The following is a 57,671-nucleotide window of genomic DNA, read 5'->3' as shown; positions in this document are numbered from 1 at the left end:
ATGTTGCGCGATATGAAGCGTCGGAAGGGATGTCTAAGAAGGACGCCATGAAGCAGGCGGCAAAGGATCGAGGATTATCCAAACGAGATGTATATCAAGAGCTGTTGGCTGCACAGAGCGAAGAGTGAAGAGGAATAGGACTCACAGAGGAGTTAAGTTGGCAAGCAGTACAGAGGTTTATATAAAAAAAAGGACCTTCATGGTTGGGTTCATAACCATGAAGGCGTCAAGGAAGATATTAAAAGGTTAGAATTAACAAATTCGAATAATGCTATTATATACTATATTTTTTAATTTGTCACAGGTTGTGGAATTTCTGATACACATTCGTGACAAACAATTTTTCCTTTGAAGTATGTAACACTCTCTGCATTGCCGCAGAAGATGCATGCTGGCTCATATTTTTTGAGCATAATGCGCTCACCGTCGACGTAAATTTCCAAAGCGTCTTTCTCGCCAATACCCAATGTACGGCGAAGTTCAATTGGAATGACGACGCGGCCAAGTTCGTCGACCTTACGGACGATACCTGTGGACTTCATCATAGTTAATCCCACTCCTCTGATTTGCGTTATGTCATGTTTCGACATTATTCTATGTTTTATTGTCTATTATGGTACCAACCATTCCCAAAATAGTCAACCTAAAATGTAGATTGAGAGGGTGCTAATTAATGGGTGATTTCATATAAAATGCATGTTATTCGCCCTGATTCCTCCATAATATAGTAAAATAAGGTATTATATCTATTTTTATTAAGTATATAATTACATATTAATATATTTTAATACACTGATTTCATATATATGGAAAATGAGAATTATGTCGAAAAGTCAAGGAAAAGTAGAAGTTTTTAACTATTATGGATTTGAGGAGGGGTGGATTATGCTGCGCGAAGAAAAGGTGTTTAAAGATCCTGTTCATAATTATGTCCATGTTCAAGATCGAACCATATGGGAGCTTATCAATACGAAAGAATTTCAGCGGCTGCGTCGTATTCGACAGTTAGGCACTTCTTATCTTACGTTTCATGGTGCTGAACACAGTCGGTTCTCGCATTCGCTCGGGGTGTATGAGTTAACTAGGCGTATCATATCTCAGTTTGAGCGGAATCAGTATGAGGATTGGCCAGTTGAAGAAGGGCTCGTCACGATGTGCGCCGCGCTGCTTCATGATGTTGGACATGGACCGTTCTCTCATTCGATTGAAGAAGCGTTTGGGGTACATCATGAGGATTGGACATGCCGCATTATTAGTGGAGATTCTGAGATCAATCGGGTGCTGGCGCGTAAAGATCCCTCACTCCCTGAACGAGTTGCTTCTATTATCCAAAAGACTTATGACAAGCCTATTGTCGTGAATCTAGTATCGGGCCCACTGGATGCCGATCGCATGGATTATTTGCTGCGGGATGCTTATTTTACAGGTGTCAATTATGGCAACTTTGACTTGGATCGTATTCTGCGCATGTTAAGGCCTTATAAGGATCGTATCGTGGTGAAGGAGAGCGGAATGCATGCTGTAGAGCATTACTTAATGTCACGATATCAGATGTACTGGCAGGTGTATTTCCACCCAGTTACACGCAGCTCTGAGCTGTTATTGCGACTCATCTTCAGACGAGCGACCGAACTGTATCACGATGGATATGAGTTTCGTTATTTCTTGCCTCCGCTAGATGCTTTATTTGAGGGAAGAATAACAGCGTCACAATATGTTCAATTAGATGAAGCATTTGTTCAAGCAATGTTCTCACAATGGATGCAGGAGAAGGATGAGCGGCTTGCAGACTTGTGCCAACGATTTATGGAACGTAAATTGTATAAATATGTAGAGGTAGATGGATTAGATCAGTCATTTTGCGAAGAGCTGGAACAGGAATGGCGCAGAATCGGCTTAGATCCTGCTTATGATCTATGGTTTGACTCCCCCACGGATAAGCCGTACGATGTGTATCGGTCAGGGGAGGAGCCGACCCTGCAGCACATTATGCTGCTGGATCGTAATCAGCAATTGGTGGAGCTGTCTAAGCGTTCCGATATTATCCGTTCTATTAGCGGAATCCACCGCGGCAAATATGTTATATACTTCCCAATGGATAAGATCAGATCATTAGCCAATGAGCTGTCGCCATCAATTCGAAGTCTGTTAATGAGGGAAATGGAAGGGGCAAGTGAGCATGATATTTGACACACACACGCATTTGGATAATAAAGCATTTGATGAAGATCGCGAACTGGTCATTGCTCGCGCAGTGGAACAAGGCGTAACTCGCATGGTAAACGTGGGCTTTAATCGAGAAACGATTCCTACGACAATGGAACTTGCTGAGAAGTACCCATTTATATATGCGGCAGTTGGCTGGCATCCGACGGATGCTATTACAATGGAGAAGTCCGATATCGATTGGATAGCAAAGCTGACTGAACATGAGAAGGTTGTTGCCATCGGTGAGATTGGACTTGATTACTATTGGGACACTTCCCCTAAGGATGTTCAGCAGCGAGTATTCCGCCAGCAGATTGGTCTGGCCCGTGAGCTGAAGATGCCAATCATCATTCACAACCGGGATGCTCATGAAGATGTGATACGCATTCTCCGTGAAGAGAAAGCGAAGGATGTGGGCGGCATCATGCACTCATTCTCTGGCAGTTGGGAAACAGCGAAGATGTGTATGGATATGGGGTTTTATATTTCATTTGGAGGCCCGATCACATTCAAGAATGCCAAGCAGCCTAAGGAAGTTTTGAAGCAAGTACCGATGGACCGCTTATTGGTTGAAACGGACAGTCCCTATCTGACACCTCATCCATATCGTGGAAAGCGAAATGAATCTGCTTATGTACGTCTTGTAGCAGAGGAAGCAGCTGGAATAAAAGAGTTAGATTTTGAAGAATTTTGCAAAAAAACGACCGACAACGCCCTTACATGTTTTGACATGCGTTGAAAAACGAAGAAAAACAGGTGATATAAAGTTCTACGCCAAAATTTAAATGGATTTCTTTATCAAAACGGCCGAATGTAACTTTATTTTAACCCTTTTTACCGAAAAACGAAATTGATTCGATCTTTACAACTTTGTAATAAACACGATATGATGACTCACAGAAGTTCGATTGAACTTGAATATTGTTCCAACCAACCAGTAACGCTGAGTCTCTGAAACAAGAGAGCGGGGGAACCACATGCCATCGGTCAGTGCCACACCGATGCGGAGTGTATCCTAGGGGTGAGTTCCGAGCGACCGAGCCATGAGCCGGTTCGAACGGATAGGGCGACTCTCAGCGCCCGAACCCGACAGCTAACCTCGCAAGCGTATGGAGAGAGGTCCTCGTCTTGAGTCCTAAATGGGTTGTCTGTTTGGGTCATCTAAGAAGCCATAAGAGAGAATCCTCTTAAGTTAGGCTTCTTTTCGTTTTTATCAGCTCCGAGACTGTGAGTAATAGAAACTCGCATAATCGTGCTAACCTATTCATAGGTTAGAAGAAGCAAAGGTGAGGAAGGAACCGTTACTGGGGTTGGTATGAAGAACAAGCCGGCACAAGCTTGTTCAACATCATATCACCAATAGTCGCGTCAGAAGCAATCATGCAGCATTCTTGACGGCGGGACTATGAAGGAGGACCGAGAAATGGGAAACATCGTGAACAACGAACCCCATGATCCCCGATCATCCAGCAAGTCACTCGCAATGCAGTGGAAGCATGAAAATGTGCGAATTATTTCAGTAATTGCTGTAGTTGCTATCGCTATAACAGTAGTCAGTGTCCTGGTCGGTTTCAGCTACTCGAAGAATACGGTATCAGTATTCGTCGACGGGCAGTTGATGAAGCTTGAAACGAGACAGGATACGGTACGCGAGGTTTTGGATGAGCACGCGATTACCGTAGGAACACATGATGAAGTATCAGTGGAGCTTACAGCAGAAGTAGAAGACGGAACTAAAATCATCATAGATCGCGCGGAACCTGTTCATTTAACGGTAGACGGACAAACGAAAACATTGTACACGACAGAGTACGATGTGAAGCATGTCTTGGATGAGGCTAATGTCTCGTTGACCGAGATGGACAAAGTGTATCCAAGCGTAGACACAGCTATAAAGTCTGATATGGGCATCAAAGTGGTCCGTGTGACCAAGGATATTGTACAGCGCCCAGTTGAAGTTCCGTTTCAAGTTGTAAAGCAAGCTGATCCGAATCTGAAAAAAGGTTCAACCAAGACGGTTAAGAAGGGTCAAAATGGTCTAGTCGTACAGCAGATCGAGCAGGTTTATGAAGATGGCAAGCTTGTTCTTTCGCAGATGGTTGGCAAGACAGTTCAAGCCAAGCAAGTTGACCAGGTTGTTGCTTACGGTACGAAGAAGGAGCCGGAAGTTGCGGTATTGTCAGCCAAGAGCCATGATACCGAGCAGAAGGTAAAGGACGATATGGGCTTTGACTACAAAAAGAAACTTACTAATGTGCAGTTGACTGCTTATACAGAAGAGAAGGGCTCCCCAGGGGCGAAGACAGCATCCGGAACCAAGGTTACTGAAGGTCGAACGATTGCTGTAGACCCCGATGTGATACCTCTTGGCTGGTGGGTATATATCGAAGGTTATGGCTTCTACCGTGCGGAAGACACGGGCGGTGCCGTCAAAGGAAAAATCGTCGATATCTATTATGACAGTTCCAAGGAAGTAAAACGTTTTGGGCGCAAAAAAGGAAACACGGTTTATGTTATCGGTCCTGTTAAACCAGAGGCCAACTAAGCCGTCGGTTCGGACATACTCGAGGTAGATTGCGGCTGTGTACTTATGATATAGTAATTCATAACTGTTTATGTCATGCTAAGAAGAGGGGATCCCCCTCTTCTTTTGTGTTTTTTCATACAGCTCGGTCAGGGCATAGAAAGGGTGGTCAGCAGTGATCCGAGAAGTAATCGTGGTAGAAGGTCGAGATGACACGGTTGCCATCAAGCGAGCAGTAGAAGCCGATACGATCGAGACCGGCGGATCTGCTTTGAACGAAATGACGTTTAAGCGCATTGCTATTGCGCAGGAACGGCGAGGGGTTATTATCTTTACGGATCCCGACTTCCCAGGCGAACGGATTCGCAAGGCGATTGCAGGGCGCGTTCCGGGCTGCAAGCATGCGTTTATAACGAAGCGGGAAGCGTTGGCGAAGGGTGACATCGGAGTGGAGAATGCGTCCCCTGAGGCAATCAGACAGGCTTTGGCGAATGTACGTACAGAGATGCCCTCACCGGAAGGTGCAGTGCTCACCTGGAGCGATCTCATTGCAGCGGGTTTAACAGCGCTTGAGGGCTCATCAGAACGCAGAATGAAGCTAGGTGAGTTATTAGGGATCGGATACTGCAATGCGAAGCAATTCTTGAAGCGATGCACAGCCTTTCAGATTACTCGTGAGGAATTTGAGCATGCATTGCAAGAATTGAGTGAGCTCGATCGTAATGAACGACAATAACACATAAGCATTACGCATGTGACTGGTATGAGATATAGATGTTAGAGGAAGGCAGGACTAATCATGACAAAAGGCGCAATGGATATTGCCACGCCGTCGCGGACGAAGGAAATTATACGCAAGCACGGTTTCTCCTTTAAGAAGAGCTTGGGTCAGAACTTTCTGATCGATATGAACATCATGCGGCGGATCGTGCAAGCAGCCGAGCTGGACGAACATACTGGGGCTCTGGAGATAGGACCGGGGATAGGTGCCTTAACAGAACAGTTAGCTCGTCTAGCGGGCTCCGTAGCCGCTGTAGAAATCGATCAGAGGCTTATTCCTATACTTGATGACGTACTGGAGCCCTATACAAATGTAAACGTGGTGCACGGCGATGTACTGAAGGTGGACCTCAAACAACTGTTTGCGGACTGCTTCCATTCGATTGAGAAGGTCAGCGTAGTAGCGAACCTCCCCTATTACGTTACGACTCCAATTATGATGAAGCTGTTGGAAGAACGATTGCCCCTGAAAAATATCGTGGTTATGATTCAGAAGGAAGTTGCCGAACGCATGGCAGCCAAGCCTGGCGGCAAGGAATTCGGAAGCTTGAGCATCGCGGTTCAATATTACAGCGAACCGGAGATTGTATGTACGGTTCCTGGAACGGTATTTATTCCACAGCCAAATGTGGATTCAGCGGTTATACGTCTTAAAGTACGTGAGAAGCCTCCTGTTGAGGTAATGGATGAACAGCGATTCTTTGAAGTGGTACAGGCTGGTTTTGCACAACGCCGCAAGACGCTGTGGAATAATCTGAAGGCGCGCTATGGTAATGACATCGGTGTTGAAGCGCTGCAGGCGGCTCTAGATCGTGTTGGGATCAATCCATCACGACGCGGGGAGACGCTGTCCCTGCAGGAGTATGCGAGCCTGAGTGACGCCATACATCAAGCATATGCCACGAAAGCTAATGACTAATCATGATAATTAGACACCAATCCCACCTCAAGCCCATACGATAGTCAAGAGGTGATAACGCCTATGAGAGTGGGAGAGTTGGTTGTCCGAAAGTCGTATGGCGGCGACATCACATTCCGGATCGAGCATATTGTTCAGGATATGAGCATTATTAAGGGGACCGATTACCGCTTGATGGCGGACTCGCCGTTGTCCGATCTTGTGAATGTGTCAGAAGCGACGATTAAGCGCAGGTCCAAACAAGCGCATATCAAGATGGTGAAGTCGGTAGAAGCGCTGCAGAAGCATTGCAGGCGTCAGTCAGAGCGTCGTATCGCAGAATTTCATCCTCCTGGAGCTATGAATGAGGCGTCCACATTTGAAATGCCTGGAAAGGTGCTGCATTTGGACGGAGACCCCTTGTACTTGCAGAAGAGCATGGCGGTCTACAATCAGCTTCGTGTGCCGGCGGAAGGTCATTATGTGCGTGAGATGAATATGTCTGACGCGGTTGCGCGCTTGCTGCCGCGAGTGAAGCCGGATATTATTGTCATCACTGGGCATGATGGCGTATATAAAAATTTGAAGAACAGGGATCTGCACAGTTTGCAGAGCTATAAAAATTCTCAGAACTTCGTAAATGCGGTGAAAGCGGCAAGACAGTATGTGCAGCATCTTGATATGCTGACAATCGTAGCGGGCGCGTGCCAGTCTCATTTTGAAGCGCTTCTGCTGGAGGGCGCCAACTTCGCCAGTTCCCCAGGCCGCATCATGATTCACGCACTCGACCCGGTGTATGTTGCGGCTAAAGCAGCTTACACTTCGATTAAGGATACGGTTCAGATCGCTGATATTGCTCCGCATACGATGACGGGGATGGAAGGTCTAGGCGGGGTTGAGACGAGGGGAAGCCACCGGCTCGGAATGCCAAAGTGGAAGGACTTAGCTACCTTGACAGTAACACCGAGCATTGATTTATAGGGGTTTGTAAATGAACGGTCGCATGCTGCGGCCGTTTTTTTGTTATTTCGTCATCAGATGAGCTTATTTTTGAACATATTTCATGATATTGCATAATTTTCAGCGCGTATGGACAATCTAAAAAATTATATAAAAAAATGAATTGACACATAAATTGTCTTATTGTTATAATTATTTATTTGATTTGACAAAACCTCTGGAACTAGCTATAATGGATTAGGAAAGAGGTGGTAGTTGAAATGGCAAAGAATGCGCTATTTGAAATACGACGATGTCTCGAACCGCATGTCGGTCAGAAGATCCTGCTTCGTGCCAATGGAGGTCGCCGCAAGACGATCGAACGCACAGGCGTATTGGAAGAAACCTACCCTTCAGTTTTTATTGTTAAGCTGGACGAGGAACAGAATGCATTTAAACGTGTTTCCTACAGCTATGCAGATATTTTGACGGAATCCGTTGAGGTTACCGTCTGCGCAGATAACGGTGAATTAAAGATTGAGTACATTCGCGGTTAATGATTCACTTGAGAGCAGTCCTTCGGGGCTGCTTTTTTTTCTGGTTATGCTGATTGAAGCCTTAGGCTCGCTATGTTATGGGAAAGCTGTACTGACGTATAAGGATCGTTTTAGTGCGCACATTAAGTATGGGATCGTTTAATAAGCCGCAGTTATGGTCATTAATACATTTCAATCGACCCTAAATTGGTTAGCAAAAGACAGCAGTATTTCATTTGGATTACTTGGATGAGACAATAGCGATCGCAGGTCGCAGTGGCTGTTAACTAACGGCTATCCATAAGCTTAAAGGAGGCTAACTATGAGTCGTCGTAGACGCAGTGTGATGTCTGAGGATTTAAAGTACGAATTGGCAAAGGACCTTGGCTTCTATGACACGGTCGAGAAGGAAGGCTGGGGCGCCATTAAAGCCAAGGATGCAGGTAATATGGTGAAGCGAGCTATTCAGATGGCAGAGCAGGCTGCTGCTCGCAAGCCTTAACTTGTGGTTAAAGTACTAAACAGCGAATCGCCTCTTCCGCTGAAGAGAGCGGATTCGCTTTATTTCTATATTCCGAAACCGGATGTCGATTCTGTGGTCCCGTTAAAGCACTTGTGAATACTTATCGAAGCGCTTCGCGTTTATGTCCGTTACGAATGACTTGGGTATAATAGTCTGCTATAATAACGGAAGCGATTCATAGGGTAAAGAAGGTGAATAGCCAGTGAAAGTATATGAGAAAGCACCAGCCAAGATTAATTTGATGCTGGACGTGCTGCGCAAGCGTGAGGACGGGTACCATGAGGTTGAGATGGTCATGACCATGGTCGACTTAGCGGACCGATTGGAAATGGAAGAACTGCCGCGTGACACGATTATCATTTCCAGCCAAGCTGGTTACATACCGTTGGACGAGAAGAACTTGGCCTTTCAGGCGGCTAGATTAATCAAAGAGCGTTATGATGTCCGAAAAGGCGTCTATATTCATTTGGACAAGAAGATACCTGTTGCGGCAGGGCTGGCAGGGGGCAGCAGCGATGCGGCGGCTGCACTGCGCGGACTGAACCGCTTATGGCAGCTGAACATCTCCGATGAAGAGCTTCAATTACTTGGCGCGGAGCTAGGTTCAGATGTGCCATTCTGCGTGACAGGCGGTACAGCAATCGCCTCAGGCCGCGGCGAGAAGCTCGAGCATATCGTGAATCCGCCTCAATGCTGGGTCGTGCTGGCTAAGCCGCCGATCAATGTGTCCACAGCCGATGTGTACGGCAGGCTGAGAGCCAACCGTATTCCGAACCATCCTTCATTAGCTGACATGCGCAAGGCTATCGAGGATCAGTCATTTACAGGCATCTGCCAATCGTTAGGCAATGTGCTGGAGGATGTGACTCTGCCTATGCACCCTGAGGTACAGCAGCTGAAAGAGGCGATGATTCGTCTCGGAGCGGACGGTGTTCTGATGTCAGGCAGCGGTCCGACGGTGTTTGGACTTGTGTCCAAAGAATCCAAGATCGCTCGAATATATAATGGGCTTCGCGGTTTCTGCAAAGAAGTGTATGCGGTGCGAATGCTGACCTAACTTCGCAGCGGCTAGGGTATAGCAGGAAGCGAATATAGGAATGACAGGTAAATAACCGAATATCAAGTGATTAAAAACGTGAAAAACTTGATAATTGACGTACATTAATGTAATATTACGTTGATAATATTCGGATTTGAGCGAGGAAAACATATGAAAAAATTAAAGCGAAGTGCGCGGTTGGTGGATATGACACAGTATCTGATGTCAAATCCACACAAGCTCATTTCGCTCACCACTTTTGCAGAACAGTACGGAGCGGCGAAGTCTTCGATTAGTGAAGACTTGGCTATTATTAAAGAGGTGTGCGAGAGCGAAGAAACAGGTGAATTGCTGACATTGGCAGGGGCTGCCGGCGGAGTGAAGTATATTCCGAAGTGCAATCCGCAGAAGGCGCTGCCAACCATCCAGGATCTATGCGAGCAGCTAGTCCAACCGGATCGGATGCTGCCTGGCGGTTATTACTATGTAACCGACATCTTGGGTCAGCCTAGCCTAATGAATGAAGTCGGCAAGATGTTTGCGTCAGCGTTCGCTGGTCGTGACATCGATGTCGTCATGACGGTTGAAACGAAAGGAATACCAATTGCTTATGCAGCGGCTGCGCATCTGAATTTGCCAGTTGTATTAGTGCGTCGCGACCATGTCGTAACAGAAGGCTCCGCAGTAAGCATTAATTATGTTTCGGGATCACAGAAGAGCATTCATACGATGACGCTGGCTAGAAGAGCTCTTAAAGAGCGTTCACGCGTGCTGGTTGTAGATGACTTCATGCGTGCTGGCGGTACCATTAACGGTATGATCGACCTGCTGCATGAATTCAACGCGACAGTAGCGGGCGTTGGCGTCTTGCTGGAGTCCGAGGATGTTCCAAGTGACGAACGCTTGCTTCATGACTACGTTTCCTTGGTGCGTGTCGGTACAGTCGATGCTCGCACGCGTCAAATGACAGTTAAGCCGGGCAATTATTTTGATCATTTAGGCTAGATGCAGGTGTAAACGGATAAAGCGGCTGTTAACGATGAACGTTGCCAGCCCTATTTTCTTATTATCGAGGGAGGCTGCAGCATGACGAAACCAATTGAGATCGTAGCGACGACTGATGCTCCACAAGCGATTGGGCCTTATTCGCAAGCGGTAATATTCGGAGAATTGATATTGACATCAGGTCAGATTCCGCTCACGCCAGAGGGAACTCTTATCGAAGGCGGAATCGAGGAACAGACCCATCAAGTGTTTCGCAACTTGCAGGCAGTATTAAGTGAAGCGGGTTCTTCGTTGGATCGTGTGTTGAAAGCAACAGTATTTCTGAAGGATATGAATCAGTTTGCGCAAGTTAATGCGATATATGATTCCTACTTCGGCGCTCATAAACCTGCTCGATCCACAGTGGAAGTAGCTCGATTGCCTAAAGATGTTTTTGTCGAAATTGAATTGATTGCTACGAAGTAAATCGAACATTGTCGATTCGTACTAATTTAGACATAAAAAGTTCAAAAAAATTTTATTTCAGTTAAAAATAAAGAAGGAAATCAATTGCGCGTGTGGAATATTACACCAAGTCTTGAATGGAAAAAGGTGGTGAACACACGTGCAAATTACTGATGTTAGACTCCGCCGCGTCAACACTGAGGGCAGAATGAAAGCGATCGCATCGATCACAATCGATAACGAGTTTGTAGTTCATGACATCCGTGTTATTGACGGCAACAACGGCATGTTCGTTGCTATGCCAAGCAAGCGTACGCCAGATGGCGAATTCCGAGATATTGCTCACCCTATCTCTTCTGCAACTCGCGAGAAGATTCAAGCCGCGGTACTGGCTGAATATGAGCGTGCCGCCACAGATGAGGACATTATTGAAGAGGGCGCTTAATAAGGAAATCACTGGGGTTACAAAGAAAGAGAGCCAATACATGGTGGCTCTCTTTTCTTTTTGTTCATAATGAGATATATTCATCTATGGAGTAAAGTAGCAGGAGGTCGGACACTTTGAAGAGAATGGCCATTGTGCTAGCCGCTGGACAAGGCAAAAGAATGAAGTCCAAACTGTACAAAGTGCTTCATCCCGTATGTGGTGTACCTATGGTAGGACATGTACTTCATGCTGTGGAGCAGGTTAACATCGAGCACACAGTAGTAGTTGTCGGTCATGGTGCCGAAGCGGTACAAGGATATCTGGGAAGCCGTGCGGAATTCGTGTTGCAAGCGGAACAGTTAGGGACAGGTCATGCGGTCATGCAGACAAAGGCGCTTCTTGACGGTGAACAAGGCACGACAATTGTTATCTGTGGAGATACGCCTCTCGTAACATCTGAGACCCTATCACAGCTTATGGAAATGCATGAGAAGGCGCACGCTTCGGCGACGATTTTGACGGCAGAACTGGAACAACCGCAAGGTTATGGGCGGATTATTCGAGCTGATAATGGTTCGGTCTTGAAAATTGTCGAGCAGAAGGATGCATCGGCTGCCGAACAGCAAGTGAGAGAGATCAACACAGGAACTTACTGCTTCGATAACGCCAAACTATTTGCAGCGCTGAATCAAGTGACCAATGACAATGCTCAGCAAGAGTATTATTTAACAGATGTCATTGGAATCCTACAAGCGCAAGGTGAACTGGTTCAAGCCTTCTGCACACCGGATGAAGCAGAATCGATCGGGGTAAATGATCGGTTGGCATTGTCTGAAGCAGAGAAGTTGATGCGCTTGCGTATCAACCGCCGTCATATGCTGAATGGCGTGACGATTGTTGATCCTGCAGCAACTTATGTAGAAGCAGGGGTCATCATCGATTCGGATACCGTATTGTATCCGGGTACGATACTGCGCGGCAATACAGTGATCGGTTCGGATTGTGTCATCGGTCCGAATGCGGATATCACGGATTCCAAGCTGGCAGACCGCGTTGCGATTACCAGCTCTGTCCTCTTGGAAGCAGAAGTAGGTCCGGACAGTTCGATCGGTCCGTTCGCCTATTTGCGACCTGGAGCGCGTATTGGCAGTCATGTGAAGATTGGCGACTTCGTTGAAGTGAAGAATGCTTTGATTGACGACCATTCGAAAGTCTCGCATCTTAGTTATATCGGAGATGCAAAAGTGGGCAAAAATGTAAATGTAGGCTGTGGAGCGATAACGGTTAACTATGACGGATATAATAAGTCCGTTACAGAAATTGGGGACAATGCTTTCATCGGCAGCAATGTCAATCTGATCGCACCTGTCCAGATAGGCCAAGGCGCCTATGTCGTTGCTGGTTCTACAATTACGCACCATGTTGCAGACAATGATCTTGCCATTGCTCGAGAGCGGCAAGTCAACAAGCCAGGCTATGGCGAGAAGATTCGAACACGCGCAAAAGCGAAGAAAGAACGCGAGCAGAACGAAACGTAATAATTGAATAACCAACACCATCTAGGATTCTTGAACAAACTAATGATGAACATGAACCAGCACGGAGGGTAAACAACTATTATGACGTATTGTGATTCCAAGTTGAAAATATTCACTTGTAACTCCAATCCGAAATTAGCGCAGCAAATCGCAGATTATATCGGTGTACCATTGGGAGACTCAGTAACTACAAGCTTTAGTGATGGAGAAATTCAGATTAAACTGAACGAAAGCGTTCGCGGTTGCGACGTATACGTCGTTCAATCTACATGTGATCCAGTAAACGACAACTTGATGGAGTTGCTCGTTATGGTTGATGCGCTGAAACGCGCTTCAGCGAAGAGCATTAACGTTGTAATTCCTTACTACGGATATGCTCGTCAAGACCGTAAAGCGAGATCCCGTGATCCGATTACGGCAAAGCTGGTAGCTAACCTGATTGAGACAGCCGGCGCACATCGTGTCATCGCAATGGACCTGCATGCGACGCAAATTCAAGGATTCTTTGATATTCCGGTAGACCATTTACTTGGTGTACCAATACTGGCGCAGTATTTCCGTTCCAAGCAGATGGAAGATGTAGTAGTCGTATCACCAGACCATGGCGGGGTAGTACGCGCACGCAAATTAGCAGATTTCTTAAATGCTCCACTTGCGATCATTGACAAGCGTCGCCCAGAGCCGAATGTTAGTGAAGTTATGAACATTATTGGTGATATTAAAGGCAAAACGGCGATTATTATTGACGATATCATCGATACTGCGGGAACAATCGTATTGGGTGCCAATGCATTGGTCGAATACGGTGTTAAAGAGGTGTATGCTTGCTGTACACATGCGGTATTGTCCGGTCCTGCGATGCAGCGTCTGGAAGAATCCCCGTTTAAAGAAGTTGTCATCACTGATACCATTCCAGTGAAGCATCCGAATCCTTCAAGTAAGATTCATACACTGTCGGTTGCCCCACTTATGGGTGAAGCAATCATTCGGGTTCACGAAGAAGTGTCCATCAGTAAATTGTTCGAGATCGAGTAATAAGAATAGAGGAAGCCGGACCTTTGTGTCCGGTTTCTGCATAAACACAGGGTTACATCTGCAAACTACAGGCTTGCAGATGTAACCCTTATCGGCATTGCCTATACCTGCGGGCTATAAGGAGCAGAGAGGAGAGGTAAGATTGAAGTGGATAGTTGGCTTGGGTAATCCAGGCGTTCAATACGCATCCACGCGCCACAACATAGGATTTATGGCTATTGATGAGCTGGCGGATCGTTTTAACATAAGCGTACGCGACAGCAAATGCAAGGCCCTTGTTGGTGAAGGACGTGTTGGAACAGAGAAAGTGGTGCTGATTAAACCGATGACCTATATGAATCTGTCTGGGGAAACGGTAAGAGCATTCATGGATTACTACAAAGCAAGCTTGGACGACTTGATCGTGCTGTATGACGATATGGATACAGAAGTTGGCAAGATTCGCTTGCGATATCAAGGCAGTGCAGGGGGACATAATGGGATCAAGTCTATTATCCAGCATACCGGAACGCAATCATTTAATCGAGTTCGCTTAGGCATTTCACGGCCTGCTCCAGGGCGAGACATCTCTGATTATGTTCTGCAAGCGTTTTCCAAATCAGACCGTGACCCGGTTCAGCAAGCCATTGAACGCACGTGTGATGCGGTAGAGTTCTCCCTAACCCACACCTTCGAACAAACCATGGCCAAATTTAACGGTTAATCAGGCTAACATTGGTAAGGGACGGATATACTAGACGGTATAATCCTTCGTTAGGGGGCATATACATGTCTGTGAATTATGTCTGTAAGCACTGTCACACGTTAATTGGGCGCATCGAAGGCATGGAACGCGATGAGATGCGGTTGGGATTCGATGAGCTAACGGTCGAAGAACGTCAGCATTATGTTCGCAATCATGCCAATGGAGATATAACCGTTCGAATGACATGTGATTATTGCGCGGAAGCTTACGCCAACAATCCAGAATTAGCGGGATTAGCTTCTCCGCTGCAATAGATTGCATATCATGTGAGGCCCGACTTCGTTAATGGCAGCCTTGGCTCAGATGCCGAGGCTTATTTGTGACCGCGGCTCTTGTCAGCTAAGGTATAATACATGTAAACCTCTAAGCAGAAATCGTCACATCAGATGGTTTCGTGTTAGAGGTTTATGTTATGAAGATATGAGGCTGAGTCTCTTAAGGAGACTTGCACGAATTTGTGAGATTCATGGTTTTCCGTAACACCTCGGAATTCACTATTTCCGAACTCGTATGAAAGAGGTGCCAATCCTTGTTAAACGCACTTATGCAAGCATTATCCGCGGAACGCGATATAGAGTCTATCTCTGCGGGCATCCGCGCAGGGATGAAAGAGCAGCTCGTCTCAGGTCTATCTGGATCTGCACGTCAAGTGATGATAGCTGCACTGTCGCAAGATCTCAAACGTCCGGTGCTAGCCGTTACACATAATATGTTCTCCGCTCAAAAAGTAGCAGAAGATTTACAGGAATGCCTTGCTCCGGATCAGGTCATCTTATATCCGGCTAATGAGCTGGTAGCGGCGGAGTCCGCTATATCCAGCCCAGAAGTTATTGCACAGCGAATCGACGCGCTGACTCGATTGGCTAAGGGATTCCGCGGTATCGTTGTCACGCCGTATGCAGGGCTGCGGCGCTATTTGCCTGCGCGCAATATTATGGCGGAGGCTGAGCTGCCAATCGCTGTAGATGAGGAGTTTCCGCTGCAGCAATTCCTGGAGCGGATGATAGCGCTCGGCTATGAGCGTACCGAACGTGTGGAATCACGCGGGGAAATGAGTGTTCGCGGCGGGATTATCGATATATATCCCTACACATCTGATGTGGCCTATCGAGTGGAATGGTTCGATGATATGGTGGATTCCATTCGATCATTTGATCCGGCGGATCAGCGCTCGTTAGAGAAGCTGGAACGCCTTGTCATTACTCCTGCCAAGGAGATGATTGCTGACTCGGCCAGATTCACACACGCAGCAGACGAAGCTGTGCTGCGATTGGATGAGCAGCTGGCCAAGATGAGTGATCGTCAGCTGAAGGATAAGCTGCGTCAGGAGATCCATCAGGAAATCGATCGACTGCGCGGACATACGTATTTTAATGACATGTACAAATACGTGTCGCTTCTCTATCCGGAGAAGCACACTTTATATGATTATATGCCTGAAGATACACTGCTTGTGGTAGATGAGCCTGCACGCGTATTGGAAACAGCAAAGCAGTTAGAGCGGGATGAGGCGGAATGGAACACGCATCTGCTGCAGCACGGCAAGTCACTGCCGATGCTTTCGCTTGGCAAGACAGTAGAGGAAGCGATGGGCAAGCGTCCATTCCAGACCGTGTTTATGGCGCTCTTCCTGCGCCAAGTACCGCATACCCAGCCGCAGAACATCGTGAATGTCATGTGCCGCGCGATGCAGAACTTCCACGGTCAGATGAACGTGCTGAAGTCTGAGATGGAGCGCTGGAAGAAAGGCAACGCCAACGTCATAATATTGGCGAACGGTGACGAGCGAGTCGAACGTATTCGTCGCGTGCTTCAGGATTATCAGATTCCGGAGCCTAAGATTATGAATGGCAACTTGCAGAGCGGATTTGAACTGCCGTCGGTGCATCTGGTTGTCATCACGGAGTCGGAGATGTTCTCCTCGAAGCAGCGGAAGACGACTCGTCGTTCTGATGCCAAGATCGATAATGCGGAACGTATTCGCAGCTATACCGAGCTTAAAGTCGGCGATTACGTCGTCCACCAGAATCACGGTATAGGCAAGTACATGGGAATCGGGACACTGGAGATCAACGGAATTCATAAGGATTATTTGCATGTTCTGTATGCCGGCGGCGATAAGCTGTCAGTTCCTGTAGATCAGCTGCATCTCATTCAGCGTTATGTCAGCTCAGAAGAGAAGGAGCCTAAAGTTAATAAGCTTGGCGGCTCGGAGTGGACCAAAGTTAAGAATAAGGTCAAGGCGTCGGTCAAGGACATTGCCGATGACTTGATTAAGCTCTACGCCGCGCGTCAAACATCTCCAGGTTACGCCTTCGAGAAGGATACACCTGAGCAGCAGGAGTTTGAGGACTTATTCCCGTATCACGAAACGCGGGATCAGATACGCGCGATCGATGAGATCAAGAAGGATATGGAGCTGCCGCGTCCGATGGACCGCTTATTATGCGGTGATGTCGGCTACGGCAAGACAGAGGTTGCGATTCGTGCCGCCTTCAAATCGGTAATGGAAGGCAAGCAGGTTGCGATTCTGGTTCCGACTACGATTCTAGCTCAACAGCACTATGAGACGTTCCGTGAGCGATTTGCGGATTATCCATTTAACATTAGCGTATTGAGCCGTTTCCGTACGCGTAAAGAACAGAATGAGACGATGAAACGCCTAAAGTCTGGCCTAGTGGATGTAGTTATCGGTACACATAGACTCTTATCGCAGGATATCGTGTTCAAGGACCTAGGCTTGCTTATCGTCGATGAGGAGCAGCGATTCGGCGTTACCCATAAGGAGAAGCTCAAGCGTCTTAAGACGAATGTCGACGTGTTGACGCTGACCGCAACGCCTATTCCTCGAACTCTCCATATGTCTATGCTCGGAGTTCGTGACCTATCGGTTATTGAAACGCCGCCTGAGAATAGATTCCCTGTGCAGACGTATGTGCTGGAGCACAGTGAATCACTAGTTCGAGAAGCGGTAGAGCGCGAGCTGGCTCGCGGAGGTCAGGTGTATTATTTATACAATCGTGTTCAAGGCATTCATCAAGTAGCCGATCATATCAAGACGCTTGTGCCAGAAGCTCGCGTGACCGTTGGTCACGGTCAGATGTCAGAGCAAGAGCTGGAACGGGCAATACTCGATTTCTTGGATGGAGAATACGATGTACTAGTTAGTACGAGTATTATTGAGACAGGCGTCGATATTCCAAGTGTAAACACACTGATCGTACATGATGCGGACAAGATGGGCTTGTCTCAGCTTTACCAATTGAGAGGACGAGTAGGTCGCTCCAATCGGATCGCTTATGCCTACTTTACGTACCAGCGTGATAAAGTGCTGAATGAAATAGCAGAGAAACGACTTCAAGCCATTAAGGAATTCACGGAGCTGGGATCAGGCTTTAAGATTGCGATGCGCGACCTGTCTATTCGTGGAGCAGGGAACCTGCTGGGATCAGAGCAGCATGGATTTATTGCGTCTGTCGGGTTTGATCTATACTCTCAGATGTTGTCGGATGAAATATCGAAACGCAAGGCTGAACTAGACGGTGTCGTAACAGAGGATGCACAGGAATGGAACACGCTTATCGACCTGAATATCGATGCTTATTTGCCGGCGGATTATATTTATGATAGTATTCAGAAGATTGAAATATATAAAAAAGTAGCCAGTCTCGGGTCGTTGGAAGAAGTGGAAGAGCTGCGTGATGAGCTGATCGACCGCTTTGGAGAACCACCGCTCGCAGTGCTGCAGCTGCTAGCTGTATCGCGACTGAAATGGTACGCGAAGCAGTATGGGATTGAGGCCCTAACTCAGCGTGGTGATGATGTGTCGCTAAAGGTTCATCCACTTGCAGAGTCACGTTTAGATCGCAAGAAGTTAGCTGCAATTGCAGCTAACATTGACAAGAGATTCTCGATCGATCGCCAAGCAAACGGTCCAATAAAGTTGAATGCGCGGGGTTACGATGCGATGAATCTATTGATGAAGCTGGAGCAACTGATGCAAGGGGCGAAAGATGCGATTAAATCGAAGGGAGAATTGCAAAATGTTGCAAAGTAATAAAAGACGTTCCTGGAAAGGAATTATCGTAGCGCTAACGCTAATACTGACGGTTACAGTTATGGCGGGCTGCGGCAAGAAAGATGATACGAACGCGACTGGCGATAATACAGTCGTTGCCACTTATGAGGGTGGTGAAATCACGCAGCAGGAATTTGATAAAGAATTAGCAAGCATGCTGCTCTTTTACCCGGAGTATGAGCAATTACTCGCAATGGACGATTTCCGTGAATACTTTGTGAAACAGCAGATTGCATATGAGTACTTGGCTGCCAATGCACCTGATGAATCCAAAAAAGAGGGCAAGAATAAAGCAGAGAAGCAGCTTAAAGATATGAAGGCACAATTCGGCGAAGATGAATACAAGAAATTGATTAAAGAGAAGAATCTGACGGATGAAGATGTAACGAACTATATGGCTCGTATTCTAACAGTGGTCGACAGCTTTAATAAGCAAGTAACTGACGAAGATGTTAAGGCACAGTTCGAGAAGAACAAGCGAGATATGACAACGGCATCTGTTCGTCACATCTTGATCGGCTTCAAGGACAAAGAAGGCAAAGAGCGTACAGAAGAAGATGCCCTTAAGCGTGCAAATGAAGTTAAAGCTCGTTTGGATAAAGGGGAGGACTTCGCAACGCTTGCCAAAGAATACTCGGATGATGGCAACGCAAGCACAGGCGGCCTTTATGAAGATACACCCGTTGGCAAATGGGTAACAGAGTTCAAAGAAGCAGCACTAACGCTTCCGTTGAACACGATTTCGGATCCGATTAAGACTCAATACGGCTACCACATTATGCGAGTGGAAAAACGTACAGAGAAGACGTTTGAAGGTCTGACAGATGCAGAGAAGGAAACGCTTAAGACACTTGCTGCATCTGAGAAGATGAACAAGTTTATGGAAGAGGACCTTGAGAAGAAAGTAATCAAGGAAATTAACCTTCCAAAAGTAGAGAAAGAAGAGCCAGCAGACAAATCGACAACTGAAGGAACGGATAAGTCTTCAGATAAAACGGACAAGCCTGCTGATGAAAAAGCACCTGCTGCAGAAGATAAGAAATAAACTATAGGCATAAAGAAAACGACCCCTTGCGCTGTTTCAGGCGGAGGGGTCGTTTTTTGTTGAAATAAGGCGAATAGTTGATAACTGTGAATGTTAAGAATAGGGCATATTAGGTTAAGAACAATGGCTTTGTGACAAACCATAGATATTCTAGTGTATAATGACAATAAAAAAGCGCAAAATGTACGTGTGCAGTGTACATTTGTATGCAAAAAATGTGAAATGGGGCAAATTTGGTAAAAAACAAGAAAAAGTCTATACATAAGCCGCCTGAAAAAGTAAGATGCTAAAATAGCGGGTAAAAAGAGGTGCCGTTAAAACGTTACATATTCCCTGTATATTCCACACAAGTTGCATGAAAAGATTGCATCTTAAAAAATTTTGCACTAATTTTGTCGGTAAGTGTCGAATTTTGATATTTTTTGCAACTCAAACGACTTACATGCGTATATAGGAGATGTATAAGAATTTGGGGCTAGATGAATACTATGGTCAGTTTAACATTTTTAACTGACACGCTCCTTTTCGCAGATAATTCAACAATCCTCAAAATAAGCAATGGAAGGTGGAGCAACTTAACATGAAAGCAACTGGTATTGTCCGTCGTATTGATGACCTTGGTCGTGTAGTTATCCCTAAGGAGATTCGCCGCACACTGCGCATCCGTGAAGGAGATCCTCTTGAGATCTTCGTTGATCGCGACGGTGAAATTATTTTGAAGAAATACTCCCCGATCGGAGAATTGGGAGACTTCGCAAAAGAATACGCTGAATCGTTGTATGAAAGCACAGGCAACATCACACTAATTACTGACCGCGATTCTATAATTGCTGTAGCTGGCGGATCCAAGAAAGAAATGCTGGATAAATCAATTGGCATGCTGCTCGAAAACTGCATGGACAACCGTAAAACTGTTGTTGAAACAAACACAAATTCTTATGAAATTGTTAAAGACAACGCAGAAACATTGTCATCCTTCGTAGTTGCGCCAATCATTGCTGGTGGAGACCCAATCGGAACAGTCGTTATGCTAAACAAAGACGAGAGCGTTAAGATGGGAATCATGGAACAAAAAATGTCCGAGACTGCTGCTGGCTTCCTTGGCAAGCAGATGGAACAATAAAGCCTATTACTTACTAAAGACTCCTTGCCTGATACAGGTGTGCGGTAGTGCGCATACATGTTGAGGGACAAGGAGTTTTTGTGTATTTCAGTCGTGAGCTGCTTAGCAGGCCATCAGACAAACAATTCTCAAGCGTTAACCTATATGAGCTGGAGTGAAACAAGCTGAAGCGTTGTGTTATAATACGGGACGATATGCAGAGGATAACGGATAGGCGTGGTGGATAATGACAGAGCGTAAACTGCGCGCCGCGAATCAAGTCGTACATGGCGCGCTCTTGCTTGGGTTGGCTACTGTCATCTCCAAGCTGCTGGGTACGATTCAGAAGATACCGCTGCAAAATATTGGCGGAGACGGCGTATTTGGTATTTATAACACGGTATACCCGTTTTATGTATTGTTAACAGCAATTGCATCAGCAGGTATACCTATTGCTGTTGCAAGACTTGTTGCCGAGCTGGAAATACTGGGGGATAACCGCAGTGTTGTTCAGATGACGAAAGCAGGCTGCCTCTTGATGGGGCTGAGTGGTGTTATTGGCTTTGTCTTGATGTATGCGGGTTCGGCAGACATAGCGCGTTGGATCGGCAATTCACTCACGACGAGCGCTATACAGGCTTCTTCCTTCGCGCTGCTCGTAGTGCCGGTAACAGCGGTGCTGCGCGGCTATTCGCAAGGACGCGGCGACATGGTATCTACAGCTGTATCGCAGGTGGTGGAACAATTTGCACGAGTTACGGTGATGATTGTTCTGCTGGTTTTGTTGACGAAGCAGGGGGCTGCCGATGAGCAGATTGCCGCTGGAGCTACCTTCGGCTCATTTGCTGGCGGTATATGCGGACTGCTCATTCTATTGCCGCTCCTTGGTCGACAACACAAGCGTGATCGGGTAGAAGGTGTAGAACGGCTTAAGGATGCATCGAGTGATCATCCTGTTAAGAGTAAAGGCTACTGGATGAAACGACTGGCACGGACGGCGCTCCCGATCTGTCTCGGCGCGATTGTAGTACCGTTCGTTAACGTAGTGGACGTCTTTACTGTGCCGCGCTTAATGACGGCATCTGGATTGACGGAAGCGGAGTCGATGGTGGAGTTTGGCGTGTACAGCCGCGCATTGCCGCTGGTGCAGCTTGTCACGATGGTGGCGACCTCGCTTGCGGTCGGCCTCGTGCCTGCACTGGCGGAGGCGAAGCGCGTCGGCGCGGAGACGAAGCTGTACGCGACCATGGCCGGTGCGATGCGCACGGCCTGGATCGTTGGCAGCGCCGCTGCGGTGGGCCTGGCTGTGCTGGCCCGGCCGATCAACACGGCGCTGTACACAGACGACAGGGGCACGATGACCTTCGTGCTCGTGTCGTGCACGGCTTTGGCCGGCACCGTGCAGGCGGTATCTACCGCCATGCTGCAAGGTGTCGGCATACTGCGGGCGCCAGCGTTCAATCTGCTGGCGGCGTCCGCAGTCAAGATTGCCCTCAACATCGCGCTCGTGCCGATGTGGGGCATTAACGGCGCCGCCGTGTCGGGGCTGGCGGCGCTCACTGCCGCGGCGTGGCTTAACAGCCGCGCATTGGCGCGCTACGGCGGCCTGCCAGCCGCGGCATGGCTCCAGCGCCCGCTGCGCCTGGCTGTGGCGCTCGCCGGCATGGGGCTCGCGGCATGGCTCATCGCCGCCGCATTCGCCCCATTAGGCGGCCGCTTGGGCGCGCTGGCCGCCACGCTTGCGGCTGTGCCGCTCGGCGCGCTGCTGTTCGCAGCGCTCGCGGCGCGGCTTCAGATCGTGCGGCCAGAGGAATGGGCCGCCGTGCCGCGCATTGGCCCGCGCTTAGCCGCGCTGGCCGCCCGCTGGGCGCGTTCTAAGTAATTAGGCTTCACATCACATCGATTTCGCCATAGGAGGCTTATACAATGAACGGTCAACTGACGGTCGTCGGCTTAGGAACCGGCGATCACACTCAACTCACGCTTGGTATCTGGCAGCTGCTGCAGGATGCTAAGCATCTATATGTCCGCACAGAGCACCATCCGGTAATGGAATTCCTGCGCGATCATCAGATTCGCTACACCACGTTCGACAGCGTCTATGAGGCGCATGACAGCTTCCCAGAGGTATATGACGAGATCGCGCGCCGCCTGCTTGAGAAGGCGCGGGAGCTGCCGGAGGAGAACATCATCTATGCCGTTCCGGGGCACCCGATGGTTGCAGAATCGACGGTCAGCCTGCTGAAGGAACGCTGCTCGGAAGCGGGGGTAGAGCTGCAAATATTAGGCGGAGAGAGCTTCTTGGATCAAGCATTTATCCGCTTGGGATTCGACCCGATCGATGGGTTCCAATTGATCGATTCTTCCCAAGTAACCGCTGCCGTATTGTCTCCCCAGCTGAACACCGTTATCGGACAAGTCTATGACGTATTCACGGCTTCAGACGTCAAGCTGGGCTTGATGGAATTGTACCCCGATGACTATGAGATCGTTGTTGGACACGCTCTCGGCATCCCGAGTCTAGAGCGAATCGTGCGAATCCCGCTGCATGAGCTGGATCACATCGAAGGGTACGGAAATCTATCGCTGATATGGGTGCCAAAAACCGACAGCCAGCGTGTTCACCATCGGACATTTGCCAAGCTGAAGGAGATCGTCAACATACTGCGCAGCCCAGGAGGTTGCCCGTGGGATCAAGAGCAGACACACCAGTCGATCCGGAAGAACTTGATCGAAGAAACGTATGAGGTGCTGGAAACGATTGATGACGACGATCCTACTGCGATGCAGGAGGAGCTCGGCGACCTGCTCATGCAGATTATGCTGCATTCGCAGATGGAAGATGAAGCGGGAGCCTTTAACGTTTATGATGTGATTCAAGGGCTGAATGATAAGCTGATATTCCGCCATCCGCATGTATTTGGAGATCGACATGCAGAGGATGCGCAGTCTGCACTAGGTAATTGGGAGCAGATGAAGGCAGAAGAGAAGCGGCTTAAAGGGATGACGAATGAGCGCACTTCCGTACTAGATGGCGTGCCGCGTGATCTTCCAGCTCTGATGAAAGCCTATAAATTGCAGAAAAAAGCTGCCAAGGTTGGATTTGATTGGGATCGTGTGGAAGATGTACTTGACAAAGTGGCAGAAGAATTGCAAGAATTGCAGGAGGCGGTCAAAGCTTGCGGAACAAAGGCGGGAGAGGTAGACTCAGTCCTTGCGGCGCAAGAGGAGCTTGGTGATCTTCTGTTTGCAGCCGTAAACGTATCGCGCTTTATAAGCGCTGATCCGGAGGAGGCTCTTACGATGACCAATCGCAAATTTGTGAAGCGTTTCCGATATATTGAAGAGCAACTTCGTATAAACGGCAAATCTTTTGACCAAACTGACTTACTAGAAATGGAGCAATGGTGGCAGGAAGCGAAACGGCTGTAGGTTTGTAGGTCTTATCTCCGGCGAATGGCGGCCTTATTCCCTATTTTTCGTCAAATTTTGAAAAAGTGCCGCGCTCGAGAAGGAATTTACACACAAAGCAAGAATACATACAGCGAACGTATTCCGTGGCAGTGGGTTACAAACGGTAGAACCGACCTTACCTAGCCATATAAGCTCTAGGAGTATTTAAGAGAATTGGGAGGCCAATAGACATGAACAAAACAGATCTGATCAACAACATTTCTGAGAAAAGCGGTATGACTAAGAAAGACGTAGAAACAGTATTGAACGGTTTCTTCGGTGAAGTAACTGACGCGCTCGTTAGCGGCGACAAAGTTCAATTGATCGGCTTCGGCACATTTGAAACTCGCAAACGCGCTGGCCGCACAGGTCGCAACCCGCAAACAGGCAACACAATCGAAATTCCTGAGTCCACTATTCCTGCTTTCAAAGCGGGCAACAAGCTTAAAGAAGCTGTAAAATAATGCGACTCGACAAGTTCTTGAAAGTATCGCGACTCATCAAGCGGCGTACAGTTGCTAAGGATGTGTCCGGTCAGGGGCGCGTTGTGTTGAACGGCCGCGAGGCGAAGCCAAGCAGCACAGTGAAGGTCGGAGACGAGATCACCGTGCAGTTCGGACAGAAGCTCGTTACCGTCCGTGTCGAACGTCTTCAAGAGACGACGAAGAAGGACGAGGCCGCAGGCATGTATACGCTGCTCCGAGAAGAACCGATTCCGAAGCAAGATGACTTTGGATGGTAATAAAGAATGTACATACAACCGTGTTGCTGCAGGAATGCAGTGGCACGGTTGTTTTTATGTAATGCTTAGAGAAGCTGTGTAGATGCTGACGTGCGGATTGTTGTACAAAGTACGAGCTAGAGTATGAGTTAGAGTGAGGGCGGTCACGTAACAGTTAGATTGTGACAATGATATCATGAACATTTATGTGATATAATAACATCCGACAACTTCATCGATTCCGCGTTCATCGGACGCGGGAGAGGTTCGCAACCCTCCCTCTATAAAAAACTAGGCCAACAGCACGGAACAGTTCTGAATTACGTTACCGTTTTTTTCGTGCTGCATTTGAAGATAAGCCAAGGGATGCGAGCAATTCGCGTCCCTTTTTATGTCGTGCGGCAGTCATCTTCATAACACGGTCTGCCTTTCACCGATCGAGGGAATAGAAAGGATGAGACACATGAATCAACAAGAGAAAGCGATCGTCGTATTCAGCGGCGGTCAAGACAGCACCACCTGCTTATGGTGGGCACTGAAGGAGTTCAAGGAAGTCGAAGCAATCTCGTTCGACTATGGACAGCGCCATCGCACAGAGCTCGACCATGCAGCGCGAATAGCTGCCGAGCTTGGAGTGCCGCACCGAATTCTCGACATGGCCCTGCTAAACCAGTTAGCGCCGAATGCGCTCACGCGCAGCGATGTAGCCATTGAGCATGAGGAAGGCCAGGTCCCGAATACATTTGTCGAAGGGCGGAACATGGTATTCTTCACCTTCGCAGCCATCTATGCCAAGCAAGCGGGCGCGCGTCATATTGTAGTTGGCGTGTGCGAGACCGACTTCAGCGGATACCCGGATTGCCGTGACGTATTCGTGAAGTCGCTCAATGTGACGCTGAATCTGGCGATGGACTTCGGCTTCGTCCTGCATACGCCGCTGATGTGGCTGAACAAGGCGGAGACATGGAAGCTGGCTGACGAGCTTGGGGCGCTGGACTTCGTGCGCGAGAAGACGGTTACCTGCTACAATGGCCTGCCTGGAGACGGCTGCGGCGAATGTCCGGCCTGCAAGCTGCGCCGCGCGGGGCTGGAGCAGTACTTGAGCGAACGCGACTCGGCTTCAGCATCTTCAGCATCAGATGTGGAACAGGAAGGGATACAGTCATGAGACAGCCTGGACCATACCGCATCGTAGAGCGCCTGCAGCAGTACAATCAGGACATTCAGCACCATGAGCTGCGATATCATCGCAAGCGGGTGCTCGTGAGCAAGGAATTTACGTTTGACGCAGCCCATCATCTGCATGCCTACGACGGAAAGTGCAAGAATCTGCACGGACATACGTACCGCGTCGTGTTAGGTATCAGCGGATATGTGAATGAGATCGGGCTTGCGCTCGACTTTGGCGATATAAAGACAATATGGAAAGACCGGATCGAGCCCTATCTCGATCATCGGTATCTGAACGAAAGCTTGCCAAACATGAACACCACTGCGGAAAATATGGTCGTGTGGCTGTTCGAGCAGCTGGAAGCGGCGCTGCAGGAGCCTGTATACGCGCAGGCCTGCGAAGGTGCGCGCACCGAATTCGTCCGACTCTATGAAACGCCAACCAGCTACGCTGAGGCGAGACGGGAGTGGATGGTCGAATGAGTACGCGCGCTGCGAATCCAGCACCTATTCCGGTGCTGGAGATATTCGGCCCGACCGTCCAAGGGGAAGGAATGCTGGTCGGGCAGAAGACGATGTTCGTGCGCACGGCTGGCTGCGATTACCGCTGCAGCTGGTGCGACTCTGCCTTCACATGGGACGGCAGCAGCAAGAAGGATATCCGCCTCATGACGGCGGACGCCATCATAGATGAGCTGCAGCGGCTCGCGCAGGGGAGACTCGCGCACGTCACTTTATCGGGAGGCAACCCTGCGCTATTGCCGCAGCTTGGCCCCTTGGTCGAACAGCTGCGAGCGCAGGGAGTTCGCACCGCGGTGGAGACCCAAGGCTCGCGCTGGCAAGATTGGCTCAAGCGTGTAGACGACGTCACCGTTTCTCCGAAGCCGCCAAGCTCAGGCATGGAGACCGACTATGCGCAGCTTGATTACCTGCTTGCGGAGCTCGTATCCAACGGCAGCAGCATGAATCTGAAAGTGGTCATCTTCGATGAGATGGACCTGCAGTATGCTGCCGCATTGCATGAGCGATATCCCGCAGTGCCGTTCTTCTTGCAGACGGGCAATGCGGACATCCACTCGAGCGATGATCATGAATTGGCTCTTGGGCTGCTGCGCCGCTATGAATGGTTGATCGACGCATCTAACCAAGATTCCCGTCTAAGCGATTGTCGAGTGCTGCCGCAGCTGCACACACTCGTATGGGGGAATAAGCGCGGGGTGTAACCCTTCATCGATCGAAGCAGATACGACTGTATATCATAAACACCAAACTTAGAGGAGCTGAGTATAATGGCAGGGCGTACAGAAGCTGAATTGCCGCTGACTCATCTTGGTCAGCATACGACTTATAAATCGACATACGCACCGGAGGTGCTGGAGTCCTTTCCGAACAAGCACCCGAACCGCGATTATTTTATAAAATTCAATTGTCCTGAATTCACGAGCTTGTGCCCAATAACCGGGCAGCCGGACTTTGCAACGATCTACATCAGCTATATTGCGGATGAAAAATGTGTAGAGAGCAAGTCGCTCAAGCTATACTTGTTCAGCTTCCGCAATCAAGGGGATTTTCATGAAGACTGTGTCAATATCATCATGAATGACCTGATCGCGCTTCTTGATCCGCGCTATGTCGAGGTGTGGGGGAAATTTACCCCTCGCGGCGGCATCTCTATCGATCCGTACTGCAATTACGGACGTCCGGGGACCGTCTACGAAGATATGGCCCGTAACCGTCTGTTCCAGCATGATATGTATCCGGAGAAGATCGACAATCGATAAGCCGGCACAGCAGGTGAAGAACTGGTTCTAAACTTGTACCACTCTCTCATAATCTAGTGAGGAGAAGGAGGGGTACAGGCTATGTACGAAACGAATAAACCGGCCAAGCGTCAAGAAATCAAGATGATGAATCGAAAAGTTCTGGAGATTAGCGGCGTGAGCAGTGTGGAAAGCTTCGACAGCGAGGAGTTTCTATTGGAAACGGAGTGCGGGTTCCTTACGATTCGCGGTCAAAACCTGCACATCAAGAATCTGAGCCTAGAGCAGGGGCTCGTTGCGATTGAGGGCATGGTGAACTCCTTAACTTACCTTGACGCCAATCAGCAGAAGACATCCAAGAACTTCTTCGGGAAGTTGTTCAAGTGACCCATCTCGATCTGTACGCACAGTGGATGACGGTGCTGTTGATGCTGTTTAGCGGTTTAGCGCTGGGAATAGCATACGACAGCTATCGTGTTGTAGCGCAACAGCTGGGCTTTCCACGGTGGACACTGCCATGCTTCGATATCGTGTATTGGCTCACAGCGACTTGGTTCGTGTTCCAGCTGCTCGTGAAAGGCAACCAGGGAGAATTAAGGTTCTATGTATTTTTGGGACTGGCGCTTGGAGCTTGGCTATATTATATATTGCTCAGTCGTGTGACAATCACATTGACGACTTGGATCGTCAAGATGTTCAAAGCAATCGTACGATTCCTCCTTCGGGTTTGTTATGTCGTGCTTGTACTGCCGACTAAGACTTTAATCCTATTTTTGTGGTCAACCGTCCGTTTTATAGGAAAAGCGGCTATGTTCATCCTAAAATTTGTGTTAAAATTGGCTCATCCATTGTGGCGGCTTGTACGATGGATGCTATCACCGTTAATTATGCCGCTGTGGAACCGTTGGCAGATGACAGCGAAGATCACACGAGCCCGAGATAGGATACTGCGTGCGGCTCGCTCGGTTTCAACGAGATGGAATCGGGTTAAGATACGTTGTGTCGGCTTATACCGCAAGGTATTAGGCTGGTTTAAACGTCCGCCCGATAAGACGAACTGAATCTGGAAAGAAGGAGGTACCCGAACATGGCTAGTGTCCAAGCAAGAACAAGATCCGTTGAAGCGAATAGGAATACTGAGAAGTTGAACGCAACCGTTCGCAAAGGGATGAAGCGACGGCTTCAGCTGTGGCTGTTGTTTATATGCGTATTCTTGTGTTGGGGCGGGTACACTTATGTCAGCCAGATGTTTACGATGCAGGATCTGGAGCAGGAGCAACAGGCGCGCAGTCAGGAACATAAGGAAGCGCTGGAAATACGCGACAATCTTCAAGAAGAGGTCGACAAATTAGATACAACAGAGTATATTTTACAAATCGCACGCAGTCGCGGGATGAAGCTTCCGGATGAGCGGTTTATTCGCAAGCAAGAAGAATAGGCTGCATTATGGGACAGCGATCAGTTGACCAACCCCGCGCTGTTACAGTATAATCACGACATAAGCAGTACTTTGCATAGGGAATATGTCCTCGTCGCAGCAGTCGGTGACCGAACATCCGAACGCTGCGGTGTTCACGTTTTTCGAGCAATGTACGGTTTAACATTCTAAGGGAGGAACGTTTTATTCTATGACAATTGAAGTGGGCACCAAGTTAGAAGGCAAAGTGACAGGCATTACGCATTTCGGAGCGTTCGTTGATCTGTCGGGAGGTGTCACAGGACTAGTTCACATCTCAGAGATTGCCGACAACTACGTCAAAGACGTCAATGACCATTTGAAGATTGACGATGTAGTCACTGTCAAAGTTATTAACGTCGACAAAGACGGCAAGATCGGCTTGTCTATCAAGCAAGCGGTGGATAGACCTGCATCGGAGCAGCGCCCGCCAAGAGCTCCTCGACCGGACCGTCAGGATCGTCCGGATCGTCCGGATCGTCAGGATCGTCAGGATCGTCCGAGTGGCGGAAGAGATAGTGGCGGTAGACCTGGGTTTGGGAATCGAGATCGCGGAAGAGGAAGATCTTCGTACAATACCCCTTCTTTTGAGGATAAAATGTCACGCTTCCTGAAGGACAGCGAGGAACGGATCTCATCGCTTAAGAAGAATACGGAAGGCAAGCGCGGTGGACGCGGCGCTCGTCGAGTCTAATAGGGAATTGATATACGATTATATAGAGCCGTATCGTGGTGGATATACACCACGATACGGTTTTTTTGCTATGTTACGCGCTTCTCGCAGTTATCCTCCGAATCTCCGACAGATAGCTCCGCAAGTGCTACTAATTTCGATCAGTGTGCATGATTCGTCAGCTAGACCCAACACAGGTGCAGTGTGTGGCGGAAGATGCGTTTCATTTCTTGGTTACACGCGCAATTGTCGGCTGAAAAAAGAGTTGCGACAGGAACCACCCCCAATAAGCAACCTTCACGGTGCGTTTGCAAGGGAATGGGCTCGAATCGATATAGGGAGTACAACTATAATCTGACAGTTAAACCCAGTCCGAACTCCATCAAACCTTGTCCAGTCAATGGGTTGCGTTCATTCGAGCTCCGTTTGTACGAGCCTCAATACCTGTCGGAAACTTTTTGTAAAGTGATACGAAGTTCTGACAAACGTTTCCAACTCTAGCTCCTATAATGAGAGGCACACGAATTAAGAGAATAGGTGGTGCTTGGTAGATGAACAAGGCTAAGATTATTCCGTTTCCGAGACAGGTATGGTATGAAGGGTTGCAAGAAGAGGCAGCTGCCATGGCTGCAAGCAAAACGAAACGGTGGCGGTTTGATCGTTTTAAGCAGCTGATCGGGACACGGAAATGGACCCTATTATTTATGGCCATCGGATTCTTGCTCGGACGAGCTGTCATCTTGGACGATTTATTTCCTTTTGCAGCTGCATTCTTTGCTGTTATGTATTTTACTAGGCGCGATCTAGCAGTCTGGACAGGGACAGTTATTCTGGCGGGCAGCTTATTTGCCTCAGAACCCACGACTGTCATGATCGGCGCACAGCTTTTGCTCATTATCTTGATGCAGCGAGGGTTGCAAGCCTTTGAACGATCGGAGATGAACTATGCGCCGTTTATGGTATTTATCGCGAATCTAGCAGTTCATCTATTTGTGACGATAATGGGTTCAGAGGTTACCTGGTATGCCGTATTGATGGACGTAACAGATGCGGTGCTCGGGTTCATGCTGACGCTTGTGTTTGTCCACGCGCTGCCAGTACTGATGCTGAACAAACGCAACAATTCCCTGCGAATGGAAGAGCTCATATGCCTGATGATTCTGCTGGCTTCGATGATGACAGGGGCGGTCGGCTGGAGCGTGCAAGGCTTGCAGGTGGATCATATACTCTCGCGCTATCTCGTCATGCTGTTCGCTTTCGTAGGCGGTGCGCCGCTAGGCGCCTCGGTCGGGGTCATCCTTGGACTTATTCTAAGCTTTGCGCAGCCGGGATCGATGCTGCAGATGAGCATGCTCGCCTTTGCTGGACTCCTCGCTGGATTGATGCGCGAAGGGAAGCACTTTGCAGTAGCCTTCGGCATGCTGTTAGGGACTGCCATTCTATCGGTCTACTTGGGACCGACCGAACTGATGCTGGCCTCGACATGGGAGACGATCGTCGCCGCCGCGTTATTTATACTAACCCCTCGTTCGATGGTAGAGACACTCGCGAAGTATATACCTGGAACGAATGAGCATACGAAGTCTCAACAAGATTATGCGAAGCGTGTCCGAGATATGACTGCGGATCGGGTGACACAGTTCTCTGAGCTGTTTCATCAGCTCTCGCGCAGCTTTGGACAGATGGCAGGGACAGGAGAATTAAAACGCAAGGAGGAGGATCTCAACTTATTTTTAGAGTCGGTCTCGAAGAAGACCTGCGCTGCCTGCCCGCGGCGTCAGGCTTGCTGGAACGGAAAATACCTGCAAACGATCACGTGGATGACCGACATGATGACTGCGCTGGAGCAGAATCAGGACTTTAAGGAGAAGCAAATTCCGCCACACTGGAAGTCAGCATGTTTGAAGATACCGGAGGTGTTGGCGCAGATGCGCGATCAGTATGCGCATTATAAGCAGGATCTGCAGTGGAGGAAGCAGGTGCATGACAGTCGATCATTCGTAGCGGAGCAGTTGGCAGGGGTATCTCGAGTAATGGATGACTTAGCGAAGGAGATTAAACGGGAAGGAAGGCAGATGTTTCTTCAAGAAGAGCAGATTCGCCAAGCGATGGATGACATGGGCTTATCCGTTAACCGGGTGGATATTGTGTCATTGGATAAAGGACATGTGGAGATTGAGATCGTTCATTCCTTTACAGAAGGGTATGATGAGTGCCGCAAGCTGATTGCGCCGCTGTTATCGGACATATTAGGCGAGCACATATCGGTTAGAGAGGATAGGCGAATAGGGGATGGAATGGAGAGTGTCGCCACATTCGTGACGGCCAAGTCCTACGATGTCAGCGTGGGAATAGCCGGAACAGCAAAGGGAGGAGAGCTATTATCAGGTGATAGTACGCATGCGCTTGAACTGGGCGGAGGCAAGTATGTGATTGCATTATCGGACGGAATGGGAAATGGAGAACGGGCAAGCATGGAGAGCAGCACAGCTTTAAATGTTCTATCACAGCTGCTGCAGTCAGGGATGGACGAGCATCTCGCCATTCAATCGGTGAATTCAATTCTGATGCTGCGCTCGACGGATGAAGTATACGCTACCGTTGATCTGGCGATCGTCGATATGTACAGCGCCAAGACGACGTTGTTGAAGAACGGATCTATACCGAGCTTTATTAAAAGTGGAATTGAGGTGCAAGCCGTATCTGCAGGCAATCTCCCACTCGGTATACTGCAGGATATCGATGTGGATGCCATTCATATGACGATGAAGCCTGGTGACCTTCTCATTATGATGAGCGACGGGGTATATGACTCGCCAGGGCCAGTCGTTAACCGGGATATGTGGATGAGGAGGCTTATATCAGAGATGGATACGGATGATCCGCAGGAGGCGGCCGATCTATTGCTCGATAGTGTTATTCGCGATGCGCAAGGTCAGATCTGTGATGATATGACGGTAGTCGTCACTAGAATTGAGCGCCATCTACCGCAGTGGTCAAGTATTCCCTGGACGGGACATGAACGAACGGAACGGCCGCTGACGGTCAGTTAACAGTCCACTTGGACTGCATATTAGATAATGGAAGAGGTGAAACTTGCAGCCTATCGATTAAACCCTCTCTAATAGGGCCATACTAGAATCATATTCTAGCGGCAATTATTAGGGAGGGCTTTATTATGTTGCGACAAATCTTGTTGATCACAGACGGTTGTTCGAATGTGGGCGTTCAGCCTGCTATTGCTGCAGCGCAAGCGCGAGAAGCTAATATTACTGTAAATGTAGTCGGAATTGTCGATGAAGGCGCGATAGGTGAGTACGGAGCTGCAGAGATTGCGGATATTGCCCGCGTGGGCGGCGGAATGAGCAGAATCGTCAATCAGCGTCAGCTCGCACAGACGATTCAGATGATGACTCGCAAGACGGTGGTGCATACCATTCATCAAGCGGTGAATCAGGAGCTTCGCCACATACTAGGCAAGGAGGGGGAATTGTCCACATTAGAGCACTTGCCTCCTGCTGAACGCTCGGAAATCGTTCAAGCGATGGACGAGATGGGGGAACATTCGCCGCTTCGCGTCGCGCTCGTAATTGATGCAAGCGCCAGTATGAAGCCGAAGCTGGCGGCAGTTGAGGAAGCGATCCGCGATCTCATGTTAAGTCTGCAAGCCAGACAGGGGAAGAGCGAGCTTGCGGTATTTCATTTTCCAGGCGCCCATAGTGATGAGCAGGTTGTGATGGACTTGGCATGGGTTGAAGATATGAGCAAAGTTAAGAAGCTGTTTCAACGAATTCAGATGCGCGGAACGACTCCAACGGGACCTGCGCTGCTGCATGTGGTAGACTATTATCAAAATGATAGTACAATAAAGGAAAGTGACCGAGTGGAAGAGCGCTCCTCTTCTTTGTTGGCTGCTCCTCGGCACGAAAGTACCGGAACGGATGGGATATGGAGTGACTACATCGTCTAATAACAGCTTACTTCAGAAGATACCGCTTCAGGTAGGCTCTGTGGTGACGGGTATATGGAACAAACACAAATATCGGGTTGAGAGGTTACTAGGAAGCGGCGCTAATGGTGTCGTTTATTATGTGACGCGAGCGAGCAGCCAATCGCAGCCATCGAATGAGCGCGGCAGGGGATTCGCTATGAAGCTCGGATTGGATGCTGTGGAATTCCAATCTGAGATTAACGCCTTGTCCTCCCTGGAAGAGGGAAGACGTCATATGAAGAGCGGGGCAGGGCGGCAAAGCGCCCGCCCTTTTCTTGTCGAATCGGACGATGTAGAGATCGACGGCACTCGCTATCCTTTCTATGTCATGCGATATGTGCAGGGTGTGACGCTTTCCGAGTACCTTGGCAGACGGGGATTGGATTGGTTCGGCGTCGTCGGCGGCAGGCTGCTGCGCAGGTTAGCGGAGCTGCATGCCTCAGGATGGGTATTCAGCGATCTCAAGGCTGAGAATGTATTGGTCACCCCTGACGGCGAAGCTGAGCTCGTGGATTACGGCGGACTGACACGTATTGGCAGCAGCGTGCGTCAATTCACCGAATGGTATGACCGCGGCTATTGGAATGGGGGTTTGCGGTCGGCCGATTTTGGATATGATCTGTTTGCCTATGCTGTTCTAATGGTACACTTATATCAGAAGGATCGGCTGAAGCAATGCGTGCGGGACTCGCTGCCGCAGGTGCGGCAACAGGAAGATCTGATGGAGATCATACGCGGGTGCTCTAAGCTGCGGCCCTATCATCATTGGCTGCACCGAGCTATATACGGAACCTTTGTGACAACAGATGAAGCTTTAGCTGAATGGCAGAAGATAGCCCAGACTGTATATCGCAGTGCAGGGAGACCGTCTCGACCAACTCCGCGTTGGCTGAAGGTTTCCTTTATCGGGTCTTTACTGATGGTGATACTGCTGTTGTTATATATGGTATGGTCTAATAATTTCGATCACGCATAGCGGTTGGAGCTCTTTAGTTCTAAGCTGAAGCTTGAAGAAAATGCGATACGATAAGTTTAAGATCATACAGCAGAGTGTAAGGAATACATATTGAGTTATACAGTGGAGGCGTACAGCATGTCAGGATCAGAACAACGTGATCGAAGCATGTGGATAGAGAATGTGGTGCGGGTGAACCAGCAAGCATTGCAGAAAGGGCTGTGGCATAATGGCGACGGCATTGTCATTGCCGTATCTGGCGGTCCCGATTCGATGCTGCTGATACATGTGCTGCATGAAGTATCAGTCCGCAGCTCGAAGGAGCCGCTTCGACTAGTCGCGGCGCACGTTCATCACGGATTCCGCGGGGAGGAGTCTGACAGAGAGGCGAGCATGGTTGAAGCTGAAGCGGCTAGGCTGGGGATCCCATTTGTAATGAAGCGCGTGGATGCTCCGGGCTATGCGGAACACGAGGGAATTAATCCTCAGGCAGCCGCTCGAATACTCCGTTATGATTTCCTGCGAGAGACGGCTGATCGATATGGAATGACTCGGATTGCGCTGGCTCATCATGGGGATGATCAAGCGGAGACAATTCTTATGCATCTGATCCGAGGTTCAGGAAGTGCGGGACTCTCGGGGATGTCATGGTCTCGAGAACAATCCGGATACATATACGTTCGTCCACTGCTTCATATGCGTAAGCGCGAGATATTGGAGCTATGCGCGAACCAAGGCATTACATATGCGGAAGACAGCAGTAATCAGAAGCGGGATTATACACGCAATCGGATCCGAATGGATATTCTGCCTCTGCTGGAAGAAGAGAATCCGCAAATCATTGATGCAATCGGTCAGACGGCTGAAGTTCTTCGCAGTGAACAGGAGTGGCTGGAACAACAGGCTGTCGACTATTATCACCAACATATAGTCAGCTGGGACAACAGCATCCAGCAGCATGCGGAACCTTATACATATATTCATAAAGCCAACCTAGATATGAGTTGGCAGCATGTGTCATATAAACTTCGTTTCTTTAGCGGTTGCGCAATGGACAGAAACACGTTCGGCAAGGTACATGTTGCTTTACAACGCCGATTGATTAAACTAATATTAAATTATCTGTTGCCTAACGTGGATCAAGCGGCTGAGTATAGTACGATTGAACGTATGCGCGTGCAGGCGCTTGCCGAAGAGCCGACCACATGGAAAGCGGATATCGGCAGCGGTTTGCAGTTCCGAAGAGAATACAATCAGCTATTATGGGTAAATTCAGATCAGGAGCATCAATTGGTTGATGTGGACAGCAGTGATGTGGACAGCCAATTCACCATATCCGACCCGACATCATCTGGTCAGACATCGCTCCCAGGTATGATTGGCACGCTCTCATGGCGAATTGTCTCTGTGCCTGAACTGAATAGCGAACCGCAAGACAATCGGTTCTATGCTGCTTTTGATGCGGATCAATTGGAATGGCCTATAATCGTAAGAACCCGCCGACCGGGTGATCGTATGAGGCCGCAAGGATTAAAGGGAAGCAAAAAAGTACAAGATATGTTCGTTGACTACAAAATTCCTCCGTCGCTGCGTGACAGCATTCCGTTAATAGAAAACGGAGCAGGTCAATTGTTATGGATCGCCGGTCTGCGGCGCTCCGATCAGTCGCTTGTGACAAACAGGACGGTTCGTGTATTGGAGTTGTCACTGCAGATTTAATAAGCAGCAGTGAAAACATCTGAGGTTTCGAACGTAATACATCGTAGCCATAGGTTCGTCCATGTTGAATTCATATTCTGAGTGCCACTGGTGCACGTAGAGATGATATCATAAGCATCAAGTATTTATTCTAGGAGGTTCCATCATTGCATAACGACATTGAGAAGGTAGTATTTAGTGAAGAACAGCTTCAAGCCCGTATTCATGAGCTTGGTAAGGAGCTCAGTCGGGATTACGCTGGCAAGAAGCCGCTTGTAATCTGTATTTTGAAAGGCGCATTTATTTTCATGGCTGATCTCGTGAAGCGCATCGAAGTTCCACTTGAACTCGACTTCATGGCGGTATCCAGCTACGGGGCCTCCACCAAGTCCTCTGGTGTAGTCCGCATCGTGAAAGACCTCGAAGTATCGGTTGAAGGTCGCGATGTACTGATTGTAGAGGATATTATCGATACAGGGCTTACTCTCAGCTATCTCATTGAGGTGCTTCAAGGACGCAAGGCTAACTCCATCAAAGTGGTTACCTTGTTCGATAAACCAGCGCGCCGCGATGTAAATATGGAAGCTGATTATAAAGGGTTTGTTCTGCCGGATGAATTTATCGTAGGTTATGGGCTTGATTATGCGGAATATTACCGCAATCTTCCGTATATTGGGGTATTGAAGCCGGAAATTTATTCTGAGCCTGAAGAATAGATATTCGAGCACGAATGTCCTCACAGTCTAGTTCGTCAGTTGAGATGGTAAGACGTGCTATGATACAATAATTTCGTGTCTTTGAGAGGAGGTAGGGGATGAGTCGGTTCATCAAGAATTCTGGTTTTTATCTGATTCTTTTTTTAGTCGTGGTGGGCATTGTTCAGTTTATCGGAAGCGGCAATGAAGCCATTGACACCCCGAGATATGACCAGTTTCGCAAAGAGCTCGCAGCCAACAATATACAAGAACTAACGATGCAATATGAGGGTCGAGCCTACTTGGTCGTCGGTAAGTATAAAGAATTACCGAAGGATGCCAAGTCGTTGCAATTTATGACGTACATACCGGATACAGACTCGGTAGTACAAGAGATTAAGGAAATCAGTGACAGTCAGCCTGATTTACAGTGGAAATATGACAAGATGAAAGAGCCAAGCATGTGGCTGACGCTCCTCACTTCGTTCATACCCTTAATCATTATGTTTGTCCTGTTCTTCTTCTTCTTTAATCAAGCGCAGGGCGGCGGCGGCAAAGTTATGAACTTCGGTAAGAGCCGTGCCCGTTTGTATAATGAAGAGAAGAAGCGAATTACCTTCGAAGATGTTGCTGGTGCAGACGAAGAGAAGCAAGAGCTTGTTGAGGTCGTTGAGTTCCTTAAAGACCATCGCAAGTTTGCCGCTCTCGGCGCGCGCATTCCGAAGGGCGTACTGTTGAACGGTCCTCCAGGGACAGGTAAGACGCTCCTTGCTCGCGCAGTTGCGGGTGAAGCGGGTGTGCCATTCTTCAGCATTTCCGGTTCCGACTTCGTTGAAATGTTCGTCGGTGTCGGTGCATCGCGTGTACGCGACTTGTTCGAGAACGCGAAGAAGAATGCTCCTTGTATTATCTTTATTGACGAGATTGATGCGGTAGGTCGTCAGCGCGGCGCCGGTCTTGGCGGCGGCCATGACGAGCGCGAGCAGACGCTTAACCAGTTGCTGGTTGAGATGGACGGTTTCGGTGCTAATGAAGGTATCATTATCATAGCCGCGACAAACCGCCCTGATATTCTTGACCCAGCGCTTCTTCGTCCAGGACGCTTTGACCGTCAGATTACGGTTGACCGCCCAGACGTAAAGGGTCGCGAAGCTGTACTGAAAGTACATGCGCGCAACAAACCGCTTAATGCGAACGTTAACTTGCCTACTATTGCGAAGCGGACAACAGGCTTTACAGGCGCAGACCTTGAGAACCTGTTGAACGAAGCGGCGCTCCTTGCTGCTCGTAAGAATCATAAAGATATCACCATGGAGGATATCGATGATGCGATTGACCGTATCATTGTCGGTACGGAGAAACGCAGCCGCATGATCAGCGATCGCGAGAAGCGCATCGTCGCTTACCACGAAGCAGGTCATACGATCATTGGTTACTTCCTGGAGCATGCACAGACTGTGCATAAGGTTACGATTGTACCTCGCGGTAAAGCAGGCGGATATGTGATCATGATGCCGAAGGAAGATCGTATGCTGGTTACGAAGCAAGAGCTTCTGGACCAAGTAACGGGCTTGCTCGGCGGACGCGTAGCGGAAGAGATCTATATCGGCGAGATTGGAACAGGCGCATACAGCGACTTCCAACAAGCTACTCGGATCATTCGCAGCATGATTATGGAATACGGTATGAGCGACAGACTCGGACCGCTGCAGTTCGGAAGCCGTCAAGGGGAAGTATTCCTTGGTCGTGACCTCGGTCATGAGCAGAATTACTCTGACGCGATTGCTTATGAGATCGACCAAGAGATGCAGAGCATGATCGGCGCTTGCTATGATCGCGCTCGCGAATTGCTGAAGAAGCACGAGAGAGAAATGCATCTCATTGCGAATACGCTTCTTGAAGAAGAAACGCTTGAGATCGAACAGATTGAACATCTCATTAAGAACGGCTCGCTCGAAGGTTTCGTTCCAAGCATTCTGAAGGAACAGAAAGAGAGCAAGGCTGAACCTAAAGTAGATGTACTGAACTCTGTTGAAGTGAAAACTTCAGGGGATGTGAAGGTGAATCTGGTTGGAAAGTCAGAGAAGTTAGGTCCGACACCTTGGGACAAGGACAGTCAACCGACTCCAACTGATCATTCCGAGGCAGGTCCTGTTACGAATGAAACAGAGCAAGCACCTGTTGAGGAGCCTAAGGATTCGAAGGCTGATGAGTCTGCCAATGCTGTGGACGAAGTGAAGCCTGAAGATCCAGAGAAGAAATCATAATCTCCGACTAACTCGGTCGGTATCGGAAGTGCGCCTATTAAGGCGCACTTCTTTTTTTACTAATTGTGAATTGACACACTTAATGTCGTTGTGTAAATTAGTTGTTAATGATTAAGCCGAGGGGTGGAGTATTCGTGCAGCTTGAAGCGTTGGCACTGGCTCGTAAAGAAGAACAAAACCGTGAACTGCGTGAACGATTGATGCAGTTGAAGAAAGAACGCAATGCAGTCATACTTGCTCACTATTATCAGCGAGATGAGATACAAGAAGTAGCGGATTTCAGAGGAGATTCATTCCTGCTTGCACAGAAGGCAGCGGAGACGGATGCGGAAGTTATCGTGTTCTGCGGAGTTCACTTTATGGGTGAAAGCGCAAAGATTCTAGCCCCTAACAAGACTGTGCTTATTCCAGACGAGCGCGCTGGATGCCCTATGGCTGATATGGTCAATGTGGAAGGCCTTCGTAAATTAAAGGCGCAGCATCCGAATGCTAAGGTCGTAACGTACATTAACTCTTCTGCAGACATTAAAGCAGAGACAGATATATGCTGTACATCCGCTAATGCGGTGAAGGTGATCGAGTCGCTTGATGCGGAGGAGATCATCTGGGTGCCAGACAAGAACCTGGGACACTACGTACAGCAGAAGACAGGCAAGAACATGATTATATGGGAAGGCTATTGCAATACTCACGACATGCTGACGGTTAAAGATGTCGTAGAGATGAAGGCGAAGCACCCGAATGCGCAGTTTGTTGTTCATCCAGAGTGCAGACCGGAAGTAGTCGCTATGGGTGATTTCGTAGGCAGTACAACTGCGATCCTAAAGTACTGCAAGAACTCAGAGCATACCGAGTTTATCGTAGGTACGGAAGATGGAACCGGCTATCAATTGCGCAAGGACAGCCCGAACAAGTCGTTCCATTTTGCAACTAAATACTTGGTATGTCCAAATATGAAGGTTAACAATTTGAAAAAGCTAGTGAAATGTCTCGAAACGATGCAGCCGCAGATCTATGTGCCGGAGCACGTTGCTGAGAAAGCGCGGTTATCCTTGGAGCGCATGTTGCAAGTGAAGTAATGCCCTCCATATGTATAAACGAACGAACCTTAAGAAGCCCTTGTAGATCAAGGGCTTTTTCTTATATCGCCTATCCATTGACCAACCCCCATAATGGAAACCTTTAACAACAGATTGCGTATTGATCTCTAGAGGAGATGATTATATGGCTATTTCTATCTTTATGTTAGGGATTGCACTAGTTGGAGTTGGCTTGTTTGGGATCAAACATCCTGAATCATGGTTGTTCTGGAATTTAATCGATGATAGGGAGCGAAGCGAGGAACATCTTGCATTCACACGATTTGGTGGAAAATTAGTTATCATAATGGGGGGGATCATTATCGGATTCGGCTTTCAACATCTCTTTATCTGATGTCATTCTCCTTAGAGGGGACTCAATATAGCTGCACCGCGGCAGCTACTCTCTTGTTTTTCCGAACAATTGTCTATAGAATCAATATCTAATAAGGCTCTTTGACATTTATTTGTCATATGAGCTTTATTTATGTTGCTAGGGGCATTAAAATAGATACAGTTTTAATTGAAATGTGGTTACTGCTGTTGAATACTGCGGCTTTATGCTATATACGTTGCTGCTCTTCTGCTTGCAATACTCTATCTGCTGCTAACTGTGCAGATGATCGCAATCGCTGCAAATATGATCTGTCAGAGGTGAGCCCGAATGAATACTCCTTACTTAATAGACTTTTCACTCGAACATACGCCGATAGAGGAGTCTGACGTTATCGTGATTGGGGCGGGTATCGCTGGGTTGTATACCGCGATATTGGCCAGTCAGCACCATCGGGTTACGCTAATTACGAAGAAATCACTCTTTGAGAGCAACACCCGATACGCGCAAGGCGGGATTGCCGCGGTTATATCTGATGAAGATTCGCCGAGCTTCCACCTAGAAGATACGCTGATTGCGGGAGCCGGACTATGCTCAACAGAAGCGGTTAACGTGCTTGTGCACGAGGGCCCCGCTCGTGTAGAAGAGCTGATCCAGTTCGGAACATCATTCGATATGGAGAATGGGGAGCTTGCGCTTACGAGAGAAGGCGCGCACAGCCATCGCCGCATTCTGCATGCGAATGGAGACGCGACTGGCTACGAGATTGTCCGCTCCTTGGCGGAGAAGGCACGGCACAACCCGAATATCACCATCTGGGAGGATCACTTTGCGATCGATCTGGTTATACAGGGCGGTGAGTGCCGCGGAGCAATCGTTCAGCGGCCAGACGGTTCCAGAGTATTCGTGAAGGGGAAAGCTGTGGTTCTATGCACTGGCGGGGTAGGGCAGCTGTATCGCTATACCACGAATCCGGAGGTTGCCACTGGCGATGGAATCGCGATAGCATACCGCGCAGGTGCCGTGATCCGGGATATGGAGTTTAATCAGTTCCATCCAACAGCTTTATGCTATCCTGGCGCTCCTCGATTCCTTATATCCGAGGCGGTGCGAGGAGAGGGCGCAATTCTGCGCAATATTAAGGGTGAGCGGTTTATGGAAAGATACCATCATCAGTTGGAGCTGGCCCCGCGTGATATTGTGGCGCGTGCGATTGTCAGCGAGATGGAGGAGACGAAGTCAACCTTTGTCTATCTGGATATTACTCATGAATCTGCGGATATGGTTAAGCGTCGTTTCCCAACCATCCATGAGACCTGCCTGCAATATGGGCTGGATCTGACAACCGATTGGATTCCGGTTGCCCCTGCTGCTCACTACATGATGGGCGGCGTAAAGACTGACCTGCATGGGGAAACCACGATTAAGCGTTTGTTTGCTTGCGGTGAGGCATCTTCCACCGGAGTTCATGGCGCAAATAGATTAGCCAGCAATTCGTTGTCAGAGGCGCTGGTATTCGGCAAGCGAATCGCAGACAGCATCGAGAAGCTTGAACATCCGATAGAGCCTCTTGATCTGATCACGGCTGATATCGGTCGTCATGATTCACCGATTCAGGCTGTCGTTGAGCGACGATTGAAGCTGCAGAAGCTTATGGTGCGCTACGTTGGTCTTACGCGCACGGGGAAGGGGCTGCAGAAAGGGCTGGATGAGATGAACCGTCAACGGGGATTCCTGCAGGCTCGATTAACCCGTCGTGAGGAATACGAGTTTGCGAATATGCTGATATGCGCTATGCTTATAGCAGAGTCGGCATATTGGCGTGAAGAGAGCCGAGGCGGGCATTATCGAGAGGATGCCCCGGATCGTGATGATCTGAACTGGCATAAGCACACGCTCGTTCAGCGTGACCAGGGTATATCGGAGGAGATAATTGATGACATTTAGCATAGAGCGTATTACACTGCGTGAGCAGATTACAGCATGGCTGAAGGAAGATATCGGTACTGGCGATGTGACGACAGCATTTACGATACCGGAAGCGCAGCAGTCGAAAGCGATCATTCATGCGAAGGAAGATGGGATCATTGCCGGATTGCCGGTGGCGGAAGCCGTATTCGAGGTAGTGGACACAGCACTTTCTTTCCGACCTATGGTAGAAGAGGGGGCACGCGTCAAGAAGGGTACGGTACTGGCAGAGGTTGAAGGTCGCACGCACAGCATCCTGCTCGGAGAACGCTTGGCGCTGAATCTGATGCAGCGCATGTCGGGGATTGCCACGAAGACTGCGTCGTATGCGGAGGTAATCTCTGATCTGCCTGCCAAGCTTGTGGATACGCGCAAGACAACGCCTGGTCATCGGGCGCTGGAGAAGTACGCTGTCCGTGTAGGAGGAGGCGCTAACCATCGCTTCGGCTTGTATGATGCGGTCATGATCAAGGATAATCATATTAAAGGCGCAGGCGGGATTCTTGCGGCCGTTACTCGCGCACGCGGTCAGATTCCGTACACGATGAAGATTGAGGTAGAGACCGAGTCGCTGGAGCAGGTAGCGGAAGCATTGGATGCTTGCGCAGACATTATCATGTTGGACAACATGAGCGCGTCGTTGATGAAAGAGGCGGTCAGCCGGATTCGTGCAGCAGCGCCTCATGTGCTCATTGAAGCATCGGGAGGCATAACACTGGAAACGATACGGGAGAAGGCTGAATCCGGTGTAGATGTGATCTCGGTCGGTGCGCTGACCTATTCTTTCCATGCGCTCGACATTAGTCTAGACTTAAATGAAAAAAAGGCAGGGTGAGAATGTGATTCTCGTTATTGATGTAGGGAATACCAATATTGTACTCGGTATTTACAAAGATACGACCCTTCTGCATCATTGGCGGTTGAGTACGAGCAGAAAAGCCACCACTGATGAATACGGGGTCATGATTCATAACCTGCTATCGATGGCTCAATTATCCGTCGACGATATTCAAGGTGTCATTATATCGTCTGTCGTGCCGCCTATCGTGCATACGATGGAGCAGCTGTGCGTGCGATATTTGCATAAGGTACCGTTAATCGTAGGTCCTGGGATTAAGACGGGACTCAATATTCGCTATGAGAATCCGCGTGAAGTGGGTGCCGACCGCATCGTCAATGCGGTAGCTGCCATTGAACTGTATGGTGTTGGCAAGCCGCTAGTCATCGTCGACTTCGGAACGGCTACTACTTTCGATGTCATCGATGCGAAGGGCAACTACTTGGGCGGAGCGATCGTGCCAGGTATCGGCATTTCGACGGAAGCACTCTATCAACGAGCAGCCAAGCTGCCTCGTATTGAGCTAACGAAGCCGAAGTCAGTCATCGGCCGCAATACGATACACTCGATGCAAGCTGGCATCATCTTCGGTTATGCGGGCCAAGTGGATGGCATTATCAGCCGTATTGAAGCGGAGCTGGGCACGAAGACACGGGTTATTGCCACTGGAGGATTAGCAGAGCTGATCGGCAGCGAGTCGCATACGATCGAAGAGACGAATCCGTTATTAACGCTCGAAGGACTTCGTTATATTTATCAACGAAATAATGGATAGCAAAGTGTAACAATTCGCGAATAGTTCGCGTCTAAAATACATTCGCAACGGGGGCAGAAATAGATGACAACTAGCCATGAACAAGAGATGGCATCTCAGGAGGCGCATATAGATGTGCTCGTGAGAGGAACGGCGCTGGGCGGTCAGGTTCGTGTATTTGCAGTACGCACGACACAGCTGGTTAATGAATTGCAGCGGCGCCATCAAACCTATCCAACAGCAACGGCAGCACTTGGACGTACTGTAACAGCTGCAGCTATGATGGGGGCAATGTTGAAAGGTGAAGAGAAGCTGACGATCCAGATAAAGGGCGATGGTCCTATAGGCCAAGTCGTAGCAGATGCTAATGCTAAGGGCGAAGTGAGAGGTTATGTCACGAATCCAGATGTGCATCTGCCAAGCAACGAACATGGCAAGCTGGATGTAGCTGGCGCTATTGGCCATGATGGCTTTATTCACGTTACGAAGGACCTTGGTTTGAAGGAGCCGTATCGCGGCAGCTCTCCAATCATTTCGGGTGAGCTTGGCGAGGACTTTACGTATTACTTTGCAGTTTCTGAACAATCGCCATCAGCAGTTGGATTAGGTGTGCTGGTTGACGTGGATAATTCAGTACTGCACGCTGGAGGCTTCATTATTCAGCTGCTGCCGGGACTTACTGATGAGCAGATCACGAAGATTGAACAATCCCTCAGCATGCTGCCGCCAATTACTTCACTGCTGGATCAAGGCTTGGAACCGGAAGAGATGCTGACTTGGATCGCAGATGATGTTCAGATCATGGAGCATCTGCCGATTGTGTTCCGCTGCCAATGCTCGCAGGAGCGCGTAGAGCAAGCATTAATCAGCTTGGGACACGAAGAGCTGCAGCATATGCTTGATGAAGACGGCAAGGCGGAAGCCCAGTGTCATTTCTGCAATGAATGGTATCATTTTGATCGTGAACAGTTAGAAGCTCTATTAGCACAGACGATGAAATAATAACTAGTGTTGGTTATCTAAGCAAGGTCGTTGAAGCCCAACTTCGTTTGTTGATGGAAGCGAAGAACGTATAAGAGAAGGAACTTTAGCCTTATGACCAATGAAGTCAAGAGCTTATGGGGCTGCATCATCGTACTGCTTGTATGTGTAGTGGTACTCGGAGGAGTGCTGCTGTTTCGTATAGATATACCTAAGCGCGGAGCTGCGTCTGATCAAGATCAGGAGCAGTCATCTGTCTTGGCTGTTGTGGGTAATGAGCCTATATTGAAAGAGCAGTGGATCGAGGAACTGGAGCGGCAGTATGGTTCCATGGTATTGGAGCGGATGATGACCATCAAGGCTGTAGAGATGGAGGCAGCGGCGCTACATATTCAAGTATCAGAAGAAGAAGTCGAGGCTGAGCTTCGCCGTGAAATGTATGGGTACGAGAGTGTTGAAGCGTATTATACCGCGATGCAGGAACAGTTGGGCTTGAGCCCAGAGCAGATAAATAGAGATCTGCATTATCATCTAATGCTGGAGAAAGTTGCAATTCATGGTATTGAAGTAAGCGATGATGAGATTGAGCAATATATCGATCTTCATGAAGATGAAATAAGCAATCCTGTATCGATGCAATTGTCGCATATCGTGGTTCCTGATCTCGATACAGCTAACTTCGCCTTAGAACGCTTGAAAGCAGGGGAATCGTTTGAGCAGGTAGCGGAAGCCTTATCAATTGACTCATTTACTTCTCAACAGGGAGGCAAGCTGGGCTGGATTGATGAGGATGATCCTTTTCTAGCTGTTAATGAACGTATGATGGCTATATTGATGGATGTGGGCACTTGGTCGCAACCGGTCAAGGTGGAGGATGGTTATGCAATCGTCATGTTGACTGGCCGCGAGGAGATTGATCTGTACAGCAGCGAGACGCTTCGAGAAAGGGTCCGCAAGGAAGTCGCTCTGTCAATGGCGCCATCGCTTGTCGAAGTGGAAGAGCAATTGAAGGAGAAGTATCACGCTCGATTAATGAGCGATGCTATTCCTGAGTCATAATGAAGGCGAATATAAAGCTCTAGATGTAGCACACAGCTGCGACATTTAGAGCTTTTATTGCCATGTGAGGCGGATGCGGAATTATTGGCCTGGAGAGGCAATATAAATAAATTCCAATTATTGCATCGTGCTTATTGACTTTCGTGGTGAGGGTTGATAAACTTGAAATTAATAAAACCTAGTGATTTAGTCGGAAATTAATGAATAGATACAGGAGGGCTTGTCCATGGCCAGAATCGTGAACAGTGTAACAGAACTAATTGGGGATACACCTCTGGTGCGATTAAACCGAATCGTTCCTGAAGGCAGCGCAGAAATCTACGTTAAGCTGGAGTACCAGAACCCGGGATCCAGTGTTAAAGATCGCATCGCGATCAGCATGGTAGAAGCGGCTGAAGCGGAAGGTGTTCTTAAACCAGGAGATACGATCGTGGAGCCTACCAGCGGCAACACAGGCATTGGCTTGGCAATGGTCGCTGCCGCTAAAGGATACAAAGCTATTCTCGTTATGCCTGAGACGATGAGCATGGAACGCCGCAACCTGTTTCGTGCGTACGGAGCGGAACTCGTGCTTACGCCGGGTGCCGAGGGCATGAATGGCGCGGTTCGCAAGGCGGAAGAGCTGGTAAAGGAGAACACAGGATACTTTATTCCGCAGCAGTTCAAGAACATGGCAAATGTTAAGATTCATCGTGAAACAACCGGTCCTGAGATTGTGGAAGCCATTCAGTCATTGGACGGAAAGCTGGATGCATTCGTCGCAGGTATCGGTACAGGCGGAACGATAACAGGCGCAGGAGAAGTGTTGAAGAAGAACTTCCCGGGTATTCGTGTTGTCGCTGTGGAACCAGCCGCTTCTCCGATTCTGTCGGGCGGCAAGCCTGGACCGCATAAGATCCAAGGGATCGGTGCGAACTTCGTGCCCGACATCTTGAATCGTGATATCTACGATCAGATTATTCCGATCGAGAACGATGACGCCTTTGACATTGCTCGCCGTATGGCGAAGGAAGAGGGCATTCTGTGCGGCATATCGTCAGGAGCCTCGATCAAAGCCGCGCTGCAGGTTGCTAAGGAGCTAGGTGAAGGCAAGCGTGTAATTGCAGTTGTTCCGAGCAATGGCGAGCGCTACTTAAGCACACCGCTCTTCAACTTCGACAATTAATCCGATCTCTAGATGCAGAGATCGTAGCATAGCATACCCCCGGTAAGTAACAGGCAGTCTGCTGCCTGATTGCTGGTCGGGGGTTTCGTTCTTCCACCTTTCATCATGTGAAAGGATGCTATATACTATGGACAATTACCTGCAGATGCGATGAGATGTAGAGCTCGCTCTCATATTTTGATGTTGAGGTGGATAAGTGACAATTCAAGCATTACAAGATTCATGTTCATTAGACCAATGGAGACATTGGATGAAGGAAGGCTACACGATTCTTCCTTATATAGAGGCATATCCCTTGGGCATTGCCGAAGGCGATCGCATTGCCGATTGGAAAGGGGCTTGGGCGGAAGCTGCGCCCAACAGCTTCGTATTGGAGAGCGGCAAGGACGGACAATATTCGTTCTTGGGGCTGCACCCGCTCTCCAAGCTCAGCGGCAAAGGAACGCAGGCTATCGTTGATGATCTGGCGGGAAGCACGGAGCAGTGGGAGATGGAGCCGCTCGAGGCGATACGGCGCTGGATGGCGCCATATCGAGCGCCTTATGTTGAGGGAGCGCCTAAGTTCACAGGCGGCAGTGTCGGCTTTCTTAGCTATGATGTGGCTCGCTCTATTGAGAGGCTGCCTAACGTGGCCGCTGACGATCTGGAGCTGCCGGATTATGTGTTCCTGCGCGTACACGAATTGTGGACGGTGGATCACAAGCAGCAACTGCTCTACTGCAGCGTGATGACAGACATGAGTGATGCGGCTGCTGACTCGGACAGTTTAGACGCCTTGCAGGAGATCCATGCTCAAGCAGCGGCTCGCGTGCGCGAGATGCGCGAGCGTTGGCGCACCTGGAATGAGGCAGCTATGACTCCTGAAGCGGTAGCCCTGCGTGATGGCCGCAAGCAGATGCTCGCCGATAACATGGCTATAGATGTTGAAGCGTTTGACGGTGTGCGCACAGCCTTTCCGAAGGAGAGCTTCAAGGAAGCGGTGCGCCGAATTCAACAATACATTGGAGCGGGCGATGTATTTCAAATCAACCTCTCCATGCGTCAGATGAAGGAGATTCAAGAATCGGCCGAGCAGCTGTATGAATGGCTGCGGATTGTCAATCCTTCTCCTTATATGGGATTGCTGCGCTTGGACGAATTCCAGCTCGTATCCTGCTCGCCAGAGCTGCTGGTGAAGCTGGAGCGAGGCGAAGTCAGCGCGCGTCCGATCGCTGGGACGAGACGCCGAGGGAAGACGGAAGCAGAGGATCTGCTCATGGCAGAGGAGCTGCGGTCCAATGAGAAGGAACGGGCGGAGCATATCATGCTCGTCGATCTGGAGCGCAATGACTTGGGGCGAATCTCTGCCTACGGATCGGTGCGAGTAGACGAGCTGATGGTGATCGAGTATTACTCCCATGTGATGCATCTGGTGTCCGAGGTGCGGGGCAAGCTGGCAGCCGGCAAGGATGCCTATGACGTGATCCGCGCCAAGTTCCCGGGAGGAACGATAACGGGTGCGCCGAAGGTGCGTACGATGGAGATTATCGAGGAGCTGGAGCCTGTGCGCCGAGGTCCATACACCGGATCATTTGGGTGGATTGACTATACAGGCGATATGGAATTAAATATTATTATTCGTACCCTTACCTTGAAGGATGGCGTCGGTCATATTCAAGCTGGAGCAGGCATTGTCATTGATTCTGACCCGGAGCGGGAATACCGCGAAAGTCTGAATAAGACGAAGGCGCTATGGAAGGCGGTACAGCTTAGTGAGCGGGAATGGCAGGAGCGGTCTGACCCGTCACGAGCAGACGTAAACTAACCATAGATCAGCCATAAGCCAGTCATATACCATTTGCAAGAAGGGTAATAAGAAGGGTAAGCGGGAACGGAATAGACCACCTAGAATATGCGACAGGATGCAGCGCCGCAAGACGGCAGGAAGCAGGGGGGAAACGATGATACTCGTAATCGATAATTATGACAGCTTTACGTATAACTTAGTCCAGTACTTAGGAGAGCTCGGTGAAGAGATCAAGGTATTCCGCAATGATGAGATTGATATAGAAGGCATTAAACAGCTGAATCCGGATCACCTGCTGCTCTCGCCAGGACCTTGCACGCCGACAGATGCAGGCATCACGTTAGATGTGATCGAGCATTTCAAGGGCATCATACCGATCTTCGGCGTATGTCTCGGTCATCAAGCGATCGGACAGGCGTTCGGCGGGAATGTCATTCGCGCAGAGCGCTTGATGCACGGCAAGACTTCACCGATTCATCATCAGGGGGCTTCTGTGTTTGAAGGGCTGCCGAGCCCGTTCACGGCTACTCGCTACCATTCGCTTATCGTTGAGCGCGAGACGCTGCCGGACTGCCTAGAGATAACGGCAGAGACTGCGGAAGGCGAGATTATGGGGCTGCGGCATAAAGAGTATCCAATCGAAGGCGTGCAGTTCCATCCGGAATCGATCATAACGGACTATGGCCATCAGATGTTGCGCAATTTTCTGAACAATAAAGCGGAGCAAGGTGCATAATGCATACCGTGGGGTGGAACGGCGTATTACGTTCAGCAGATGAAGCTGTGATTCCGGTATGGGATCACGGCTTTTTGTACGGTATGAGTTTGTTTGAAACGATGCGCACGTATCAGGGGGTTCCGTTCCTGCTGGCGGAGCATCTAGCACGGCTTCAGGAAGCGTGCGAAGCGTTGCGTATTCGGGTAGACATAGAACCCGAGAAGTTGGCACAGCACATTGCAGAGGTTATACACGCCAATGGACTAGAGGATGCGTACATCCGGCTTACGGTCAGCGCCGGGGAGCAGGGGTTGGGACTGCCCGCCGGCGACTATGAGCAGCCGGTGGTGATGGTGCTGGCGAAGGCGCTGTCGTCGCTGCCGCCATCGCTCTATGAGACGGGCAAGCCGCTGCACCTGCTTGCGACGCGGCGGAACTCGCCCGAGGCGGGCGTTCGCTTCAAGTCCGGCCACTATATGAACAATATAGTGGCGAAGCGCGAACTGCTCGCGTCATACCCCGCCGCCGCAGAGCTTGGCGCGGAGGGCGCCATGCTAACCGCGAGCGGGCACGTTGCCGAGGGCATCGTCAGCAACCTGTTCGCCGTCAAGGACGGGCGACTGCTGACACCTGCAGTAGAGCTCGGCATCCTGCCCGGCATAACGCGGGCGCATGTGCTAAGGCTCGCTGGCGCCCGCGGGTATGAGACGGAAGAAGGCGCCTATACATGGGAGGCGCTGTTGGACTCGGATGAGTTGTTTATGACGACATCCGTTCAGGAGCTTGTACCGCTAACCTCGATCTGGGAGCAGGATCAGCAGGTGAAGCGGGTTGGGGATGGGCGAATCGGCCCGATCACAGCAGAGCTGCTGGCGGCATATCGCGCCTCGGTGGACGCATACTGCCAGCCTCAAGGGACAGATAAGGAGTGAACATATATGTTGAAGCCTAAACGATATGAACGGGAATATCATCTTCCCTCACGTGAGGAAGGCCATACAAAGAGAAAGCTAACTCTTGGTCAGCGCACGCTGGTGATGGGAATATTGAATGTAACACCGGATTCCTTCTCTGACGGCGGCCAATATAATTCGATTGACCGTGCGGTGCAGCATGCGCGCGAGATGCTCGCGGAAGGCGCAGACCTGCTTGATATCGGCGGCGAATCTACTCGGCCGGGATCAGATCCGGTCAGTCAGGACGAAGAACTGCGTCGAGTGATCCCCGTTATAGAGGCGCTGCGAGCAGAGCTTCCAGAGGCGATCATTTCAATCGATACGTATAAGGCTGAGGTAGCGAAGCGAGCGCTGGACGCGGGCGCGCATATCTTGAACGATGTATGGGGCTGCAAGCGTGAGCGCCGAATGGCGGACATCGCGGCACAGTACAACTGTCCGATTATATTGATGCATAACCGCGAAGAGCGCAGCTACACGGATTATATCGCCGATGTGAAGCGAGATCTGCTGGAGAGCGTGGCTATTGCCCGCGCCGCAGGCGTCAGCGAGGAGAACATCTGGCTTGACCCAGGGATCGGATTTGCCAAGAACGGTCAGGATAATCTACAATTGATGCATCATTTGGATGAACTCGTGGAGCTAGGATATCCTGTGCTATTGGCCACTTCCCGCAAACGCTTCTTGCGCGATACGCTGCAGCTTCCTGTTGAAGATGTAGTCGAGGGAACGGCTGCGACCGTAGCATTCGGAATTGCGCAAGGCTGTCAGATCGTACGGGTGCATGATGTTCGACAGATTGCGCGGACGGTGAAGATGTGCGACGCGATGCTGAACAGCTAAGAGCTAACAACTAAGAGCTTAGGACATCGATATAAGCCTGATATTGTAAATGACGCCGCTGCGACACACTGTTCAGCATAGGAGGTAACGGAACATGACTGCATCTCACATCAACGATGCCGCTAACACACCTACGCGCGTAGTAGGTCGTGATCGCATAAAACTATCGCGGATGGCATTCTTCGGCCGTCACGGTGTATTCGAAGAAGAACGCAAGCTTGGACAGCGTTGGTATGTGGACTTGGATCTACAGGTCGACCTGCGTCAGGCCGGTTTGACGGATGATCTGAACGAATCCATCAATTATGCGCTCATCTATGAAGCGGTCAAATCTATAATGGAGCAGGAATCCCATCTGCTTGTCGAAAGGCTGGCAGAACGAATTGCGACTGTACTGTTGGGCACATTTTCGCTCATTAATGAAGCTACTGTGCGTGTGACGAAGCCTAATCCACCATTTGACATTCATTTTGAAGGCGTTACAATGGAAATCACACGTGCACGGGTGACGGAGTGCGAAGATGAAGGAGCAGGATGTCGCAGATGAATCAAGTGAATAAGATGGATGGCTGGAAGGAAGCTTATATCGCGTTAGGCGCCAATCTGGGCGAACGGGAACAGACCATGATTCAAGCGTTGAGGATGCTCCATGCGCATCCAAGCATTCAGTTCGTAACTTGTTCCTCGCTGTATGAGACGGACCCTGTTGGGTATGAAGACCAGCCTGCATTTTTAAATATGACAGCTTGTCTTTCAACTTCCCTGCAGCCGGAGGAGCTCCTGGATACGATGTTGGACATTGAACGCCAGTTGGGAAGAGTACGAGATGTTCGCTGGGGACCGCGCACGATTGACCTCGATCTGTTATGGATGGAAGGCGTTGCGATGGACAGTGAGAAGCTGATATTGCCGCATCCTCGGATGGGAGAACGGTTATTCGTACTCGTGCCGCTGTCTGATATCGTGCCGGAGACGGAGCAGCAATTATACGCATTCGTGCAGCAGGGCTTGGGCACACTGGATGGGGAGGAAGGAATTCGACTGTGGAAACGGATCGACTCAGCAAGCGAATTCGCGCTTTCCGCAAGCTTAAAGGATTGACGCAGCTAGAATTAGCGGAATTGACGGGGTTATCGATTACGATTATTGGGGAAATGGAACGCGGTAATCGCACGATCCATGAACATGCGCTTCATCAGATCGCGCAAGCGATGCAAGTGTCCGTTCAGGAATTGCTTGACAGCAAATAGCATGTTATAGTAGTGCCTTGTTCCATTGATTTGTTCATTGGAACGGTTGCTGCAGCTGGTATCGTGGATACTCGTATCAACAGAGCCCATTTTGTATACAGTCTTGATGAAGGGACAAGAAAGGAGCGTGAGCAAGATGCTCAATATTGCAGGCATCGAAATGAAAAACCGGGTTGTTCTAGCTCCGATGGCGGGTGTGTGCAATCCGGCATTTCGATTAATTGCCAAGGAGTTCGGCTGCGGATTGGTATGCGCCGAGATGGTTAGTGATAAAGCCCTCGTTCACGGCAATGAACGGACGCGAGAAATGTTGTATGTGGATGATCGGGAGAAGCCGCTCAGTCTGCAAATATTCGGCGGTGATCGCCAGTCGCTTGTAGAGGCAGCGAAGATTGTCGATAAAGAGTCCAATGCTGACATTATTGATATTAATATGGGTTGTCCTGTGCCGAAGGTTACGAAATGTGACGCTGGTGCACGATGGTTGCTGGATCCTAACAAGATCTACGAAATGGTGTCTGCAGTCGTGGATGCTGTTGAGAAGCCAGTGACGGTTAAGATGAGAATCGGCTGGGATGAAGAGCATATCTATGTTGTTGAAAATGCATTGGCTGTGCAGCGCGCAGGAGGTCAAGCGGTCAGCGTTCACGGCCGTACCCGAGAGCAGCTGTATACAGGCAAGGCGGATTGGAATTACATTCGCCAGGTGAAAGAAGCCGTGGATATTCCTGTTATCGGAAATGGGGACGTCGCAACTCCTGAGGATGCGAAGCGGATGCTGGAGACAACAGGCTGCGACGGCGTCATGATCGGACGCGGAGCCCTTGGCAATCCGTGGATGCTGTATCGGACAGTGCAGTATCTAAGCACAGGGGAATTGCTTTCTGATCCTTCTGCAGAGGAGAAGATTCGCATTGCTATCGTGCATATGGATCGTCTTATCGCGTTGAAGGGTGAGAAGGTTGCGGTGAAGGAGATGCGCAAGCATCTGGCGTGGTATCTGAAGGGGCTTCCTGGAACTGGGCGCTTGAAGGATGCCATTATGGAAGAAACGCGCCGTGACGAGATGGTTCGGATGATGGAGCGATATGTCGCGCATCTGCGGGATACGGGTACAGATCATCAATCAGGTTCGGTTAACGCTGCTGTAAATGAAGATGCAGAGCCGGCCACAGTCCATTAAAGCGTTACCAATTGGGGTGTTAAGCTGCATTGACTTTTATTAGGGCATCCCATATAATTCATCAATAGATTAATCGCTTCGGGGCTTGCAGCAAAGAATACTTGAGCTGGTTAGCGTATTCCTGCTCAAGTTAGTCATCATGTGTCGTGCAAGCCATATGATGAAATAGAGTATTCGCCTCGGCGCTTTCCGCATCGGAACTGTACTTATTCATGTTCTTGTTAGTGAGACAGTCCGAGCAGCGAAAATAATGATCATGACAGGAGAATCGGTAAGATGGGCGATAAAGAAGTCATTCTGACCCAGGATGGTCTTAAGAAACTGGAGGAAGAACTGGACAACTTGAAATCGGTGAAGCGCCGTGAGGTTGCTGAGCGGATCAAGGTCGCAATCGGATATGGCGACATTAGCGAGAACTCCGAGTACGAAGATGCTAAGAATGAACAGGCTTTTATAGAAGGCCGCATTATGACTTTGGAGAAGATGCTCCGCAATGCGCGAATCATCAATAATGATGAGATCGATACGGAAACTGTTAGTGTAGGTTCCACAGTTACTGTAGAAGATCTGGAATTCGGCGACACGATGGAATATACGATTGTAGGAACAGCTGAGTCGGATCCATCGAAGAACAAGATTTCGAATGAAAGTCCAGTAGGCAAGGCTATCTTGGGCAAGAAGCAAGGTACTATAGTAGACGTTAGCGTACCTGCAGGTGTGATTCAATACAAGATCATCGATATTAAGCGTACGTAATTAACGTATTTAAACTATAGAGGCTTGTCTCAAGTGTTGCGTCGCGTAACCTTTGAGACAGGCCATTTGCGCAACTAAGAGCAGATATAGTGTGCAGTGCGATGGGGCGAGTATAGCTAATACCCAATAACGGCATGACGGTGAACGGTCATTCTGATGGCAGAGGTGGTTTTCATGCACAGAGAGACTGGTTGCCGTTCTGTTGTTTTCAGAATGTTTTTAGAATAACAATAAATGGTTTGCATAAATGTTGCACAGGCTGCAATGGTTGCATGATGTGGAGGAGTGGGTCTCATGACGGATACCGTCAATCAAGAAGTAGAGTTAAGTGAATTATTACAGGTTCGCCGTGATAAGCTAGACGAGCTGCGCAAGCTCGGTATCGATCCGTTTGGTGCAAAATACATTCGTACTCATACAGCTAAAGCTGTACTGGATGCGTACAACGATATGGATAAAGATGCACTGGAATCTCAGAATGTTGAAGTAAGCATAGCTGGACGTATTATGGCGAAACGCGTCATGGGTAAAGCTAGCTTTGCTCACATTCAAGATCTTACAGGTCGCATTCAGATCTATGTACGTCAGGACACGGTGCCTGCTGAGAAATATGAAGCATTCTCCATGCTGGATATCGGGGACATCATCGGTGTGCGTGGAGTGGTATTCAAGACGAAGACAGGCGAGACATCGGTGAAAGTTATGGACTTGGAAGTGCTGACGAAGTCGTTGTATCCTCTGCCTGACAAATTCCACGGGTTAAAAGATGTAGAGACTCGTTACCGTCAACGTTATGTGGACCTGATTGTAAGTCCGGACGTACAGCAAACGTTTATCACTCGTTCCCGTATTATTCAATCGATGCGCCGTTACTTGGATTCACTCGGCTATCTTGAAGTTGAGACTCCTACACTGCACGCGATCGCAGGCGGAGCTGCAGCACGTCCGTTCATTACGCACCACAACGCGCTGGATATGCAGCTGTACATGCGTATTGCGATTGAGCTTCATCTGAAGCGTCTTATTGTCGGCGGTCTGGAGAAGGTATATGAGATTGGCCGTGTATATCGCAATGAAGGGATCTCGACGCGTCATAACCCTGAGTTCACGATGATTGAGCTGTATGAGGCATATGCGGATTACGAAGATATCATGCGTCTGACAGAGAATCTGGTTGCGCATATCGCACAAGAGGTTCTCGGTACGACGGAGATTCAATATCAAGGTCATGAGGTTGATCTTACTCCGCAATGGCGCCGTGTTTCGATGGTTGATGCTGTTAAAGAAGCAGTAGGGGTTGATTTCTCTGTTCAAATGACAGACGAGGAAGCTCATGCGTTTGCCAAACAGCACAAGGTAGGGGTTGATCCGCACTTTACATTTGGACATATTCTTAATGCGTTCTTCGAGCAGTTTGTTGAAGAGACACTTATTCAACCGACCTTCATCACAGGTCATCCAGTTGAGATCTCGCCGCTCGCTAAGAAAAATGCGGTAGACCCGCGCTTCACAGATCGCTTCGAGCTATTTATCGTAGCGCGTGAACATGCTAATGCCTTTACGGAGCTGAACGATCCGATCGATCAGCGCCAACGCTTCGAGGCACAGCTGGCTGAGCGTGAGCATGGCAATGATGAAGCGCATGAGATGGATGATGACTTCATCCGCGCGCTGGAGTACGGCATGCCGCCGACAGGCGGACTTGGCATCGGTGTTGACCGCCTTGTCATGCTGCTTACGAATGCACCTTCGATTCGTGACGTGCTGTTGTTCCCGCATATGCGCGATCGCAGCAACGCGTAATATAGATTGGATTAGGTAAGCCGACCCCCTATGAGGTCGGCTTTCTATATTGAAGGAGCAATGTGTTCGAGCAGCGTTCAGGATGGGCTGATACGTGTGAGTGCTGTAAAGAGAGTGAGGTAGAAGGGTAAGAGGGCAAAAGGGTGGAAGGTGTCTTTCGCAGGGTGTTTGGCCATTATCCCATTGACTCAGAGATGCACCTCCTGAAGCTAGAGTGTTATATGTTGATGGATTAGAGATAGCTAATGTAAGAACGTGTATCTTAGATTTTGATATTTCGAAAGTGTATTTTTTTACCTGTTGCAAAGGGGTGGCAAGGGTGGTATATTAATTAAGTCGCCGCTGAACGACAGGGCGAAACGAAGCGAAAGAATGCTTCGGATTGAATATTGTTCTTTGAAAACTGAACAACGAGCGAATGTTAGAAATAACGAGTTAAACTCGTCAGCAATACAAATGAGCAAGTCAAACACTTTTATGGAGAGTTTGATCC

General features: G+C 49.1%; 57 protein-coding genes and 2 riboswitches (1 of these 59 running past the window's edge). Of the genes, 56 read left to right on the top strand and 1 reads right to left on the bottom strand.

Annotated elements, in window-relative coordinates; all coding sequences use genetic code 11:
• Positions 1 to 128: the end of a 16S rRNA (cytidine(1402)-2'-O)-methyltransferase gene (rsmI, locus tag AC3WTP_RS21060; protein WP_492396613.1), read on the top strand. The gene continues 781 nt to the left of window position 1, outside the view; only the last 128 of its 909 coding nucleotides appear in the window; the start codon falls outside the window, past its left edge; it ends in the stop codon at positions 126 to 128.
• A 162-nt stretch (positions 129 to 290) separates the two neighbouring features.
• On the opposite strand, the gene AC3WTP_RS21055 is transcribed toward rsmI, so the two are convergent.
• A complete protein-coding gene (locus tag AC3WTP_RS21055; RefSeq protein WP_492396599.1) occupies positions 291 to 545 on the bottom strand; it encodes an AbrB/MazE/SpoVT family DNA-binding domain-containing protein in 255 nt (84 codons plus the stop codon).
• Between the two features lie 340 nt (positions 546 to 885).
• Here AC3WTP_RS21055 and AC3WTP_RS21050 point away from each other — a divergent pair, with 340 nt between their 5' ends.
• From AC3WTP_RS21050 to lysS, 55 genes are all read left to right on the top strand, one after another.
• The gene (locus AC3WTP_RS21050) at positions 886 to 2,190 is read left to right on the top strand and encodes an HD domain-containing protein (RefSeq protein WP_492396598.1); all 1,305 of its coding nucleotides are present in this window, start codon (positions 886 to 888) and stop codon (positions 2,188 to 2,190) included.
• Entirely contained in the window at positions 2,180 to 2,947 is a 768-nt protein-coding gene (locus AC3WTP_RS21045; protein WP_492396597.1) for a TatD family hydrolase, read from the top strand. Before AC3WTP_RS21050 ends, AC3WTP_RS21045 begins: the two co-directional genes overlap by 11 nt.
• Before the next feature lie 192 nt (positions 2,948 to 3,139).
• Positions 3,140 to 3,332: riboswitch (cyclic di-AMP (ydaO/yuaA leader) on the top strand.
• 299 nt (positions 3,333 to 3,631) lie between these two features.
• The gene (locus AC3WTP_RS21040) at positions 3,632 to 4,753 is read left to right on the top strand and encodes a resuscitation-promoting factor (protein ID WP_492396596.1); all 1,122 of its coding nucleotides are present in this window, start codon (positions 3,632 to 3,634) and stop codon (positions 4,751 to 4,753) included.
• Between the two features lie 154 nt (positions 4,754 to 4,907).
• The gene (gene rnmV, locus AC3WTP_RS21035; protein WP_492396595.1) at positions 4,908 to 5,468 is read left to right on the top strand and encodes a ribonuclease M5; all 561 of its coding nucleotides are present in this window, start codon (positions 4,908 to 4,910) and stop codon (positions 5,466 to 5,468) included.
• 63 nt (positions 5,469 to 5,531) lie between these two features.
• Positions 5,532 to 6,431, top strand: coding sequence for a 16S rRNA (adenine(1518)-N(6)/adenine(1519)-N(6))-dimethyltransferase RsmA (rsmA, locus tag AC3WTP_RS21030; protein WP_492396594.1), 900 nt, complete (start codon positions 5,532 to 5,534; stop codon positions 6,429 to 6,431).
• A gap of 63 nt (positions 6,432 to 6,494) precedes the next feature.
• On the top strand, positions 6,495 to 7,391 hold the full coding sequence (gene yabG, locus AC3WTP_RS21025) for a sporulation peptidase YabG (RefSeq protein WP_492396593.1): 897 nt from the start codon (positions 6,495 to 6,497) through the stop codon (positions 7,389 to 7,391).
• A 239-nt stretch (positions 7,392 to 7,630) separates the two neighbouring features.
• Positions 7,631 to 7,906 carry a biofilm formation stimulator Veg gene (veg, locus tag AC3WTP_RS21020; protein ID WP_458570717.1) on the top strand — a complete coding sequence of 92 codons (276 nt, stop codon included), beginning with the start codon at positions 7,631 to 7,633 and terminating at the stop codon, positions 7,904 to 7,906.
• A 301-nt stretch (positions 7,907 to 8,207) separates the two neighbouring features.
• The gene (locus AC3WTP_RS21015) at positions 8,208 to 8,387 is read left to right on the top strand and encodes a small, acid-soluble spore protein, alpha/beta type (RefSeq protein WP_458570718.1); all 180 of its coding nucleotides are present in this window, start codon (positions 8,208 to 8,210) and stop codon (positions 8,385 to 8,387) included.
• Positions 8,388 to 8,610: 223 nt separating this feature from the next.
• Positions 8,611 to 9,465, top strand: a complete 855-nt coding sequence (ispE, locus tag AC3WTP_RS21010; RefSeq protein WP_492396592.1) for a 4-(cytidine 5'-diphospho)-2-C-methyl-D-erythritol kinase — start codon at positions 8,611 to 8,613, stop codon at positions 9,463 to 9,465.
• A gap of 153 nt (positions 9,466 to 9,618) precedes the next feature.
• A complete protein-coding gene (purR, locus tag AC3WTP_RS21005; protein WP_492396591.1) occupies positions 9,619 to 10,452 on the top strand; it encodes a pur operon repressor in 834 nt (277 codons plus the stop codon).
• A gap of 81 nt (positions 10,453 to 10,533) precedes the next feature.
• Entirely contained in the window at positions 10,534 to 10,917 is a 384-nt protein-coding gene (locus AC3WTP_RS21000) for a RidA family protein (protein WP_492396590.1), read from the top strand.
• Between the two features lie 139 nt (positions 10,918 to 11,056).
• Positions 11,057 to 11,341 (top strand): septation regulator SpoVG, encoded by a 285-nt coding sequence (gene spoVG / locus AC3WTP_RS20995; protein ID WP_492396589.1) that lies wholly within the window; start codon positions 11,057 to 11,059, stop codon positions 11,339 to 11,341.
• Between the two features lie 116 nt (positions 11,342 to 11,457).
• The gene (gene glmU, locus AC3WTP_RS20990) at positions 11,458 to 12,861 is read left to right on the top strand and encodes a bifunctional UDP-N-acetylglucosamine diphosphorylase/glucosamine-1-phosphate N-acetyltransferase GlmU (RefSeq protein ID WP_492396588.1); all 1,404 of its coding nucleotides are present in this window, start codon (positions 11,458 to 11,460) and stop codon (positions 12,859 to 12,861) included.
• An 81-nt stretch (positions 12,862 to 12,942) separates the two neighbouring features.
• Positions 12,943 to 13,896 carry a ribose-phosphate diphosphokinase gene (locus AC3WTP_RS20985; protein WP_458570724.1) on the top strand — a complete coding sequence of 318 codons (954 nt, stop codon included), beginning with the start codon at positions 12,943 to 12,945 and terminating at the stop codon, positions 13,894 to 13,896.
• A 142-nt stretch (positions 13,897 to 14,038) separates the two neighbouring features.
• Positions 14,039 to 14,599 carry an aminoacyl-tRNA hydrolase gene (gene pth, locus AC3WTP_RS20980; protein WP_492396587.1) on the top strand — a complete coding sequence of 187 codons (561 nt, stop codon included), beginning with the start codon at positions 14,039 to 14,041 and terminating at the stop codon, positions 14,597 to 14,599.
• A 65-nt stretch (positions 14,600 to 14,664) separates the two neighbouring features.
• A complete protein-coding gene (locus AC3WTP_RS20975; protein ID WP_492396586.1) occupies positions 14,665 to 14,895 on the top strand; it encodes an anti-sigma-F factor Fin in 231 nt (76 codons plus the stop codon).
• A 275-nt stretch (positions 14,896 to 15,170) separates the two neighbouring features.
• Positions 15,171 to 18,698: a transcription-repair coupling factor gene (mfd, locus tag AC3WTP_RS20970; RefSeq protein ID WP_492396585.1), complete on the top strand. Its 3,528-nt coding sequence runs from the start codon at positions 15,171 to 15,173 to the stop codon at positions 18,696 to 18,698.
• A complete protein-coding gene (locus tag AC3WTP_RS20965; protein WP_492396584.1) occupies positions 18,685 to 19,764 on the top strand; it encodes a peptidylprolyl isomerase in 1,080 nt (359 codons plus the stop codon). Before mfd ends, AC3WTP_RS20965 begins: the two co-directional genes overlap by 14 nt.
• 580 nt (positions 19,765 to 20,344) lie before the next feature.
• Positions 20,345 to 20,887 (top strand): stage V sporulation protein T, encoded by a 543-nt coding sequence (gene spoVT, locus AC3WTP_RS20960; protein ID WP_492396583.1) that lies wholly within the window; start codon positions 20,345 to 20,347, stop codon positions 20,885 to 20,887.
• A 226-nt stretch (positions 20,888 to 21,113) separates the two neighbouring features.
• On the top strand, positions 21,114 to 22,748 hold the full coding sequence (locus AC3WTP_RS20955; RefSeq protein WP_492396582.1) for a putative polysaccharide biosynthesis protein: 1,635 nt from the start codon (positions 21,114 to 21,116) through the stop codon (positions 22,746 to 22,748).
• A 44-nt stretch (positions 22,749 to 22,792) separates the two neighbouring features.
• The gene (gene yabN, locus AC3WTP_RS20950; protein ID WP_492396581.1) at positions 22,793 to 24,298 is read left to right on the top strand and encodes a bifunctional methyltransferase/pyrophosphohydrolase YabN; all 1,506 of its coding nucleotides are present in this window, start codon (positions 22,793 to 22,795) and stop codon (positions 24,296 to 24,298) included.
• Positions 24,299 to 24,510: 212 nt separating this feature from the next.
• Positions 24,511 to 24,783 carry an HU family DNA-binding protein gene (locus AC3WTP_RS20945; RefSeq protein WP_492396580.1) on the top strand — a complete coding sequence of 91 codons (273 nt, stop codon included), beginning with the start codon at positions 24,511 to 24,513 and terminating at the stop codon, positions 24,781 to 24,783.
• Positions 24,783 to 25,061 (top strand): RNA-binding S4 domain-containing protein, encoded by a 279-nt coding sequence (locus AC3WTP_RS20940; RefSeq protein WP_458570733.1) that lies wholly within the window; start codon positions 24,783 to 24,785, stop codon positions 25,059 to 25,061. Before AC3WTP_RS20945 ends, AC3WTP_RS20940 begins: the two co-directional genes overlap by 1 nt.
• 235 nt (positions 25,062 to 25,296) lie before the next feature.
• Positions 25,297 to 25,341, top strand: a riboswitch (PreQ1 riboswitch).
• A gap of 162 nt (positions 25,342 to 25,503) precedes the next feature.
• Positions 25,504 to 26,208, top strand: coding sequence for a 7-cyano-7-deazaguanine synthase QueC (gene queC, locus AC3WTP_RS20935; RefSeq protein ID WP_492396579.1), 705 nt, complete (start codon positions 25,504 to 25,506; stop codon positions 26,206 to 26,208).
• On the top strand, positions 26,205 to 26,693 hold the full coding sequence (queD, locus tag AC3WTP_RS20930; RefSeq protein WP_458570735.1) for a 6-carboxytetrahydropterin synthase QueD: 489 nt from the start codon (positions 26,205 to 26,207) through the stop codon (positions 26,691 to 26,693). Before queC ends, queD begins: the two co-directional genes overlap by 4 nt.
• Positions 26,690 to 27,433: a 7-carboxy-7-deazaguanine synthase QueE gene (gene queE / locus AC3WTP_RS20925; protein WP_492396578.1), complete on the top strand. Its 744-nt coding sequence runs from the start codon at positions 26,690 to 26,692 to the stop codon at positions 27,431 to 27,433. Before queD ends, queE begins: the two co-directional genes overlap by 4 nt.
• A gap of 66 nt (positions 27,434 to 27,499) precedes the next feature.
• On the top strand, positions 27,500 to 27,991 hold the full coding sequence (queF, locus tag AC3WTP_RS20920; RefSeq protein ID WP_492396577.1) for a preQ(1) synthase: 492 nt from the start codon (positions 27,500 to 27,502) through the stop codon (positions 27,989 to 27,991).
• A gap of 81 nt (positions 27,992 to 28,072) precedes the next feature.
• Positions 28,073 to 28,357 (top strand): sporulation protein YabP, encoded by a 285-nt coding sequence (yabP, locus tag AC3WTP_RS20915; protein WP_492396576.1) that lies wholly within the window; start codon positions 28,073 to 28,075, stop codon positions 28,355 to 28,357.
• Positions 28,354 to 29,031: a spore cortex biosynthesis protein YabQ gene (gene yabQ / locus AC3WTP_RS20910; protein WP_492396575.1), complete on the top strand. Its 678-nt coding sequence runs from the start codon at positions 28,354 to 28,356 to the stop codon at positions 29,029 to 29,031. Before yabP ends, yabQ begins: the two co-directional genes overlap by 4 nt.
• A 26-nt stretch (positions 29,032 to 29,057) precedes the next feature.
• Entirely contained in the window at positions 29,058 to 29,408 is a 351-nt protein-coding gene (locus AC3WTP_RS20905) for an FtsB family cell division protein (protein WP_492396574.1), read from the top strand.
• A gap of 190 nt (positions 29,409 to 29,598) precedes the next feature.
• The gene (locus tag AC3WTP_RS20900) at positions 29,599 to 30,120 is read left to right on the top strand and encodes a S1 domain-containing RNA-binding protein (RefSeq protein ID WP_492396573.1); all 522 of its coding nucleotides are present in this window, start codon (positions 29,599 to 29,601) and stop codon (positions 30,118 to 30,120) included.
• A 530-nt stretch (positions 30,121 to 30,650) separates the two neighbouring features.
• Positions 30,651 to 33,152, top strand: a complete 2,502-nt coding sequence (spoIIE, locus tag AC3WTP_RS20895) for a stage II sporulation protein E (RefSeq protein WP_492396572.1) — start codon at positions 30,651 to 30,653, stop codon at positions 33,150 to 33,152.
• Between the two features lie 128 nt (positions 33,153 to 33,280).
• The gene (locus tag AC3WTP_RS20890) at positions 33,281 to 34,069 is read left to right on the top strand and encodes a vWA domain-containing protein (RefSeq protein WP_492396612.1); all 789 of its coding nucleotides are present in this window, start codon (positions 33,281 to 33,283) and stop codon (positions 34,067 to 34,069) included.
• Positions 34,053 to 35,066 carry a protein kinase domain-containing protein gene (locus AC3WTP_RS20885; RefSeq protein ID WP_492396571.1) on the top strand — a complete coding sequence of 338 codons (1,014 nt, stop codon included), beginning with the start codon at positions 34,053 to 34,055 and terminating at the stop codon, positions 35,064 to 35,066. The genes AC3WTP_RS20890 and AC3WTP_RS20885 overlap by 17 nt, the downstream gene beginning before the upstream one ends.
• Before the next feature lie 117 nt (positions 35,067 to 35,183).
• Entirely contained in the window at positions 35,184 to 36,764 is a 1,581-nt protein-coding gene (tilS, locus tag AC3WTP_RS20880; RefSeq protein ID WP_492396570.1) for a tRNA lysidine(34) synthetase TilS, read from the top strand.
• 146 nt (positions 36,765 to 36,910) lie between these two features.
• A complete protein-coding gene (hpt, locus tag AC3WTP_RS20875; RefSeq protein ID WP_492396569.1) occupies positions 36,911 to 37,459 on the top strand; it encodes a hypoxanthine phosphoribosyltransferase in 549 nt (182 codons plus the stop codon).
• Between the two features lie 98 nt (positions 37,460 to 37,557).
• On the top strand, positions 37,558 to 39,705 hold the full coding sequence (ftsH, locus tag AC3WTP_RS20870; RefSeq protein ID WP_492396568.1) for an ATP-dependent zinc metalloprotease FtsH: 2,148 nt from the start codon (positions 37,558 to 37,560) through the stop codon (positions 39,703 to 39,705).
• Between the two features lie 134 nt (positions 39,706 to 39,839).
• The gene (gene nadA / locus AC3WTP_RS20865) at positions 39,840 to 40,784 is read left to right on the top strand and encodes a quinolinate synthase NadA (protein WP_492396567.1); all 945 of its coding nucleotides are present in this window, start codon (positions 39,840 to 39,842) and stop codon (positions 40,782 to 40,784) included.
• Positions 40,785 to 40,929: 145 nt separating this feature from the next.
• Complete coding sequence (locus AC3WTP_RS20860; RefSeq protein ID WP_492396566.1) at positions 40,930 to 41,139, top strand: DUF6199 family natural product biosynthesis protein; 210 nt, start codon at positions 40,930 to 40,932, stop codon at positions 41,137 to 41,139.
• Positions 41,140 to 41,448: 309 nt separating this feature from the next.
• Entirely contained in the window at positions 41,449 to 43,065 is a 1,617-nt protein-coding gene (gene nadB / locus AC3WTP_RS20855; protein WP_492396565.1) for an L-aspartate oxidase, read from the top strand.
• The gene (gene nadC, locus AC3WTP_RS20850) at positions 43,055 to 43,921 is read left to right on the top strand and encodes a carboxylating nicotinate-nucleotide diphosphorylase (RefSeq protein ID WP_492396564.1); all 867 of its coding nucleotides are present in this window, start codon (positions 43,055 to 43,057) and stop codon (positions 43,919 to 43,921) included. The genes nadB and nadC overlap by 11 nt, the downstream gene beginning before the upstream one ends.
• 4 nt (positions 43,922 to 43,925) lie before the next feature.
• On the top strand, positions 43,926 to 44,699 hold the full coding sequence (locus AC3WTP_RS20845; RefSeq protein ID WP_492396563.1) for a type III pantothenate kinase: 774 nt from the start codon (positions 43,926 to 43,928) through the stop codon (positions 44,697 to 44,699).
• Between the two features lie 63 nt (positions 44,700 to 44,762).
• Positions 44,763 to 45,680, top strand: a complete 918-nt coding sequence (gene hslO, locus AC3WTP_RS20840) for an Hsp33 family molecular chaperone HslO (RefSeq protein ID WP_492396562.1) — start codon at positions 44,763 to 44,765, stop codon at positions 45,678 to 45,680.
• Positions 45,681 to 45,773: 93 nt separating this feature from the next.
• Positions 45,774 to 46,718, top strand: coding sequence for a peptidylprolyl isomerase (locus AC3WTP_RS20835; protein WP_492396561.1), 945 nt, complete (start codon positions 45,774 to 45,776; stop codon positions 46,716 to 46,718).
• Positions 46,719 to 46,944: 226 nt separating this feature from the next.
• Positions 46,945 to 47,883 carry a cysteine synthase A gene (gene cysK / locus AC3WTP_RS20830; protein ID WP_492396560.1) on the top strand — a complete coding sequence of 313 codons (939 nt, stop codon included), beginning with the start codon at positions 46,945 to 46,947 and terminating at the stop codon, positions 47,881 to 47,883.
• 250 nt (positions 47,884 to 48,133) lie between these two features.
• Positions 48,134 to 49,687, top strand: coding sequence for an anthranilate synthase component I family protein (locus AC3WTP_RS20825; protein ID WP_492396611.1), 1,554 nt, complete (start codon positions 48,134 to 48,136; stop codon positions 49,685 to 49,687).
• Positions 49,688 to 49,823: 136 nt separating this feature from the next.
• A complete protein-coding gene (pabA, locus tag AC3WTP_RS20820; protein ID WP_492396559.1) occupies positions 49,824 to 50,405 on the top strand; it encodes an aminodeoxychorismate/anthranilate synthase component II in 582 nt (193 codons plus the stop codon).
• Entirely contained in the window at positions 50,405 to 51,319 is a 915-nt protein-coding gene (locus tag AC3WTP_RS20815) for an aminotransferase class IV (RefSeq protein ID WP_492396558.1), read from the top strand. The genes pabA and AC3WTP_RS20815 overlap by 1 nt, the downstream gene beginning before the upstream one ends.
• Before the next feature lie 9 nt (positions 51,320 to 51,328).
• Complete coding sequence (folP, locus tag AC3WTP_RS20810; RefSeq protein WP_492396610.1) at positions 51,329 to 52,186, top strand: dihydropteroate synthase; 858 nt, start codon at positions 51,329 to 51,331, stop codon at positions 52,184 to 52,186.
• Between the two features lie 94 nt (positions 52,187 to 52,280).
• Positions 52,281 to 52,733 carry a dihydroneopterin aldolase gene (gene folB, locus AC3WTP_RS20805; protein ID WP_492396557.1) on the top strand — a complete coding sequence of 151 codons (453 nt, stop codon included), beginning with the start codon at positions 52,281 to 52,283 and terminating at the stop codon, positions 52,731 to 52,733.
• Positions 52,730 to 53,287: a 2-amino-4-hydroxy-6-hydroxymethyldihydropteridine diphosphokinase gene (gene folK, locus AC3WTP_RS20800; RefSeq protein ID WP_492396556.1), complete on the top strand. Its 558-nt coding sequence runs from the start codon at positions 52,730 to 52,732 to the stop codon at positions 53,285 to 53,287. The genes folB and folK overlap by 4 nt, the downstream gene beginning before the upstream one ends.
• Positions 53,230 to 53,436 (top strand): helix-turn-helix domain-containing protein, encoded by a 207-nt coding sequence (locus AC3WTP_RS20795; RefSeq protein ID WP_492396555.1) that lies wholly within the window; start codon positions 53,230 to 53,232, stop codon positions 53,434 to 53,436. The genes folK and AC3WTP_RS20795 overlap by 58 nt, the downstream gene beginning before the upstream one ends.
• A 136-nt stretch (positions 53,437 to 53,572) precedes the next feature.
• Entirely contained in the window at positions 53,573 to 54,619 is a 1,047-nt protein-coding gene (dusB, locus tag AC3WTP_RS20790) for a tRNA dihydrouridine synthase DusB (RefSeq protein WP_492396554.1), read from the top strand.
• A gap of 276 nt (positions 54,620 to 54,895) precedes the next feature.
• Positions 54,896 to 55,375: a transcription elongation factor GreA gene (gene greA, locus AC3WTP_RS20785; RefSeq protein WP_492396553.1), complete on the top strand. Its 480-nt coding sequence runs from the start codon at positions 54,896 to 54,898 to the stop codon at positions 55,373 to 55,375.
• Between the two features lie 294 nt (positions 55,376 to 55,669).
• Positions 55,670 to 57,178 (top strand): lysine--tRNA ligase, encoded by a 1,509-nt coding sequence (gene lysS / locus AC3WTP_RS20780; protein ID WP_492396552.1) that lies wholly within the window; start codon positions 55,670 to 55,672, stop codon positions 57,176 to 57,178.
• Positions 57,179 to 57,671: the final 493 nt, after the last annotated feature.

It is taken from the genome of Paenibacillus sp. EB106-04-04-XG159, from assembly GCF_058791835.1.
This window is presented reverse-complemented; position numbering and strand designations above follow the sequence as displayed.

Excerpts from the sequence above, each read along its gene's own strand:
- AC3WTP_RS20835 (WP_492396561.1), top strand. The coding sequence starts at position 45,774 with ATGACCAATGAAGTCAAGAGCTTATGGGGCTGCATCATCGTACTGCTT.
- pabA (WP_492396559.1), top strand. The coding sequence starts at position 49,824 with ATGATACTCGTAATCGATAATTATGACAGCTTTACGTATAACTTAGTC.
- yabN (WP_492396581.1), top strand. The coding sequence starts at position 22,793 with ATGAACGGTCAACTGACGGTCGTCGGCTTAGGAACCGGCGATCACACT.
- AC3WTP_RS20905 (WP_492396574.1), top strand. The coding sequence starts at position 29,058 with ATGGCTAGTGTCCAAGCAAGAACAAGATCCGTTGAAGCGAATAGGAAT.
- cysK (WP_492396560.1), top strand. The coding sequence starts at position 46,945 with ATGGCCAGAATCGTGAACAGTGTAACAGAACTAATTGGGGATACACCT.
- tilS (WP_492396570.1), top strand. The coding sequence starts at position 35,184 with ATGTCAGGATCAGAACAACGTGATCGAAGCATGTGGATAGAGAATGTG.
- veg (WP_458570717.1), top strand. The coding sequence starts at position 7,631 with ATGGCAAAGAATGCGCTATTTGAAATACGACGATGTCTCGAACCGCAT.
- AC3WTP_RS20965 (WP_492396584.1), top strand. The coding sequence starts at position 18,685 with ATGTTGCAAAGTAATAAAAGACGTTCCTGGAAAGGAATTATCGTAGCG.
- queD (WP_458570735.1), top strand. The coding sequence starts at position 26,205 with ATGAGACAGCCTGGACCATACCGCATCGTAGAGCGCCTGCAGCAGTAC.
- yabG (WP_492396593.1), top strand. The coding sequence starts at position 6,495 with ATGAGAGTGGGAGAGTTGGTTGTCCGAAAGTCGTATGGCGGCGACATC.
- AC3WTP_RS20985 (WP_458570724.1), top strand. The coding sequence starts at position 12,943 with ATGACGTATTGTGATTCCAAGTTGAAAATATTCACTTGTAACTCCAAT.
- AC3WTP_RS21055 (WP_492396599.1), bottom strand. The coding sequence starts at position 545 with ATGATGAAGTCCACAGGTATCGTCCGTAAGGTCGACGAACTTGGCCGC.
- AC3WTP_RS21045 (WP_492396597.1), top strand. The coding sequence starts at position 2,180 with ATGATATTTGACACACACACGCATTTGGATAATAAAGCATTTGATGAA.
- queC (WP_492396579.1), top strand. The coding sequence starts at position 25,504 with ATGAATCAACAAGAGAAAGCGATCGTCGTATTCAGCGGCGGTCAAGAC.
- folB (WP_492396557.1), top strand. The coding sequence starts at position 52,281 with ATGACTGCATCTCACATCAACGATGCCGCTAACACACCTACGCGCGTA.
- AC3WTP_RS20975 (WP_492396586.1), top strand. The coding sequence starts at position 14,665 with ATGTCTGTGAATTATGTCTGTAAGCACTGTCACACGTTAATTGGGCGC.
- hslO (WP_492396562.1), top strand. The coding sequence starts at position 44,763 with ATGACAACTAGCCATGAACAAGAGATGGCATCTCAGGAGGCGCATATA.
- AC3WTP_RS21015 (WP_458570718.1), top strand. The coding sequence starts at position 8,208 with ATGAGTCGTCGTAGACGCAGTGTGATGTCTGAGGATTTAAAGTACGAA.
- dusB (WP_492396554.1), top strand. The coding sequence starts at position 53,573 with ATGCTCAATATTGCAGGCATCGAAATGAAAAACCGGGTTGTTCTAGCT.
- purR (WP_492396591.1), top strand. The coding sequence starts at position 9,619 with ATGAAAAAATTAAAGCGAAGTGCGCGGTTGGTGGATATGACACAGTAT.
- AC3WTP_RS21040 (WP_492396596.1), top strand. The coding sequence starts at position 3,632 with ATGGGAAACATCGTGAACAACGAACCCCATGATCCCCGATCATCCAGC.
- AC3WTP_RS20955 (WP_492396582.1), top strand. The coding sequence starts at position 21,114 with ATGACAGAGCGTAAACTGCGCGCCGCGAATCAAGTCGTACATGGCGCG.
- AC3WTP_RS21000 (WP_492396590.1), top strand. The coding sequence starts at position 10,534 with ATGACGAAACCAATTGAGATCGTAGCGACGACTGATGCTCCACAAGCG.
- yabP (WP_492396576.1), top strand. The coding sequence starts at position 28,073 with ATGTACGAAACGAATAAACCGGCCAAGCGTCAAGAAATCAAGATGATG.
- greA (WP_492396553.1), top strand. The coding sequence starts at position 54,896 with ATGGGCGATAAAGAAGTCATTCTGACCCAGGATGGTCTTAAGAAACTG.
- lysS (WP_492396552.1), top strand. The coding sequence starts at position 55,670 with ATGACGGATACCGTCAATCAAGAAGTAGAGTTAAGTGAATTATTACAG.
- AC3WTP_RS21050 (WP_492396598.1), top strand. The coding sequence starts at position 886 with ATGCTGCGCGAAGAAAAGGTGTTTAAAGATCCTGTTCATAATTATGTC.
- queF (WP_492396577.1), top strand. The coding sequence starts at position 27,500 with ATGGCAGGGCGTACAGAAGCTGAATTGCCGCTGACTCATCTTGGTCAG.
- ftsH (WP_492396568.1), top strand. The coding sequence starts at position 37,558 with ATGAGTCGGTTCATCAAGAATTCTGGTTTTTATCTGATTCTTTTTTTA.
- folK (WP_492396556.1), top strand. The coding sequence starts at position 52,730 with ATGAATCAAGTGAATAAGATGGATGGCTGGAAGGAAGCTTATATCGCG.
- nadC (WP_492396564.1), top strand. The coding sequence starts at position 43,055 with ATGACATTTAGCATAGAGCGTATTACACTGCGTGAGCAGATTACAGCA.
- nadB (WP_492396565.1), top strand. The coding sequence starts at position 41,449 with ATGAATACTCCTTACTTAATAGACTTTTCACTCGAACATACGCCGATA.
- rsmA (WP_492396594.1), top strand. The coding sequence starts at position 5,532 with ATGACAAAAGGCGCAATGGATATTGCCACGCCGTCGCGGACGAAGGAA.
- AC3WTP_RS20940 (WP_458570733.1), top strand. The coding sequence starts at position 24,783 with ATGCGACTCGACAAGTTCTTGAAAGTATCGCGACTCATCAAGCGGCGT.
- AC3WTP_RS20825 (WP_492396611.1), top strand. The coding sequence starts at position 48,134 with ATGAAGGAAGGCTACACGATTCTTCCTTATATAGAGGCATATCCCTTG.
- spoIIE (WP_492396572.1), top strand. The coding sequence starts at position 30,651 with ATGAACAAGGCTAAGATTATTCCGTTTCCGAGACAGGTATGGTATGAA.
- AC3WTP_RS20945 (WP_492396580.1), top strand. The coding sequence starts at position 24,511 with ATGAACAAAACAGATCTGATCAACAACATTTCTGAGAAAAGCGGTATG.
- AC3WTP_RS20815 (WP_492396558.1), top strand. The coding sequence starts at position 50,405 with ATGCATACCGTGGGGTGGAACGGCGTATTACGTTCAGCAGATGAAGCT.
- queE (WP_492396578.1), top strand. The coding sequence starts at position 26,690 with ATGAGTACGCGCGCTGCGAATCCAGCACCTATTCCGGTGCTGGAGATA.
- AC3WTP_RS20860 (WP_492396566.1), top strand. The coding sequence starts at position 40,930 with ATGGCTATTTCTATCTTTATGTTAGGGATTGCACTAGTTGGAGTTGGC.
- spoVT (WP_492396583.1), top strand. The coding sequence starts at position 20,345 with ATGAAAGCAACTGGTATTGTCCGTCGTATTGATGACCTTGGTCGTGTA.
- AC3WTP_RS20900 (WP_492396573.1), top strand. The coding sequence starts at position 29,599 with ATGACAATTGAAGTGGGCACCAAGTTAGAAGGCAAAGTGACAGGCATT.